Annotated in this window: 36 protein-coding genes and 1 pseudogene (2 of these 37 only partly in view); 34 read left to right on the plus strand and 3 right to left on the minus strand. The window is 39.5% G+C overall.

The genetic code is table 11. The features are described 5' to 3' along the window. The 14 genes from WQ54_RS25455 to spoIID form a co-directional block, all read left to right on the plus strand. Positions 1 to 145, plus strand: partial view of an AtpZ/AtpI family protein gene (locus tag WQ54_RS25455; protein ID WP_046588566.1) — the 3' portion only. It extends 77 nt beyond the left edge of the window; the window shows 145 of its 222 coding nt (coding positions 78-222); its start codon lies off the left edge, out of view; it ends in the stop codon at positions 143 to 145. Between the two features lie 7 nt (positions 146 to 152). Continuing rightward, positions 153 to 521 carry an ATP synthase subunit I gene (locus tag WQ54_RS25460; protein WP_046588568.1) on the plus strand — a complete coding sequence of 123 codons (369 nt, stop codon included), beginning with the start codon at positions 153 to 155 and terminating at the stop codon, positions 519 to 521. A gap of 21 nt (positions 522 to 542) precedes the next feature. Continuing rightward, a complete protein-coding gene (gene atpB / locus WQ54_RS25465) occupies positions 543 to 1,277 on the plus strand; it encodes a F0F1 ATP synthase subunit A (protein WP_046588569.1) in 735 nt (244 codons plus the stop codon). 77 nt (positions 1,278 to 1,354) lie between these two features. Further along, complete coding sequence (atpE, locus tag WQ54_RS25470) at positions 1,355 to 1,567, plus strand: F0F1 ATP synthase subunit C (RefSeq protein ID WP_046588571.1); 213 nt, start codon at positions 1,355 to 1,357, stop codon at positions 1,565 to 1,567. 147 nt (positions 1,568 to 1,714) lie between these two features. Continuing rightward, entirely contained in the window at positions 1,715 to 2,236 is a 522-nt protein-coding gene (gene atpF / locus WQ54_RS25475; RefSeq protein ID WP_046588573.1) for a F0F1 ATP synthase subunit B, read from the plus strand. Continuing rightward, on the plus strand, positions 2,233 to 2,778 hold the full coding sequence (locus WQ54_RS25480) for a F0F1 ATP synthase subunit delta (RefSeq protein WP_046588575.1): 546 nt from the start codon (positions 2,233 to 2,235) through the stop codon (positions 2,776 to 2,778). Before atpF ends, WQ54_RS25480 begins: the two co-directional genes overlap by 4 nt. A gap of 15 nt (positions 2,779 to 2,793) precedes the next feature. Further along, the gene (atpA, locus tag WQ54_RS25485) at positions 2,794 to 4,302 is read left to right on the plus strand and encodes a F0F1 ATP synthase subunit alpha (protein WP_046588577.1); all 1,509 of its coding nucleotides are present in this window, start codon (positions 2,794 to 2,796) and stop codon (positions 4,300 to 4,302) included. 92 nt (positions 4,303 to 4,394) lie between these two features. Next, positions 4,395 to 5,249 carry a F0F1 ATP synthase subunit gamma gene (locus WQ54_RS25490; protein WP_046588579.1) on the plus strand — a complete coding sequence of 285 codons (855 nt, stop codon included), beginning with the start codon at positions 4,395 to 4,397 and terminating at the stop codon, positions 5,247 to 5,249. Between the two features lie 134 nt (positions 5,250 to 5,383). Next, positions 5,384 to 6,802 (plus strand): F0F1 ATP synthase subunit beta, encoded by a 1,419-nt coding sequence (atpD, locus tag WQ54_RS25495; protein WP_046588581.1) that lies wholly within the window; start codon positions 5,384 to 5,386, stop codon positions 6,800 to 6,802. 25 nt (positions 6,803 to 6,827) lie between these two features. Next, entirely contained in the window at positions 6,828 to 7,223 is a 396-nt protein-coding gene (locus WQ54_RS25500; protein ID WP_046588583.1) for a F0F1 ATP synthase subunit epsilon, read from the plus strand. Positions 7,224 to 7,798: 575 nt separating this feature from the next. After that, positions 7,799 to 8,029 carry a DUF1146 family protein gene (locus WQ54_RS25505; protein ID WP_046588585.1) on the plus strand — a complete coding sequence of 77 codons (231 nt, stop codon included), beginning with the start codon at positions 7,799 to 7,801 and terminating at the stop codon, positions 8,027 to 8,029. A gap of 179 nt (positions 8,030 to 8,208) precedes the next feature. Beyond that, positions 8,209 to 8,937, plus strand: coding sequence for a YwmB family TATA-box binding protein (locus WQ54_RS25510; RefSeq protein ID WP_046588587.1), 729 nt, complete (start codon positions 8,209 to 8,211; stop codon positions 8,935 to 8,937). Positions 8,938 to 8,969: 32 nt separating this feature from the next. Next, on the plus strand, positions 8,970 to 10,271 hold the full coding sequence (gene murA / locus WQ54_RS25515; RefSeq protein WP_046588589.1) for a UDP-N-acetylglucosamine 1-carboxyvinyltransferase: 1,302 nt from the start codon (positions 8,970 to 8,972) through the stop codon (positions 10,269 to 10,271). A 485-nt stretch (positions 10,272 to 10,756) separates the two neighbouring features. Further along, a complete protein-coding gene (spoIID, locus tag WQ54_RS25520) occupies positions 10,757 to 11,761 on the plus strand; it encodes a stage II sporulation protein D (protein ID WP_197089674.1) in 1,005 nt (334 codons plus the stop codon). A 65-nt stretch (positions 11,762 to 11,826) separates the two neighbouring features. On the opposite strand, the gene WQ54_RS25525 is transcribed toward spoIID, so the two are convergent. After that, on the minus strand, positions 11,827 to 12,210 hold the full coding sequence (locus tag WQ54_RS25525) for a VanZ family protein (RefSeq protein WP_046588593.1): 384 nt from the start codon (positions 12,208 to 12,210) through the stop codon (positions 11,827 to 11,829). 400 nt (positions 12,211 to 12,610) lie between these two features. On the opposite strand from WQ54_RS25525, the gene asnB reads away from it, so the two are divergent. From asnB to WQ54_RS25570, 9 genes and pseudogenes are all read left to right on the plus strand, one after another. After that, positions 12,611 to 14,506 carry an asparagine synthase (glutamine-hydrolyzing) gene (gene asnB, locus WQ54_RS25530; RefSeq protein WP_046588595.1) on the plus strand — a complete coding sequence of 632 codons (1,896 nt, stop codon included), beginning with the start codon at positions 12,611 to 12,613 and terminating at the stop codon, positions 14,504 to 14,506. 142 nt (positions 14,507 to 14,648) lie between these two features. Next, a complete protein-coding gene (locus WQ54_RS25535; protein WP_046588598.1) occupies positions 14,649 to 15,563 on the plus strand; it encodes a M23 family metallopeptidase in 915 nt (304 codons plus the stop codon). 1,118 nt (positions 15,564 to 16,681) lie between these two features. Continuing rightward, positions 16,682 to 16,957, plus strand: coding sequence for a sporulation transcriptional regulator SpoIIID (spoIIID, locus tag WQ54_RS25540; RefSeq protein ID WP_046588600.1), 276 nt, complete (start codon positions 16,682 to 16,684; stop codon positions 16,955 to 16,957). A gap of 244 nt (positions 16,958 to 17,201) precedes the next feature. Beyond that, the gene (locus WQ54_RS25545; protein ID WP_046588602.1) at positions 17,202 to 18,203 is read left to right on the plus strand and encodes a rod shape-determining protein; all 1,002 of its coding nucleotides are present in this window, start codon (positions 17,202 to 17,204) and stop codon (positions 18,201 to 18,203) included. A 212-nt stretch (positions 18,204 to 18,415) separates the two neighbouring features. Further along, positions 18,416 to 19,221, plus strand: a pseudogene (locus tag WQ54_RS25550) (flagellar hook-basal body protein). A gap of 15 nt (positions 19,222 to 19,236) precedes the next feature. After that, entirely contained in the window at positions 19,237 to 20,067 is an 831-nt protein-coding gene (locus WQ54_RS25555) for a flagellar hook-basal body protein (RefSeq protein ID WP_046588605.1), read from the plus strand. 12 nt (positions 20,068 to 20,079) lie between these two features. Next, the gene (locus tag WQ54_RS25560) at positions 20,080 to 20,346 is read left to right on the plus strand and encodes a DNA-directed RNA polymerase subunit beta (protein WP_046588607.1); all 267 of its coding nucleotides are present in this window, start codon (positions 20,080 to 20,082) and stop codon (positions 20,344 to 20,346) included. 385 nt (positions 20,347 to 20,731) lie between these two features. Next, the gene (fabZ, locus tag WQ54_RS25565) at positions 20,732 to 21,172 is read left to right on the plus strand and encodes a 3-hydroxyacyl-ACP dehydratase FabZ (protein WP_046588608.1); all 441 of its coding nucleotides are present in this window, start codon (positions 20,732 to 20,734) and stop codon (positions 21,170 to 21,172) included. Between the two features lie 159 nt (positions 21,173 to 21,331). Then, positions 21,332 to 21,664: a hypothetical protein gene (locus WQ54_RS25570; RefSeq protein ID WP_046588614.1), complete on the plus strand. Its 333-nt coding sequence runs from the start codon at positions 21,332 to 21,334 to the stop codon at positions 21,662 to 21,664. Positions 21,665 to 21,748: 84 nt separating this feature from the next. On the opposite strand, the gene WQ54_RS25575 is transcribed toward WQ54_RS25570, so the two are convergent. Then, positions 21,749 to 22,459 carry a 4'-phosphopantetheinyl transferase superfamily protein gene (locus WQ54_RS25575; RefSeq protein WP_046588616.1) on the minus strand — a complete coding sequence of 237 codons (711 nt, stop codon included), beginning with the start codon at positions 22,457 to 22,459 and terminating at the stop codon, positions 21,749 to 21,751. A gap of 296 nt (positions 22,460 to 22,755) precedes the next feature. Here WQ54_RS25575 and WQ54_RS25580 point away from each other — a divergent pair, with 296 nt between their 5' ends. From WQ54_RS25580 to cotJC, 11 genes are all read left to right on the plus strand, one after another. Further along, entirely contained in the window at positions 22,756 to 23,781 is a 1,026-nt protein-coding gene (locus WQ54_RS25580) for a serine hydrolase (RefSeq protein ID WP_046588617.1), read from the plus strand. 210 nt (positions 23,782 to 23,991) lie between these two features. After that, positions 23,992 to 25,002, plus strand: coding sequence for a fatty acid desaturase family protein (locus WQ54_RS25585; RefSeq protein WP_046588728.1), 1,011 nt, complete (start codon positions 23,992 to 23,994; stop codon positions 25,000 to 25,002). A gap of 181 nt (positions 25,003 to 25,183) precedes the next feature. Continuing rightward, positions 25,184 to 25,912 (plus strand): thioesterase II family protein, encoded by a 729-nt coding sequence (locus WQ54_RS25590; protein WP_052737969.1) that lies wholly within the window; start codon positions 25,184 to 25,186, stop codon positions 25,910 to 25,912. Continuing rightward, positions 25,893 to 31,658 carry a non-ribosomal peptide synthetase gene (locus WQ54_RS25595; protein WP_046588621.1) on the plus strand — a complete coding sequence of 1,922 codons (5,766 nt, stop codon included), beginning with the start codon at positions 25,893 to 25,895 and terminating at the stop codon, positions 31,656 to 31,658. Before WQ54_RS25590 ends, WQ54_RS25595 begins: the two co-directional genes overlap by 20 nt. Next, positions 31,648 to 35,862, plus strand: a complete 4,215-nt coding sequence (locus WQ54_RS25600) for a type I polyketide synthase (RefSeq protein ID WP_046588623.1) — start codon at positions 31,648 to 31,650, stop codon at positions 35,860 to 35,862. The genes WQ54_RS25595 and WQ54_RS25600 overlap by 11 nt, the downstream gene beginning before the upstream one ends. Positions 35,863 to 35,876: 14 nt before the next feature. Further along, positions 35,877 to 40,358, plus strand: a complete 4,482-nt coding sequence (locus WQ54_RS25605; protein WP_046588624.1) for a non-ribosomal peptide synthetase — start codon at positions 35,877 to 35,879, stop codon at positions 40,356 to 40,358. A 263-nt stretch (positions 40,359 to 40,621) separates the two neighbouring features. Beyond that, complete coding sequence (locus WQ54_RS25610; protein ID WP_046588626.1) at positions 40,622 to 43,777, plus strand: cyclic peptide export ABC transporter; 3,156 nt, start codon at positions 40,622 to 40,624, stop codon at positions 43,775 to 43,777. Between the two features lie 16 nt (positions 43,778 to 43,793). Further along, a complete protein-coding gene (locus WQ54_RS25615; protein WP_046588627.1) occupies positions 43,794 to 56,033 on the plus strand; it encodes an amino acid adenylation domain-containing protein in 12,240 nt (4,079 codons plus the stop codon). A 213-nt stretch (positions 56,034 to 56,246) separates the two neighbouring features. Further along, on the plus strand, positions 56,247 to 56,516 hold the full coding sequence (locus WQ54_RS25625) for a spore coat associated protein CotJA (RefSeq protein WP_269431591.1): 270 nt from the start codon (positions 56,247 to 56,249) through the stop codon (positions 56,514 to 56,516). 5 nt (positions 56,517 to 56,521) lie between these two features. After that, positions 56,522 to 56,782: a spore coat protein CotJB gene (locus WQ54_RS25630; RefSeq protein ID WP_046588631.1), complete on the plus strand. Its 261-nt coding sequence runs from the start codon at positions 56,522 to 56,524 to the stop codon at positions 56,780 to 56,782. 57 nt (positions 56,783 to 56,839) lie between these two features. Continuing rightward, positions 56,840 to 57,409 carry a spore coat protein CotJC gene (gene cotJC / locus WQ54_RS25635; protein WP_046588634.1) on the plus strand — a complete coding sequence of 190 codons (570 nt, stop codon included), beginning with the start codon at positions 56,840 to 56,842 and terminating at the stop codon, positions 57,407 to 57,409. 155 nt (positions 57,410 to 57,564) lie between these two features. Here cotJC and WQ54_RS25640 read toward each other — a convergent pair whose 3' ends face one another. After that, a protein-coding gene (locus WQ54_RS25640; RefSeq protein ID WP_046588636.1) for an S-layer protein crosses the window boundary here: on the minus strand, positions 57,565 to 57,671 show its end. The gene runs 1,471 nt beyond the window's last position; only the last 107 of its 1,578 coding nucleotides appear in the window; the start codon falls outside the window, past its right edge; the stop codon is at positions 57,565 to 57,567.

Genomic DNA, 57,671 nt, shown 5'->3' on the forward strand with positions numbered 1-57,671 from the left:
TCTAGTAGGCGTTTTTTCTGGGCGTTGGCTGGATGGATATTTACATACCGAGCCAGTGTTTTTGATCGTAGGCCTTTTGCTTGGACTAGCTGCCGGAATTTACGGATTGCTCAAGTTGGTCCACCACTTTTTCTCAGGAGATTGATCATTGAATGAATGATGTACACCTGATGTATCGAAGATATCGATCATATATATTCTACTTACTTTCTTTTTATGTTTTGGGATGGGGTTTGACCGATTACCAGTCTGTTTTTCTTGGGCTTATCTTAGGCACGAGTATAAGTCTTTACCACTTGTGGATAATGGTAAGAAAAAATGTACAGTTTGGCCGTGCTCTAAAAGAAAACAGAAGGATTAGGTCACTAGGCACTTCCTCCAGATTTGCTACTGCTGCAATCGCTACTTTAATTACTCTGAAGTTTCCAGAGATGTTTCACTTGGTAAGTCTTATTATAGGAATAATGACAATTTACATTGTTATTATGATAGATTATGTCATTCAACAACTACGAATGTAGTTTGGAAGAGAGGTGAAATCATTGGGTCACGAAGCTCCTACAGCTCATTTTCTAGGTCTTACTTTTAACTTATCAAATGTTTTTATGATAACTGTAGCTAGTGTTATCGTTTTTATAATTGCAATGGTAGCTTCAAGAAATTTGGCAATGAAACCAACTGGTATGCAGAATTTCATTGAATGGATTGTTGATTTTGTTAAAGGGATCATCAACAGTACGATGGATTGGCAAACTGGCGGCAGATTCATTACATTAGGAATGACATTGCTAATGTATATTTTCGTATCAAATATGCTGGGTTTACCATTTTCGATCGTATTAGGTCATCACTTATGGTGGAAATCACCTACAGCAGATCCTACGATAACATTAACACTAGCTGTCATGATTGTTGTTTTAACCCATTATTATGGGATTAAAATGAAGGGTGCAGCTGAATATGGCAAAGATTTTCTAAAGCCATTCCCAGCACTATTGCCAATTAAGATTATCGAGGAATTTGCAAATACACTTACTCTCGGTCTTCGTTTATACGGTAATATCTATGCCGGTGAAATTCTTCTCGGTTTGCTTGCAGGCTTAGCTACAAGCGGCTATGCAAATGGCTTTGCTAGCGGTATTTTAGGAACAATTGGTGCCGCAATACCGATGATCGTATGGCAAGGCTTCAGTATCTTTGTAGGTTCAATCCAGGCATTTATTTTCGTTATGTTAACAATGGTTTATTTAGCACACAAAGTGAGTGCTGACCATTAATAATAAACTTGTTCAAGATTCTTGGACGAATAAAAAAATGAAATAAGTTTTTTATATATTAAAGGAGGATTTATAAAATGAATTTAATCGCAGCTGCAATTGCAATTGGCTTATCAGCTCTTGGTGCCGGTATTGGTAACGGTCTTATTGTTTCACGTACAGTAGAAGGAACTGCTCGTCAACCAGAATTACAAGGTAAATTACAAACATTAATGTTCATCGGTATCGCGTTGGTTGAAGCATTACCGATCATTGGTGTAGTTATCGCATTTATCGTTTTAGGCAGCTAATAAAAGGGTTAATCCCTAATGAAGTGGCGAAGATTGATTGATATGCCTTCTTCGCCATTGCTTTATGACTAAATGAATAATTCATTACTATTAAATTTTTTTGTGTAAGACCCATCATGCAACTCTTGAAGGGAGTGAAACCGAGCTATGTTAACTTTTGATCTTGCATTAGGCGCAGCTACTGGCGGCCTTAACACAGGCGATATCGTATTTCAGCTTGTTATGTTCTTAATTCTACTTGCACTATTAAGCAAATATGCATTTGGACCAGTAATGAACATGATGAAAAAGCGTGAAGAGCATATCGCTAATGAAATAAATAGTTCTGAGGAAAGAAATAAAGAAGCGCAAAAATTAGTTGAAGAACAGCGTGAGTTGTTAAAACAAGCACGTAATGAAGCTCAAGCTTTAGTGGAAAATGCGAAAAAGCTTGGTGAACAACAAAAGGAAGATATTATTCAAGCAGCCCGTTCTGAAGCCGGCCGCCTGAAAGATGCAGCACTTAAAGAAATTGAGCGGGAAAAAGAGCAAGCAGTTGCAGCGTTACGCCAGCAGGTTGCATCTTTATCTGTATTAATTGCTTCAAAAGTCATTGAAAAAGAGTTAAATGAGCAAGAACAAGAAAAATTGATTAACGACTACATCAATGAGGTAGGCGAAGGTCGATGAGCAGAGATATTATAGCTAAACGTTATGCAATAGCTCTTTTTCAACTTGCAAAAGAAAAAAATAGTGTCGACCAAATAGAAAATGACCTTAATGTCGTGAAAGAAGTATTTGTCGGCAGCAAAGAATTATCGGTTGCATTAAGTCATCCGAAGGTTACTATGGATGCAAAAAAGTCAATTGTAAAAGACTCATTTGCAAGTCTTTCAGTTCTAGTTTTAAACACATTATTACTTTTAGTAGAACGTCATCGTTCAGATCTAGTTATAGATGTTGTTGACCAATATATTAATTATGCAAATGAAACTAGAGGAACAGAAAATGCAACTGTATATTCTGTAAGACCTCTAACTGAGAATGAATTAGCTTCAATTTCTGCTTCATTTGCTAAGAAAGTCGGTAAACAATCACTTCAATTACAAAACGTTGTTGATAAAACACTAATTGGCGGAGTGAAACTGCGTATTGGCAATCGCATTTATGATGGCAGTGTGAGCGGTAAGCTTGAACGTATAGAGCGGCAATTGGTCGCAAATAGATTGTAGATAGGGGTGAAACTCATGAGCATCAAAGCTGAAGAAATTAGTGCGCTTATAAAAAAGCAAATCGAAAACTATCAGTCTGATATAAAAGTAAGCGATGTAGGTACAGTTATCCAGGTTGGTGACGGTATCGCTCGTGCTCATGGCCTCGACAATGTCATGGCTGGAGAGCTTGTAGAATTCGCAAACGGCGTTATGGGTATGGCTCAGAACCTAGAGGAAAATAACGTTGGTATTATTATTTTAGGACCTTACACAGATATCCGTGAAGGTGACGAAGTTCGTCGTACAGGACGCATCATGGAGGTTCCTGTAGGTGAAGCATTAATCGGTCGTGTTGTTAACTCATTAGGACAGCCTGTTGATGGATTAGGTCCAATTGAAACAACTAAAACGAGACCAATCGAAGGTCCTGCACCAGGTGTTATGGATCGTAAATCAGTACATGAACCACTACAAACAGGTATTAAAGCGATTGACGCACTTGTGCCAATCGGTCGCGGACAACGTGAGTTAATCATCGGTGACCGTCAAACTGGTAAGACATCTGTAGCGATCGATACAATCTTGAACCAAAAGGATCAGGATATGGTATGTATCTACGTTGCAATCGGTCAAAAAGAATCAACGGTTCGTGGTGTTGTTGAAACATTACGTAAGCATGGTGCATTAGATTATACAATCGTTGTAACGGCTTCTGCATCACAACCAGCTCCAATGTTATTCTTAGCTCCTTATGCTGGGGTAACAATGGGTGAAGAGTTCATGTACAATGGCAAGCACGTTCTTGTTGTATATGATGACCTTACAAAACAGGCTGCGGCATACCGTGAGCTTTCATTACTACTTCGTCGTCCTCCAGGTCGTGAAGCATATCCTGGTGACGTTTTCTACTTGCATTCTCGCTTGCTCGAGCGTGCAGCTAAATTAAGTGATGCGAAAGGTGCAGGTTCATTAACTGCTTTACCTTTCATCGAGACACAAGCAGGTGACGTTTCTGCTTATATCCCAACAAACGTTATCTCAATCACTGACGGACAAATCTTCCTTCAGTCTGACCTCTTCTTCTCTGGTGTACGTCCAGCGATTAATGCAGGTTTATCTGTATCTCGTGTTGGTGGTTCTGCGCAAATTAAAGCAATGAAAAGTGTTGCAGGTACATTACGTCTTGACCTTGCATCATATCGTGAGCTTGAAGCATTTGCTCAGTTCGGTTCTGATCTTGATAAAGCAACACAAGCTAAACTAAACCGTGGTGCTCGTACGGTTGAAGTACTTAAACAAGGTCTTAACAAGCCGTTAAAGGTTGAAAAACAAGTTATGATTCTTTATGCATTAACTCGCGGATTATTAGATGATATCCCAGTATCAGATATCAACCGTTTTGAAGATGAGTTCCATGTATATTTCGACCAAAACCAAAATGCTCTTCTTGAAGAGATTCGCACGACTGGCAAACTTCCAAAAGATGAAGACTTGAAAGCAGCAATTGAAGCCTTCAAGAAAACATTTGCTGTATCTGAATAAATAGTATTGTGCGAAAGTGAAGGCTGTATAAGCTTTCACTTAGCACGTTAATAGAGAAAATGGCTGATTTAATATAAAGGTGGTGAGAACCTTTGGCATCATTACGCGACATAAAATCAAGAATTACTTCAACAAAAAAGACGAGTCAGATAACAAAAGCAATGGAAATGGTTTCTGCTGCAAAGCTAAACCGTGCAGAGAATAATGCGAAGGCATTTGGACCTTATATGGATAAAATCCAAGAGGTTGTTGCAAGTATTGCAAATGGTACTTCTGTCAGTCATCCAATGCTTGAAAGCAGACCTGTAAAACGAACTGGGTATCTGGTAATCACATCTGACCGTGGTTTAGCAGGAGCTTTTAACAGCAGTGTTTTACGTGCTGCCTTCCAAGCTATTCAAAAGCGTCATAAATCAAATGATGAATTTGTGATTATCGCAATCGGAAGAATGGGTCGTGATTTCTTTAAAAAGCGCGGAATGAACGTTATTTCAGAAATTACGGGCATTGGTGATGAAACCAGCTTTGCAAGTATTAAAGACATTGCAAGCGGTGCAGTAAACATGTATGCGGATGGTTCATATGATGAGTTGTACATGTACTACAATCACTTTGTCAGTGCCATTCAACAAGATGTAACTGAGAAAAAGCTTCTTCCATTATCAGGTATTACGCCAACAAGTAAGTTAACTTCTTATGAGTTTGAGCCTGATGAAGAGGAAATTTTAGAAGTGCTGTTACCACAATATGCTGAAAGTCTCATCTATGGAGCATTGCTTGACAGTAAAGCTTCTGAGCATGCAGCACGTATGACAGCAATGAAAAATGCAACCGATAATGCAAAAGAGCTTATCGATTCACTTACGTTATCTTATAACCGTGCACGTCAAGCAGCAATTACACAGGAAATTACCGAAATTGTCGGCGGTGCAGCGGCGTTAGAATAGGAACGATCTTTTCTAGTAATTGAGTATACTTTCTGTACTTAATTTAATAATGCAGCTTCAGGCGCTATTTGCTTAACGAATGCCAATAGGCAGCGCCTTGCGCATTTCTTACAAGCAAGATAGGAGGGAAAACGATGAATAAAGGACGCATTACTCAAATCTTGGGTCCGGTTGTTGACGTAAAGTTCGAAAGCGGACAACTTCCAGACATTTATAATGCCCTTACAATAAAAACAGAAGCGAATGATAATGCAGTCGCTATCGACCTTACTTTAGAGGTTGCCCTGCATTTAGGTGACGACACAGTACGTACTGTTGCGATGGCTTCAACAGATGGACTTGTTCGTGGATTGGAAGTTACTGATACAGGTTCTCCAATTTCTGTACCTGTAGGTGACGTGACTCTTGGTCGTGTATTTAACGTATTAGGTGATAACATTGACTTAGATGAGCCAATTTCTGCTGAAGCTCGTCGTGACCCGATTCACAGACAAGCACCTAAATTCGATCAACTTTCAACTGAAGTTGAAATTTTAGAAACTGGAATTAAAGTTGTAGACTTACTTGCTCCATATATCAAAGGTGGAAAAATCGGTCTATTCGGTGGTGCCGGTGTAGGTAAAACCGTATTAATCCAGGAATTAATTAACAACATCGCACAAGAGCACGGTGGTATTTCCGTATTCGCAGGTGTTGGTGAGCGTACTCGTGAAGGAAATGACCTTTACCACGAGATGACAGACTCTGGCGTTATTAAGAAAACTGCCATGGTATTCGGACAAATGAACGAGCCGCCTGGCGCACGTATGCGTGTTGCTTTAACAGGTCTTACAATGGCTGAATACTTCCGTGATGACCAAGGACAGGACGTTCTTTTCTTCATGGATAATATCTTCCGTTTCACACAAGCAGGTTCAGAGGTTTCTGCCCTACTTGGACGTATGCCATCTGCCGTTGGTTACCAACCGACATTAGCAACAGAGATGGGTCAATTACAAGAACGTATTACATCTACTAACGTAGGTTCTGTTACATCTATTCAAGCAATTTACGTTCCAGCCGATGACTATACGGATCCGGCTCCGGCGACGACATTTGCTCACTTGGATGCAACAACAAACCTTGAGCGTAAATTATCTGAAATGGGTATTTACCCTGCGGTGGATCCTCTTGCATCAACTTCACGTGCATTATCACCTGAAATCGTTGGGGAAGAGCATTACGCTGTAGCTCGTCAAGTACAACAAACATTACAACGTTACAAAGAGCTTCAAGATATCATTGCCATCTTAGGTATGGATGAGCTTTCTGACGATGATAAGCTAACGGTTGCACGTGCTCGTCGTGTTCAATTCTTCTTATCTCAAAACTTCCACGTTGCAGAACAATTTACCGGCCAGCCTGGTTCATATGTTCCTGTTAAAGAAACAGTTCGTGGATTTAAAGAGATTCTTGAAGGAAAATATGACCACCTTCCTGAGGATGCATTCCGCTTAGTTGGACGTATTGAAGAAGTCGTCGAAAGTGCAAAACAAATGGGTGTAGAAGCCTAATTTTGGGACCTAGGAGGGTATGAGTATGAAGACAGTATTAGTCAATGTCGTTACTCCCGATGGCCCAGTTTACGATGCAGACGTAGAAATGGTGAGTGTAAAAGCTCAAAGCGGTGAACTTGGTATCTTGCCAGGGCATATTCCTATGGTTGCCCCTTTAGAAATCGGGGCAGTTCGCCTAAAGAAAGGGAGCGGCACTGAACTCGTTGCTGTCAGCGGCGGCTTCATTGAAGTACGACCTGACAAAGTGACGATTTTAGCTCAAGCAGCTGAACAAGCCGAATCAATTGATGTAGCTCGTGCAGAAGCAGCTAAAAAGCGTGCTGAAGAGCGTCTAAATCAAAAAACAGATGATATCGATTTTAAACGTGCTGAATTAGCACTTCGCCGTGCGATCAACCGTTTAAATGTAACGAGATAATCATAAAAGGATGGCATTCATAGAGACAAGGCTCTCTGATGCCATCCTTTTTTATTTTTAAAATGGCTACATAAAATATAGATGAATCCTTTTCATTTAAATCCTTTTATAAGGCCCCAGAATGCCTTACCATTTCATTTTAAGATGCTGATAATATAAATTATGCTCCCCCCTAAAAAACACAAAAAGTAACCGCTATCACAGACTTTCGTCCAACACGTCAACAAAAAAACGTACAAGAAGACCTATGAAAAATTGTTAAGAATGTAACAATTTATTCATAATTAAGGAACTAATTAGGAGAAACACCATAGTAAAATGGAGAGAGGAAAAAACAGCTTTATGTAAAATATAACCAATATCCGTTAAAATTTTGTTAAAAATAAAAATCAATCATGTTACTCCAAATTTTATATATAATGTTCAAGGGTATGCCATTTTAAGGATATTTTTGGGTTTAATGGGTATTATTTTATCTTTTTTTAGGCCAAATTGAGGTTGTTTTTTTGTAGAAATGAGGTATGATTTAATTTGCTTTGTGTCTTTTATACGATTGGTATTGGAGGGATGGGGCGATGCCCGATTACGGCCAAATGGCTCTAATCAGTATGCTGGTAAATCTCGCTTTTATGGCTATTACCTGGTGGGCTTTACAAGCATTAAATATAGAAAAATGGATCAAACCGGGCAAAGTAACTCAAGCAAGGGCACTTTTAATATTATTAACGATTGCAATTGGTTCTATGGTTAGTAATTTTTTCCTGGATTATTTTTTATGGTCCCAGCAATTGCCGATGTTATTTTAATTATTGGCGAAATCTTATTCAAAATAGCTTGTCCTCTTGATTAAATACTTGGTTTATAGGTATTTGGAATGGGGTATAGAAGCTACATAATTAAAGATGTGTCTAATATTGACGACTATTTCCACGTATGCATACTTCCAATCCGGTAACAATGTTACTAAGGAGAGGAAGTGACCGTTATGAGAAAAAAAGAAATAGCTGCAGTTATTTTTACGATTTTTTTTGTATTTACTTTGGTGGCTAATCATATAGGGGCAGAAGGAAACAAGTCAAAGATTTCACTGATGGCTGACAGCATGGATAAACAAGATATATTGATCGATACATGGTCTTTGTATGCCAAAAAATCTGTCGAGAAAAAGTCGATTAAAGAAGTGAAACAAATAGCAGACCAGCATCGTCAATATAAGTGGGTCTATAAACAAGACAGTGAAGTGTTTAAAGCGATCGGTGTTTTTGAGAATAAAAAGAAGAACATAACTGAAAAGATCCAAATCTTAACAACCCTCACAAACAATCATTCGACAGCGTATATCCTTTATGAGGTTAAAGGGAATGCTGCGCAGCAAGACTGGGACAAAGTAAGTGAGTATTTTCATGAGCAATCATTCGACATTTTTCAAGAAAATGTTACAACTTTTGCTTGTCTTCAAGGATTAATTGATGATAATATGAAAGTTAGTTTGTATGAAAAATCACAAGAATTAGTAAATGAATTTAATGCAGATCCAGTTGAACAACTTCAAGAAAAAGATTTTATCTCTATTTCAGGAAAAACCCCTATATGGGAAGATTTTATTCCAACAGATAACGATAAGATAAACATTCAAATTGCATTGAGAACGGACGAAATGGGCGATTATACTACAGTTGTAATAGGAACACCAATCATTACGTCTGAATATTAATATAGAGAAATTGGGACGCGGAGGGGAATACTTTGGAAAAAATCATCGTCCGCGGCGGTCAAAAGTTAAACGGTACAGTTAGAGTTGAAGGAGCAAAAAATGCCGTTTTACCAGTTATCGCTGCATCTTTATTAGCTAGTGAAGAAAAAAGTATTATCAATGATGTACCTACGCTCTCCGATGTGTATACAATTAATGAAGTTCTGCGCTATTTAGGTGCAGACGTCCATTTTGAAAATAATCAAGTGATTGTAGATGCATCTAAAGAGCTAACAACAGAAGCACCATTTGAATATGTAAGAAAAATGCGTGCATCTGTTTTAGTTATGGGGGCACTTTTAGCTCGCAATGGTCGTGCACGTGTTGCGTTGCCTGGTGGCTGTGCAATCGGGTCCAGACCAATTGATCAACATTTAAAAGGCTTTGAAGCAATGGGTGCTACAATAAAAGTCGGTAACGGTTTTATTGAGGCAGAAGTCAAAGGAAGACTTAAGGGAGCTAAAATTTACCTTGATTTCCCAAGTGTTGGCGCAACTGAAAATATCATTATGGCTGCAGCTCTTGCAGAAGGAACAACCGTTATTGAAAACTGTGCGAAAGAACCTGAAATTGTCGACTTAGCAAATTATATTAATGCAATGGGCGGTATTATTCGCGGAGCAGGCACAGGTACAATCCGTATTGAAGGTGTTGCCTATTTAAAAGGTGCACAGCATACAATTATTCCTGACCGTATAGAGGCAGGCACATTTATGGTTGCTGCTGCAATTACAGGTGGTAATGTATTAGTTCAAGGAGCAGTTCCTGAGCATTTAACATCTCTTGTTGCAAAAATGGAAGAGATGGGCGTAACAATCATTGAGGAAAAAGACGGTCTTCGTGTAATTGGACCTGAAAAATTGAGATCAATTGACATCAAGACAATGCCACATCCAGGATTCCCGACAGACATGCAATCACAAATGATGGCATTATTACTACAAGCGAACGGCACAAGTATGATTACTGAAACAGTTTTTGAAAATAGATTCATGCATGTTGAAGAATTCCGCCGCATGAACGGAGATATTAAAATTGAAGGAAGATCTGTTATCATCAATGGCCCTGTAGGACTTCAGGGTGCAGAGGTTGCAGCTACTGATCTTCGTGCAGGGGCAGCACTTATCCTAGCTGGCTTATGTGCAGAAGGCCATACACGTGTAACTGAGCTTAAACATCTAGACAGAGGATATGTTAACTTCCACACGAAACTTCAAGCTCTTGGAGCAGATATCGAGAGAGTGAAAGAAGAAATACCAACAACATCTGATCAGCAAGCAGCTGTATCAGACTAAGGATATGCCTTCATAAAAGAAGCAGGAGTCATGACCATGGCGGCCTGCTTCTTTTATTTATTGTCTATAATGGTATATTCTTTCCCTAGCTCGAACACGAAATAGTGTACGACTTTATTAGATTACCTATAATAAAACAAATTTATACATGATTTAACGAAAAAATTTTGGATTTAAAAGAAAAAAAGACCTCCATGCTAAACCCCTAACTTGTCCATGTGATTGGTTTATATTTAATAGGGTAAGTATAAGATTTTTACTTAGTTTTTGTGTCTAGCTTAAGCGCCTGGCCCCTCTTAGGTCAAGCCACTCATGAATTGAAGGAAAAGAACGATTTCTATTCATGAGCGGCTTATTTTCCTTAGGCGGATCAAGGCACTAGCGCTTTTAATTTCCTGTCATAATTGCTTGTCCAGGCCCATAAGATGAACTATAGATATTCCGCATAACCTAAATCTTATTGGAGGCCTTAAAACATGAAATCAATGAAACCTGTTCTCTTTACATTCGGAGCATTATTCATCATTATTCTCCTCATTCCAACATTATTAGTCACTCCTTTTATGGATCAATCCAAAGGGAAATTAGGTAAAGAAATTTCAGTTGCCAAAAGTGAAACCCCTGTACTTGCTGAATCACCAGTCTCAGTCCCTGTCTACAGAAGCCAAACGAAAAAAATTGAAAGTATCCCTTTAGAAGAATATGTTATTGGAGTAGTTGCGTCGGAAATGCCAGCGGAGTTTGAAGCAGAAGCATTGAAGGCACAATCGTTGGCTGCGAGAACATATATTACGAAACAACTAATGAATGATCAAGCATTAAGTACACCTGAAGGCTCAGTCGTCACAGATACCCAAATGCACCAGGTCTATAAAAACCCTCAAGAATTAAAGGCAGCCTGGGGGGATGATTATACGAGGAAAATGGAAAAAATCACAGAGGCGGTTGCAGCAACGCAGGGAAAGATTCTTACATATGATAATCAACCCATCGATGCATCTTTTTTTTCAACAAGCAATGGATTCACAGAGAACTCTGAAGCTTATTGGCAGGAAGCCATACCTTATTTAAAAAGTGTCGAAAGCCCATGGGATGAAAAATCGCCAAAATTTTATGATCAGAAGATCATATCTATTGAAGAATTTGAAAGCAAACTTGGAGTAAATATTGGTAAATCTATTGGAAAAATAACGGCACTTACCCCTGGCAAGCGGGTAGCAACAGTAAAAATAGGCGGTAAAGAATTTACCGGCCGCGAAATAAGAGATAAGCTTGAATTAAAATCATCCGATTTCAACTGGGAAATAAAAGGTGATTCCGTTGTGATTGAAACGAAAGGTTTCGGCCATGGAGTCGGCATGAGCCAATATGGTGCGAACTTTATGGCAGAGGACGGCAAGAAATATACAGAAATTGTGGCTCACTATTATAAAGGAACAAAAGTCTCAGCAGCTGAACCATTTTTAACAAAATACACAGCAAATAAATAAGGGAATTCATAAATAGAGGGATAGTCCAAAAAACAAACGTTTTGAGGGACTATCCCTCTTTTTTATTAACTCCTCTTTTTCTGTTCACTAAAATATTTCTTCTTCGCAATTAAATAAGACACAGTTACACCAATTGCATCTTTTACTAAATCAATCAACGTTGCAGAGCGCGATGGTACGAAGGATTGATGAATTTCATCGGTTAGGCCGTATAGGATGGCAATGACCGCTGCGGCAATGCTTGCTCTTTCGCTCCACTTATGATGAGCCATAAAGGCAAACGCAATCAACCAATAAAGAATGGCAAATTCAATTAAGTGAAGAGATTCCTTCAAAAGGGCATCAAAAGAAAAGGGTGTTTTGACTATCGCATCTGCCGGATTGCTGGAAAGGATCCAGATCAAGAGCATATATAGCAACGGAAGAGTGGTGATAAAAAGCTTTTTCATGGTTGAACTCCTTTTAAAATGCATTCAATCTTATTAGGTTTTTTTTAAAATATGTCTGAACATACAGGTCAAAATACGACTCAAAAACATAAAGTATCACTCACCATCATAAACCAATAAAGATAATGCAGCCAGAGTTTATCACGATTTCTAAAGCGAATTTCAATCTCTCTAAATGTTTCTTTTGAAAAGTTTTGAAAAAAAGAGACTATATGACGAATTCTGTCGTCTTATGAGTGAAACAAACAGCAAATAGGAATAGGTACTCCGAAAGTAATAAGAGGAGAATGGGGACGATCAAAAAGACTGAACGGTAACTTGACTATAGAGACTGCAGAATTCCATTTAAGGTTTGGAAGAAAGTGTGAATTTCATTCAAGGAAGTTTAGGGGGAGGAACAATGTGTGGATTTGTTGGGGTCTTGTCTAATAGCGGACAAGCCTCTTTAAAGATTGATCAACAGTTTAAAAAGATGAATAACATTATTTTTCACCGGGGTCCAGATGATTCAGGATACTATGCAGATCAGTATATTCAACTAGGTTTTAGGCGGTTAAGTATTATTGATCTCGAAGCTGGACATCAGCCTTTATCCTATGAAGATCAAAGGTATTGGATTGTTTTTAATGGAGAGATTTATAACTATATTGAGCTAAGGAATGAGTTAGAAAAGGATGGATATGTCTTTAAGACTTCCTCAGATACGGAAGTGCTCTTGGCGCTATATAGTCAGAGAAAAGAAAAAATGCTTTATTCCCTTAGAGGTATGTTTTCCTTTTTAATATGGGATAGGGAAAAGAATGAATTATTTGGCGCCCGAGATCCATTTGGCATTAAACCGCTTTATTACCTTGAACTAGAAGATAAATTCTATTTCGCATCGGAAAGAAAGAGTATTGTGGTGGGTACTGACCATGAATTGATTAATGAAGAATCGCTGCATCATTATTTCACCTTTCAATATGTTCCTGAACCATCAACGATGTCAAGAGGAATGATGAAGATGGAGCCTGGACATTATTTTTTAAAAAAGCAGGATGAGGGTTTAACCATCAAATGCTATTGGAAGCCGGTCTTCAAACCGGTAACCGATCATTTTACAAAATTAAAAAACGAATTACAACAAACACTATTGGAATCAGTAAGCATGCATATGCGCAGCGATGTACCAGTAGGTTCCTTCTTATCAGGGGGAATTGACTCCAGTTTTATTGTTTCCTTGGCAAGACAGTTGAATCCGAACTTCAAGACGTTTTCTGTTGGCTTTGCGACAAACGGATATAGTGAAATAGATATCGCAAAGGAAACGGCTCACGCATTGAATGTCGAAAATATATCTTATCTAATACAACCAGAGGAGTTTATTAAAGCGCTGCCAAAGATTGTTTGGTTTTTAGATGATCCCCTTGCAGATCCCTCAGCTGTTCCATTATATTTTGTTGCCAGAGAAGCAAGTAAGCATGTAAAGGTTGTCCTTTCTGGGGAAGGGGCAGATGAACTTTTTGGAGGGTATAATATTTATAGAGAACCAATTGATCTAAGAGTATTTGATAGAGTTCCTCAGCCAATTAAAACGTCAATGAAAATGTTTGCTCGTTTCCTGCCAGATGGCATGAAGGGAAAAAGCTTTATTGAGAGGGGATGCACCCCATATGAGGATAGATATATTGGAAATGCCAAGATTTTTAATGCTAATGAAATAAAGCAGTTGATAAAAATGTATTGGGATAATGTTTCATTTAAAGATGTTACTCTTCCTTTTTATCAAGAGGCTAAAAACTATGACAAGGTAACCACGATGCAGCATATCGATATCCAAACATGGTTAAAGGGGGATATTTTACTCAAGGCAGACAAAATGACAATGGCGAACTCGATAGAATTGCGAGTACCATTTCTAGATAAAGAGGTTTTTCACCTGGCTTCAAAAATTCCAACAGATATGAAGATTGCTAACAATACAACAAAGTATATTCTTCGGAAGGCAGCAGAAGGGATTGTTCCTGAACATGTATTAAATAGAAAAAAGTTAGGCTTCCCCGTCCCCATAAGAAGCTGGTTTAAAAATGAACTATACGACTGGGCCTTAAAAGTCATTCAGGAAAGCGAAACCGATTATTTTATTAATAAAGGGTATGTAATTTACCTGCTGTCAGAGCACTGTGCCGGAAAAAAGGATAACAGCCGTAAGCTTTGGACTGTGCTAATCTTCATGATCTGGCATCAAGTGTTTATCGAGAAAAAATATTGCTTTTATGAGGATACCTTAAACGAAAATATTGAAGCGGAATATTAATCTTAATTATCGCAATTATGAAATTTTTTGAGGAAGCACATATTATTTTAAATACTGCACATACTAAATTTTAAAAATTTTTTTTGGGATGTGTATATAATTCAGCAATTGTGTTCAGAATGATTGCTGAGGTGATGATAGAATGAGAGAGGAAGAAACTAAACGTACTTCTCAATCAAAAATTCAACAATTTTTTAGAAAACGTTGGGTATTTCCGGCAATCTACCTAATGAGTGCAGCAGTTATCCTTACAGCGGTTTTATGGTATCAAAGCATCAGCAACAATGTAGCTGAAGACTTACAGAAAGAAAACCAAGGAGAAACAGCAGTAAATGATCCAGAAGCAGTAGAGGTAAATGCATTAAAAGAAAATGTTGCAATGCCTGCTGTAGATCCTGAAGGTGTTCAAGTTGTTAAAAAGTTCTATGATCCTAATGCTTCAACTGAAGATCAAGAAGCAGCACTTGTATTCTATAACAATTCCTACAGAATGAACAAAGGAATTGATATTGCAAGAGAAGATCAAAAAGAATTTGATGTTGTTGCATCGCTAAGCGGTACAGTAACAAAAGCAACAAAAGACCCAATTCTTGGCCATGTTGTTGAAATTGAGCATGAAAATGATGTAGTGACTGTTTATCAATCATTAGCAGATGTTAGTGTACAAGCTGGTGATAAGGTAGAACAAAACGAAGTAATCGGTAAAGCTGGAAAAAGCCTATACAACGAAGAAGATGGTGTACATGTACACTTCGAAGTTCGTCAAAACGGTGTAGCTGTAAACCCAGAAACTTATATGGATAAGCCGGTAACATCCATCGAGGTTACTGAAGAAGAAGCAACTCAAGAAGAAGCATCTCAAGAGGAAGCTGTTGAAGAAGAAGCAACTCAAGAAGACGCTGAAAAGAGAGAAGAGGCTCCAAAGAAAGACGCTGAATCCGGTGACAAACCTGCAGAAGAATCTCCAGAAGCAGATAAAGATGCTGATAAAGGAGCAACTGAAGACAGCCAACAATCTAGCGAGCCAGAAACAAAAAATAACACATTAAATTCGTAAGGATACATCCAATACGAGGTTGAGCTCAAACATGAATGAGGCCGGCCTCGATTTTTTTTTTGAGTTGGAAATGGAAGATGAGTGATTCGAAAATATTGAAAGGCGATATAAAATATCGCTGCGCGATTCGATCTTTGAAGTAAGTGGTTCAAATAGATTGCTATGCGATTTAATCTTTGAAGTAAGTGGTTCAAATAGATTGCTATGTGATTCGATCTTTGAAGTAAGTGGTTCAAATAGATCGCTATGCGATTCAATCTTAAAAATAAGTGGTTCAATACAGCGGTATAGAGGTTCTAATTCTTAAGTGATTGTTCAAAGACAACATCGAATGGTTCTATACTAGAGATGAGTGGTTCAAATATATCGCTACGTGATACAATTATAGAAGTAAGTTTGTTCAATACATCTGTACATCGTTCTATTCCTAAGTAGTGGATCAAAAACAACTTCAAGTGGTTCAATAATTGAAATGAGTTCAATATATCGCTATGCGATTCAGTTCTAGTAGTAAGTTGGTTCAATTCATTGGTACAGGGTTCTAATTCTTGAGTAATCGTTTAAAAACATTTTCAAATGGTTCAATACTAGAGATGGGTGATTCAATATATCGCTACGTGATACAATTCTTAAAATAAGTGGTTCAATAAAACTTCCCCTAACCACACTCCAATATATAAAACCCTAAATTTTAATCAGCTAAATCTTCTTCAAACCAGTCCAAATCCAATAGACCAATATTTGGAATTTCTGGCAACTCGACAAATTTCTCAGGAAATAATGTAAAAAGCCAAGTCTTAAAACTTCCGAGATTAAGTTTTTTTTTCGCAAATTTAAACCTCAAAAGGCATAAAAATTACGGTAAAACCTGAAGAAAATATAAAAAAATGAATAAAACCCTTGTCCCTCTTGACTTTTCTTGCATATTCCCTAACCCAAGCTAATAAAATGTTACAAACCTATCAAAGAGAGTGTTTGAGGTGAGGGATCGTGAGTGTATATTTTAATCGCAGTAGCATGGGCATCATACGATCATCTAAGAGAAAGTCAGCCAAAATGTCTTGGTATGCGAGTCTCATTTCACACTTCTCACATCCATATTAGGGAGGTCGAGTGGTGTGCACGATTACATCAAAGAACGCACAATCAAGATTGGGAAGTATATCGTGGAGACAAAGAAAACAGTTCGCGTGATAGCGAAGGAATTTGGAGTTTCCAAAAGTACCGTCCATAAAGATTTAACGGAGAGGCTACCTGAAATTAATCCTGATCTTGCGAATGAGGTAAAGGAGATCCTTGATTATCATAAATCAATTAGGCATCTCCGTGGTGGAGAAGCAACAAAGCTTAAATATAAAAAGGACGAAATTTTAGAAGAACAACCAGTAAAATAAAGCGGTGGTATGTGTTTCTTAAGTTTTGGTGTTTGCGAATCGTCTGCTCATTTTTATGGGAAAAGATCTATAAGTATATAAAGTGAAAATTAACTCTATAATAATTCTATGTGAATCGACAAATTCCTACATAAACCAGTGAATTTATTTTACAAAATCATACTTTTTTTTTGAAATTATGATACAATATTTAATTAGGTCAGTTATTCTGGGAATGAAGATTTGCAAGGAGGATATAGAGAGAATGTTTGCTAGGGATATAGGTATAGATCTAGGTACGGCAAATGTACTGATACATGTTAAAGGAAAAGGCATCGTGCTGAATGAGCCATCGGTTGTTGCATTAGACAAGAACTCAGGAAAGGTTCTTGCTGTTGGTGAAGAAGCCAGACGTATGGTAGGACGTACTCCTGGGAATATCGTTGCGATTCGCCCTTTAAAAGATGGCGTCATTGCAGATTTTGAAGTGACTGAAGCAATGTTAAAGCATTTTATTAATAAGCTGAATGTAAAAGGTTTATTGTCTAAGCCGCGCATGTTGATTTGCTGTCCGACAAATATTACATCAGTTGAACAAAAGGCGATCAGGGAAGCCGCTGAAAAAAGCGGAGGGAAAAATGTGTTTCTTGAAGAAGAACCGAAAGTAGCAGCGATTGGTGCTGGTATGGATATCTTTCAGCCATATGGAAATATGGTAGTTGATATTGGCGGTGGAACTACTGATGTCGCTGTTTTATCAATGGGCGATATTGTCACCGCCTCTTCAATTAAAATGGCTGGGGACAAGTTTGACCTTGAAATTTTAAATTACATCAAACGTGAGTATAAGATGCTAATTGGCGAACGTACAGCTGAAGACATCAAAATAAATGTTGCAACAGTATTCCCAGGCGGACGTAATGAAGAAATAAGCATACGCGGCCGCGACATGGTTACAGGTTTGCCTAGAACGATTACAGTGAATTCGAAGGAAGTTGAAGAAGCCCTTCGTGAATCAGTTGCTGTTATTGTACAAGCCGCCAAGAGTGTCCTAGAGCGTACTCCTCCAGAGCTTTCAGCTGACATCATTGACCGCGGAGTTATTTTAACTGGCGGTGGAGCTTTATTAAATGGATTGGATCAGCTTTTAGCAGAAGAGCTTAAAGTTCCGGTTCTTGTTGCAGAAGCACCAATGGATTGTGTGGCAATCGGAACAGGTATCATGCTTGATAATATGGATCGCCTTTCTAACAAAAAATTAGTTTAATATATCGTTCGATCAAGAGTCTGATTTTCAGACTCTTTTTTTATAAAATAAATCTTTTGTCCTATAGTTTTTTTATTTCCACTAGAATATAACAATGATTTCCTAAAAAAATGTAATGAGAAAACAGTCGTTCTCCTTTATAATGAATGGTAGGGAATTCTGTCGAAAGAATTCGGATTGTGCGGTAATTTATGCATAAGTGGGTGAATGAGATGTTAAAAGGATTATATACTGCAACAGCAGGCATGCTTACACAGCAAAGGCGGACAGAGATGCTTTCAAACAATATGGCAAACGCCAATACAGAAGGCTACAAAGCGGATCAATCTTCTATTCGTGCCTTTCCGGAAATGCTGCTAAAAAGAATGGAAAATGGTTCCGTTCCTGCTACAGTGGGGTCATTAAATACTGGTGTTTACTTACAAGAGCTAAATAGCCAATATCTTCAGGGGGATTTGCGGGAAACAGGTTTAAAAAGTGATGTTGCTCTTATTGAACAATTTGTCGCTGTTAATCAAGAAATAAATCTGAAGGGCACTCTATTTTTTGCAGTCGAGAATGAAACGGGCCAAGAGCGTTATACGCGTAATGGAAATTTTACACTTGATGAAAATGGGAGACTGCTTTTAGATGGAAATCAAGTGTTGTCTGTAACCGGTCAGCCAATTGTGATTCAATCGAGTGAATACCAAATCACCGAAGATGGTGATATTTTCGCTGAAGGAGAATTTGTTGCACAAATTGATGTCTGTTTTGAAGCAGATGTTCGTAATCTTGTGAAAGAAGGAAATGGCTTATATCGGACGGCAAACAATCAAGCTTTGCCTTCTGCCGCAAATAATGCTGAAATCGAATACAATTTGAAACAAAACTATCTGGAAGGCTCTACGTTGATGTTGCAAGAACCTATACAGAGATGATGACAGCATACCGTTCATTTGAAGCAAACCAAAAGGTGCTGCAAGCTTATGACAAAAGCATGGATAAGGCCGTTAATGAAATTGGCCGCTTAAGATAATAGGGGGAACAACTCATGTTACGCCCAATGATTACTGCGACGAATACAATGAGTCAGCTTCAAAAACAACTAGATACAATCGGCAATAATCTAGCAAATATTGATACACAAGGCTTTAAAAGGACCCAGACATCTTTTTCTGAGCTTGTAAGACAGCAAATTGACAACCAGCCAAATGAACAGAATGAGATCGGGCGTTTGGGCGAATTAGGGATCAGGCAAGGAACGGGTGCTAGGGTGGCCAGCAGCCTGGCGTTGACACAAGGAAGCTTGAAGCAAACAGGCAGAGCACTGGATATTGCCTTCACGGTCCCAAATCAATTTCTCCAAATTGATGTAGAGGGAGAAATTCAATATACAAGGGACGGCGCATTATATCTATCACCGGCAGCTGACGGGACAAACCGTTTAATGCTTGCAACATCTGAAGGAAGACCGGTTCTGGATGAAAATCAAAACCCGATTTTAATTGAGGATACCTTTAAAGAACTTATCATTTCTGAGGATGGCACTATAACAGCGATTCCGCAAAATGACGAAGATCTCCCTCAGATCTTCAGTATCGGCGTTGTGCAAATCAATCGCCCCCAATTGCTTGCCCAAAATGGCAGCAACCGTTACAGTTTAAATGATATAGGCGATAATCAGCCTGGTGATGTTCTCACTTTTTTAGAAGGAGCCTTCAGTGGGGATGTCTCGATGAAGCAAGGTTCACTGGAAATGTCCAATGTAGATTTATCAAAGGAACTGACCGATTTAATGATCTCCCAGCGGACCTATCAGATGAATGCAAAATCCATCACAATGGGTGACCAATTGATGGGATTAATAAACGGTGTAAGATAGGAGTTTAGACTATTGGTTGAAAAACAGGCGGCAAAAGCAGCTAGTCGAGAAGAAGTGAAAAAAGCCAAAAAGACTAAGGATAAACAGCAAGAAAAGGTTAAGATCCGTGTCAGGTTAATACCGATATGGTTAAGAGTGCTTCTTGTCCTCATTTTCATGGCCATCAGCGCCATCGTTGGCATCATTGTAGGATACGGCGTTATTGGAACCGGCGATCCTTCAGATGCACTCGATCAGTCAACCTGGCAGCATATCATTGATTTAGTTGAAAAAGAATAACGATAAGATTATACTTTGCATATAGGGAAGGTGAATGCCTTCCTTTTGTCGTATACATATTTAGGATTATTTTTTGAAATCAATTGACATGGATTACTAAGTTTAACATTTTGAAGTAAGAGGTTGGATGTTGGATTAGTAGGAATCGGCGAACCTCGATTCATTATATTCTAGATGAAGATGAGTTTTATTTTTTACGTTTACCTTTAAGACTTTTGTTTTTAAGGTGTAAATGAAAGGGATATAAGGACAATCGGTGAAACGCCGATTGCTTCCAGTCCTGCCTCTCACTTCTAAGTTCAAGAGAAACCTTCTTTCGAAGTGATTTACTCTATATCGATAGTAAACGACATACGAAAATAAAAAATAGTAAGGAGACATACATATGTTAGATACTCAACAAATAAAAGAAATCATCCCGCATCGTTATCCATTTTTATTAGTAGACCGTGTGTTAGAGGTAGAGGAAGGCAAGCATGCAGTTGGCATAAAAAATGTAACAGCGAATGAAGAATTTTTTAATGGCCATTTCCCGGACTATCCGGTGATGCCTGGTGTGTTAATTGTTGAAGCACTTGCACAAGTTGGTGCAGTTGCTATGCTTAAAAAGGAAGAAAACCGCGGCCGCTTAGCATTTTTTGCTGGAATTGATAACTGCCGCTTTAAAAAGCAAGTAAAACCTGGTGATCAATTACGCCTAGAGGTTGAAATTACTCGTGCACGCGGCGCAATTGGAAAGGGAAAAGGAATCGCAACAGTAGATGGAGAAGTTGCCTGTGAAGCAGAAATTACGTTTGCATTAGGTGAGAAAAAAGAAGAAGCATAAGAAGCAAAAGAGACAAATGGCCAAAAAGCTGGCCGTTTGTCTTTTTTTGTGGCTTTGTTATAAAAAGCAAACTGTTCCTTAAAGAATCAAATGAAAAAAATCAGGGAAAGATAAACAAAGAACATGGACTAATCTACAACGTAGAAAGGAGCAATTCACATGAGTAAGAAATGGTTATTAACTTTAACTGGCTCACTGCTTGCAGGCATGATTGTAACAGGATGTGCAGATGATGCAGATCCTGCACCCCCAGATGAAACACATGACCAGCTTCCTGATGAAAACGGAAATACTCCGTCAGACGAGGGCGGCGAATCTCCAGTTGATGAGAACCTGGATGAAAACATGGACCCTCAAGGTGATGGACAAGAGCAATTAGAACAGGATGCCAGAGAAGGTACGAACGGGAATGCCGGTGAAGATACAACAAAAGAAGGCAATCGAGATGCGACTGAAAATGATATAACGGAAGGTGATCAAATTAAAGAATAATCTAAGTACAAAAACATAATGAAAAACAAGAAAAGCGACTTTTTCAGAGATAATGGGAAGGTCGCTTTTGATTGTTTAGAAACATTACAAAAAAACAGAGCGGTCCATTACTTTTACATGTTGAATAGGCTCTGATTCCGTACTACAAACTGCTGCAACATAATTCTTCTCTATCTGGAATAATTTGAAGTGAAAGGAATGGTAAGAATGAAGTGATGTTCTTAATGTAAGCTTATTTTGTGACCAATCCTCCATATTAAAACCAAAGCCATCCATAGGACAAAGGAGTCCTTTTCCTATAGCTTTCACATATGCCTCTTTTAAGGTCCAAATGGAAAAGAAAAATGGCAGTTGTTCGTCTGGATGAATCATCTGAAAAAAATTCATTTCTTCCTGTGTAAAACATAGCTTGGCTACGGAAAGGTCTATGGACTTTATTTCTTCAACATCTACACCTATTTTTCCCGCTGCCGTCATGGCGGTTAGAATCCATTTACCTGAATGGGAGAGGTTAAAATCTATTTCAAATCCATGAGAAGGGTCGAGATAAGGACGTCCATATTGATCTCTTATTATTGAGAGAGAATGAACAGGTATTGTTAGCTTGTCTTGCAGGAGATTTCTTATTGCCAAATGCCCCAATAACGTCCGTTGTTGATCTTCTAACTTGTGGAATCGTAAAATTCTTTGTCTTTCATTATCGGGCAATGTATTAAGTTTCTTATTCATCCACTCGAAAGGCAGCGGATCACCTATTTTAAAGGCAATGATTTCTGCGGGATTAATTTTGTACATGTTAACCTCACTATTAGGGGAAATAATGTCTACAGTATAAATGTATAATGAGTTCCACTTTTTATCAACTAGGTCCGACAATAGCCCTTTTTTTTAACGGGCTTAATCCAATTGATCCATTGCCCAGTACTACGTAAATATAGGGACAGGGAACTTATGTCCTAGTTAAATATACTAGGAAATTCCCGGTGCAATTGGATGAATTAGGGCCTTATGAACTGTTGATCGTATCAACGAAAAAGGTTAAAATTGCCATTATTGGAAGTAATGGAAAATGTTGAGAAAGGTTGGATTTAATGGAATTAACCCGAAAAATTGAAGAATTTGTAAGAAGCTATTATGACCGATTGCCATTCTCTGGCGCCGTTTTGATACAAGGTGAACAAACTCGTTATGAAGGAGAATTTGGCTTAGCCAATCGGAGTGAACAGATTGCCATTACTTCACGAACAAGATTTGGCATGGCTTCCGGATGTAAAATCTTCACCTCAGTAGCGATATGCCAACTCGTTGAGAAGGGGATATTAACCTTTGATACCTATCTCAAGGATTGTTTACCTATTTCATTTCCACATTTTCATCCCGGCATTACCATTCATCATTTATTAACCCACACCTCAGGAATACCAGATTATTTCGATGAAGAAGTGATGAGTGATTTTGAAGAACTATGGAAAGCAGTTCCTATGTATTCAATTAAATCACCTTATGATTTCTTACCCATGTTTCAGGACAACCCTATGAAGTTTGAGCCAGGAAAAAAGTTTTCCTATAGCAATGCTGGCTTTATTTTACTCGGATTAATTGTCGAGAAAGTATCCGGCATGCCGTTTCTCGACTATGTAAGGCAACATATATTCAGAGCTTGTGATATGTCAGACTCAGGATATTTTCGGATGGATCAGCTGCCAGAACGGACGGCACTCGGATACATTGATAGTGAAGAGGATCAAAATTGGAAAACAAATATTTATTCCGTTCCTATCGTAGGCGGACCAGATGGTGGGGCTTTTACCACCGTATTAGATCTAGAAAAGTTTTGGAATGGATTATGGGATGGAAAACTGCTAAGCAAAGAATATAGGGAGAGATTACTGACTCCCCATGAGAATAGTAAAAATGATTTGTATTACGGATATGGGGTTTGGATATTAAAGAAGGATGATGAAATCTATAAATATTTTATATTTGGCTTTGACCCTGGGGTAAGAATGCATTCATCCGTTAATGTTAAATTGAAGACTCAAACACATATCTTATCAAATATTGAACAAAACGTAGTTCCCATTGTAATGGAAGTGGATAAAATGTTTTCATCATAATTATTTGTTGTTAAGGTACTTTTTGTCTATCTAACCTTGGATCGGCAAACAGTACCTTTAAGGACTTCATAAAATTGGGGGGATTTGAAAGCAGAGCAGAGAGATGTCGTTTATTAATATGTTGGATCGTAAAGGTTAATTGGTTGTTAGTATTGGCTAAGACTAAATGTTTCAAAAATCATTGATTCTATTAAAAGGAGTAAAAACATGATGAATGAAGCTAGCCTAGTAGAAACGACGGCCGCCCCTCAAGAGTTAGAGAAGCATCGTTTTTCTCGTGACATTATCGGAAGGATTCGCGAATTGCAGCAAAAGAACAATTGGTACAATTTTTTTGCAATCGGCCTGGATTGGCTTATCATTTCCATATCAATTGCTCTTTGCTATTTCATCCCTACATTTTGGATGTATCTCATCAGCATAGTAATCATAGGCAGCCGTATGCGCGGTTTGGATATCATGATGCATGAGTCCAGTCATCGTATGTTGTTTAAAAACCGGTTATTAAATAAATGGGTTGCTTCCCTTTTTGCGGCCTATCCAATTATGATCTCTTATAAAGCCTATTGTAAAAGTCATATGACACACCATAGGTACTTATGGAGTGATGCAGATCCTGACAAACAAAGGTATAAGATCGTTGGGTTAGATAAACCTCCAAAAAACAAAATGGAATTTTTTCTTCACCACTGTTTAAAACCTTTATTTTTAGTGCATGTGCCTAACTATTTAATTGGAATGGTTAAAGTAACGGCATATGCAAAAGAAGAACCTCGTTTCGATCAAATCATCAGAGCTTTATACTGGGGAGTAATTATTACCTGTTTAATCGTTTTTGGCTTCTGGCAAGAATTCATCCTATTTTGGGTTGTTCCCTTTTTGACAACGTTTCAAGTATTAAAGTATTGGGCCGAAATGGCAGAACATGCCGGCCTAGAGTCAGAACAGGAAATATTTGCATCAAGGAATTCTTTTGGGAATTGGTTTGAACGCATATTGCTCCATCCTCACAGAAATTCATACCATTTGGTTCATCACCTTTTTCCTGCAGTACCGCATTTCAATATTAAAAAAGCTCACCTTATTTTATTGGAAGACCCCGAATACCAAAAAGCACACCATTGTACAGGCTTTTTTCTGTCCTCTGCACCAGGTTTTACATCTGTTATTGATGATATCCAAGGTCGTATTCCATTTTGGAATAAGACGAAGGTAAAGTAGGGATCATGAACAAAGGCTTTATAGAGAGCTAATAATTTCCCACTTAAAATCCAGCCCAATTTTCGCCATGGCGATAAACCATACTGGGCGATGAACAACCATAAACGACAGAGGGTCATTTATTACCATCTATAAGGCTCTTTTTGCTGGTACAAAATCTTCTAAGATAGGAGGGAGTTTGATGAGAAAGCAAGTTCTTTTTTGCTTTCCTTATGCAGGCGGTTCTGGAACGATCTTTCATCACTGGCGTAAGCACTTGCATCCAAGCATTGAAATTTATCCCATCGACTATGCCGGAAGAGGCAAGAGATTTCACGAAGGCTTCTATAGAAATATGAATGAAGCCATAGATGACCTTTTGGATATTGTACATCCGTTTATTTCTAAAAGTCATTATTCCTTTTTTGGACATAGCCTGGGTGGACTCATCGCATTTGAACTTTGCAAAAAAGTGGCTATTGAATCCTTTCGTCCTCCAGAACACCTCTTTTTGTCAGGCATAAAAACCCCCAATCAATTAAGAGATAAAAAAATACATCACCTTCCAGAAAAGGAGTTCAAAGAAGAACTGTTGGAACTCAATGGCACACCACTAGAGGTCTTTAACAATCCGGAGCTGATGAAGCTGTTTATTCCGATTTTAAGATCTGATTTTAAATTGATCGAAGAATATGAAGGTGACCAAGTACGTGCAAAAATAAATACAAGCATTACGGCCTTGTATGGCGATAAAGACAATATGTCAAGAAATGACATGATGAAATGGAGGGATTTTACGGCAAAAGACAGCAGAATCATTTGTTATTCAGGAGGACACTTTTTTATTCGTGAGCACTACAAGGAGATCATAAAGCTGATCAATTGTACATTGGCTGAGAGAGGAGACATTTATGAGTACTCAAACTTATAATGCAGATTTGGTAACAGAGGAAGAACAATTCTGGTTGAATAAGCTATCTGGAGATTGGGAGATGAATAGCTTTGCACAAACTGCTAAAAAGAACGAGCTGAAAGATGCTCAGCATGATACTTTTACCTACCAATTTCCAAAGGAGTTATCAAGGAAAATCATAAAAATGAGCAACCAATCTGAAACTGGTTTGTTCATCATTCTGATGTGTGGAGTAAAATACCTGCTTTCTATCTATTCGAAAAATGAAGATGTCTCGATCGGTACTCCAGCTATCCAGGCGAAAACAGGTGCTGCTTATCAGGATCATCCTCTGATTATCCGCAGCAAGGTTCAAACCGGTATGTCATTTAAAGAGCTTCTTTTCAATGTTCAACATACGATTGCTGAGGCCCATCAAAACCAAAAAGTGTCACATGATAGGTTAGCGGCATTATTAGGCTTTGAGAATGCTACTAGACTAAGGCCCTTGACTATTGTTCAGCTGGAAAACATTCAACCGAATAAACCAACTTATACTCGATCTGCTGATACTATCTTTCATTTTACTTGGGATGGAAATGACATTGAGTGCTCAATCGCCTTTAAAAAAGACATAGGGGAAATAATTGGGCAGATAACGGATCAGCTAACACATTTCTATCAGAAAGTAATAGATTCTCCAAATATATCCCTTTTTGACATTGAGCTTTTATCGGAAGAGAAGAAACGTATTTTACACGAGTTTAATGACACTGGCACTGAGTTTCCGATGGACAAGACTGTTGTTGAATTGTTTGAAGAGCAGGTATCCAAAACGCCTCAAGAAACGGCAATCGTTTTTCAAGGGAAAAAGCTATCCTATGAGGAGCTAAATAAAAAAGCGAATCGTACAGCAAATGAATTAGTCAAAATGGGAGCGAAGGAAGGAAAAATCATAGGGCTGATGATGGATAGGTCGCTTGAGCTTCCAATCAGTATATTAGGAGTATTGAAGACTGGGGCAGCTTATTTACCTATCGATCCAAACTATCCAAATGAACGTATTGAAAAAATCATAAGTAATTCGAACGTAGATATTGTGGTGAAAGACAGCCGTTATCAAAAGCAACTGATACATCAACAAACAGCCTTTATTGATGTAGATGTCATTTGTCAGAAGGATTTACCAGCTGAGATGGAAAACAATCTTAATTTGCCTCTCCAGCCGGACGGGTTACTGTATGTTCTTTATACCTCTGGAAGCACAGGTGAGCCTAAAGGGGTCATGGTGAAGAGAAATTCATTTGCAAACCTGCTTCACTGGTACACAAATGAATTTGATATGAACGAAACAGACAATGTTTTATTAATTGCTCCGATTAGTTTCGACACGGCACATAAAAATTTTATTGCTCCATTAATAAAAGGGGCGCAATTGCACATTTTTGAACCAGGCGTTTATGATTACAACAATATGTCTGATTATATTCACTTACATAAGATTACGAGTATCAATTGTACGCCGAGCGGCTTTTATCCATTGGTTGAATACAATAAAGAAACAGATTATATCAGGATGGCATCACTGAAACATGTCTTTTTAGGCGGTGAACCTATTCATTCTAAAAGGTTAAAGCCTTTGGCAGAATCAGTAAACTTTATCGGAGAAATCGTAAATACATATGGGCCGACCGAATGCACCGATATCTCCTCCTTTTATCGGATAAAGGATGAAGAATTGATTGAACGAAAAGAAATTTCAATTGGAAAGCCGCTCAATAATGTGAAGATCTATATCGTTGACCATCATTTAAGACTCCTGCCTATTGGGGTTATTGGAGAGCTCTGTATTAGTGGGGCAGGATTATCAAAGGGTTACTACAATGCCCCGGGTTTAACAAAAGAGAAGTTCGTCGATTTTCCTGCAATCCCTGGGAAAAAGGTTTATAGAACAGGAGATTTGGCGAGGTGGACTGCTGATGGCAATCTAGAATTTATCGGAAGAAAGGACAATCTCACCAAGATAAGAGGCTTTAGGATAGAGGTAGGAGAAATTGAGGCAAGTCTTTTGAAGCATCATGAGGTCGAGGAAGCCGTCGTTGTGGCAAAGGAAGATCGTCAAGGTGCCAAAGAGTTATGTGCTTATTTTGTGGCTAAGTCGGATATACCAGCTGTCGTATTAAGAGATTTTCTCATGAAACGATTGCCGGATTTTATGATTCCTGCTTATTTTACACAATTGAACAAAATGCCGCTTAATCAAAACGGAAAAATTGATCGAAAAAAACTTCCTGAACCTGAATTAAAGGCAACGGTAAGTTCTACTTACGTTGCTCCTAAAAATGAGCTGGAGAGAAAAATTGCTCAAATTTGGGGTGAAGTACTACAGCTAAAAAAAATCGGACGTTATGATCATTTTTTTGAAATAGGAGGTCATTCGTTAAAGGCGGCTTCTGTTGTATTGAAAATCAATCAAGAATTTTCAGCAAATCTGCAAATGAGTGAAATGTTCAAACAGCCGACCATTAAGGATCTAGCTAGTTTATTAAGTGAAAACCGTCAATATGAAACAGCAGCTATTTTGCCTGTCAAAGAAAGAGCGTATTATCCCGTCTCATCTCAGCAAAAACGTCTGTATATCATGTGGCAGCTTAACAAGGATTCATTGGCATATAATTTACCAACTGGAATCATGATCGAGGGGGATCTTGACACAGCTGCATTACAAAACACCTTTCAGATTCTCGTAAATCGTCATGAAATTTTACGTACATCCTTTTCCTTTGCAGATGGACAGCTGGTGCAGCATGTACATCCTATGTTGGACATTAGTGTAAATTGTATAGAGGCCGACCAAGAGCGGCTTATGGACGTTGTAAGGAGCTTGATCAAGCCCTTTCATCTTGAAAAACCGCCTCTTATAAGAATAAACCTCATAAAAATCCAAGAAAATCAGCATTTGCTGGTAACGGATGCCCATCATATTGTATTTGATGGTCTTTCTATGGATGTATTAATGGAGGAATTTACTGAGATTTATGAGGGGAAAGGTCTGAAAAACCTTAAGCTGCAGTATCGAGATTACGCAATATGGCAAGAACAGTTTTTTCAGACTGAGCATTTTAAGCGTAAAGAGAAGTATTGGTTAGATCAACTTTCAACACATATTCCGTCACTTGAGTTAAGGACTGATTATCCGCGAAGGCCAGTTCAGAAAAGTGATAGTGATCTCATAACGATTACAGCAAGCAGCGATTTGACGTCAAGATTAAAAGAGGCAGCTATGGAGAATGGAACGACCCTCTATATGGTGCTGCTTTCTGCGTTAAATGTTTTGTTTGCCAAATATACAGGTCAGGAAGAGATTGTGATCGGCTCACCTACAGCAGGAAGGTCGCGGCCCGGCTTGGAAAAAATGATCGGAATGCTGGCAAATACGGTGGTGATGAGAAACTTTCCGCGCCGTGAAAAATTACTTCGGGAATTTATTAATGAAGTTAAGAATACGACACTTGAAGCACTTGATCATGAGGAATACCCGTTTGAGGTTTTGGTCGATCAGTTAGGTGTTCCGCGGAATACAGGCAGGAACCCGGTATTTGACATCGCATTTTCCCTTGATCGTCAAGAGGATTTCGTTAGGAATAGTGGTCATTTAGCTTTTCGCAGCTGGCCGATAGAAAGCAAGATGGTTCAATTTGATTTATTCTTACATGCTCTGGAAACGAATGAAGACCTTACGTTGAAATTTAAGTTTCGCACCGATCTTTTTAAAAGGGAAACCGTGGAGAGAATCGCTGGTCATTTTCTTCATTTGTTAGATGAAATGACGATAAAAGGAAATAGCCCGATAAAAGAGCTTGAATTGATGTCAGATGAAGAAAAACAAATGGTTCTTTCTGAATTTAATGAGACAAAGGCCGAATTTTTCTATGATAGGACCGTGCAGGAAATCATTGAACAGCAAGCAAAGGAGAGGGGAGCCAAAGCGGCGGTTTTCTGTAACGGTAAGGAATTTACGTACACTGAGCTAGATGAAAGATCGAATCAACTGGCCAATCTGTTAAGAAGCAAGGGAGTTAAAAGAAATAGCATTGTTGCATTGATGGTGAGACCTTCAATCGAAATGGTAATAGGAGTTCTGGGAGTGCTAAAGGCAGGGGGAGCCTATCTGCCAATTGATCCTAATTTGCCGCCTAACAGGATTTCGTATCTAGTAAAAGACAGCCGGTGCCAGTTGATCCTGACAACGAATACAACACTAGAACAGGAAGCCTTTGAACAAGAATTCATTGAATTAACGAATGAAATGATGAGCAAAGAAGACAATTCCAAACCTGAAAATATCAATCAACCAGATGATTTAGCATATGTGATTTATACGTCTGGAACGACCGGAAAGCCAAAGGGTGTGATGATTGAGCATAGAAATCTAGTCAATCAATTGATCGGGTTAATTGAGACCTTGCAGTTTGATGAGGACTTCCGCCATTTGCTGCTTGCCAAACTCACATTTGATGTTTCTGTACAGCAGATCCTTCTGCCGATTCTTTCTGGAGGAACGCTTTATATCCCTGAAAGAGAAGTGATTGCAGAGCCAAAGGAGCTTTGGCGCTATATAAAAGATCATCACATTAACATGCTTGGTGCTGTTCCTTCCCATCTAAAGGTTTTAATCCAAAATCATAAAATGGATCATGAGCTTCGCTGCATTTTTGTGGCCGGAGAAGTATTCACGAAGAGCCTTTACGATCAATTGCGCAGTTCGGTTTATGCAGAAAAAGTGATGAATCTTTATGGGCCGACAGAAGCAACAATCTTCTCAACTTCTTACTGTTGTAATGGAACTGAAGCAAGTTCAAGCATGCCAATAGGAAAACCGCTGAGTCATTATCGGGCCTATATTGTGGACAAGGATCTTAAGATTGTGCCGTTAGGGGCCATTGGGGAGTTATGTATTGCAGGAGCAGGTGTGGCAAGAGGCTATATCAATAATCCAAGTTTAACAAAAGAAAAGTTTATCCCCGATCCATTTGTTCCAGGTGAAAGGATGTATAAAACAGGAGACCTTGCAAGGTGGCTGCCTGACGGGAACATTGAGTATTTAGGAAGGATTGACCACCAAGTAAAGATTAATGGCATTCGAGTGGAGCCAGATGAAGTGAAAAACCATCTTTTGGACTTTGGTGCATTCGAGGATGCAGTTGTTATTACAAAGCAGAATCAACATAATGAAAACTATTTATGTGCTTATTTTGTAACGAATAAGGATGTTAATCTGTCAGATTTACGAGATTACTTGAAAATGAATTTGCCGGAATACATGATTCCTTCTCATTTCGTGAGGCTGGAAAAAATGCCGGTATCATCTAATGGGAAAATTGACGTGAGGGTGCTGGAAGAAAGGAAGGATGTTCAAGATGTGTTGCCTGGAGCAACTTCCCCTGCCCCGGACACACAATTGGAAAAAACGATTGCGGAGATATGGAAGCAGGTTCTTGGTATTCAAGATGTGGGAATCCATGATCACTTTTTTGATCTTGGCGGAAATTCACTCAATATTGTTCAGGTGAATGAGCGATTAAAAGAAGTGTTCCAAATTGATCTAGCTGTTGTCACGCTATTCAAGCACACAACGATTGCTGACTTGGCCAAGCATGTAAAATCGTTGGATATGGAAAATGAAGCTCAAACCTATAATACAGATCGAGTGCAGGTGATGGAGGAATCGAAATCCAGGCTAAAACAGAGAAGACAAAGAAAGAGGGATTGGAATGAATCATAGTCATTCACCAGTAGAAAATGGAATGGAAATTGCAATTGTCGGGATGTCATGCAGATTTCCCGGGGCAGATCATATCGATACCTTCTGGAAAAATTTAAAGAATGGCGTAGAATCCGTTTCACTTTTCTCTGATGAGGAACTGCAGGAAGCAGAGATTGATCAAGAAACCCTTCAACACCCAAATTACAAGAAAGCCGGAGGAGCCATCTTTGGCACAGAATGGTTTGATTTAAATGTATTCCAATATTCCCCGAAAGAAGCGGAGGTAATGGATCCGCAGCTAAAAATCTTGCATGAATGTGCATGGGAAGCGTTGGAGCACAGCGGTTATTGCCCGGATACCGTAAAGGGACTGATCGGTACGTATATCGGCTGTTCTACAAATTTGTATTGGTTGGACACTGTTTACCGCCATGCAACCGGTTTTTTAAAAGAAGCTGAGTTATTAAATGGCTCTCAATTCTTCAGCACTCGATTATCACATAAGCTAAATTTGAAAGGTCCGAGCTATACCGTTCAAACTGCCTGTTCTTCTTCATTGGTCGCTGTTCATTTAGCCTGCCAAGCTTTGTTAAGCGGGGATTGTGATATGGCTTTGGCGGGGGGAGTTTCCATTACCTTACCAGAGAAAAGAGGTTATTTTTATCAGGAGGGAATGATCCTTTCTCAAGACGGAAAGTGCAGACCATTTGATGCCAGTGCCAGGGGAACGGTGAATGGCAACGGCGCGGGTATTGTTGTGTTGAAGCGGCTTGAGGATGCAATTGCAGCTGGAGATTTTATCCATGCGATTGTAAAAGGCTCTGCCATCAATAATGACGGTTCCAATAAGGTAAGCTTTACAGCACCAAGTGTAGAAGGACAAGCAGACGTTATAAGAACAGCCCATCACATCTCAGAAGTTGAGCCTGAGAGCATATCCTATGTTGAGGCACATGGCACCGGGACGATACTAGGCGATCCGATTGAGGTTGAGGCTTTAAAATTGGCGTTTAACACAGAGAAACAAGGGTTTTGCGGAATTGGATCTGTAAAAGCGAATATCGGGCATCTTGATAACGCTGCTGGTGTAGCTGGTTTCATTAAAACAGCCATTTCCTTAAAGAATCGGATGATCCCGCCTAGTATTAACTACGAGAAGCCTAATCCTAAGATTAACTTTGAAAACAGTCCATTTTACGTAAACAAGGAACTAACTAAGTGGAATAATCGGGGCTATCCATTACGGGCTGGGGTGAGTTCTTTTGGTATGGGAGGAACAAATGCACATGTCATCCTTGAGGAGGCACCAGAAAGAGGAAGTTCGGATCAGGGGAGAAAGTTTCAATTGCTCTCATTTTCCGCGCAAACGGAAAAATCACTTGAAGACCAAACAAAGAAGCTTGCTGGTTATTTAAGTCAGGAGGATAACGTACAACTGGCCGATATAAGCTACACACTGTTAACTGGCAGAAAAAACTTAAAGTACAGAAGAATGCTGGTGGTTTCTACTAAAGAAGAAGCAAAGCGCGAACTGCTCAGCCTTGATCCTGCAAAGGTACAGACGGTGATGGATGACGGCAGCAATAAGCAAATGATCCTTATGTTTCCTGGGCAGGGAACACAGTATGTCAATATGGGCTTGGAGCTCTTTAGAGAGGAAAAGGTTTTTCGTGATGAGATGAATCGCTGTTTTCATCTGTTGGAGGAAATTAGCGGATTGAATTGGCAGGAAGTGATCTATCCATCTGAGATCAACGGCAAGATTGATCAGACCCTTTATACTCAGCCGGCGCTTTTTGCTTTTGAATATTCATTGGCAAAATTGTTAATGGAATACGGTATTCGACCAGACGGCATGATCGGTCATAGTATCGGAGAATATACAGCTGCATGCCTAGCCGGCGTATTTTCCTTAAAAGATGCCTTAAAGCTCGTTTATGAACGAGGGAAGCTTATGCAGCAATTGCCAAAGGGAAGTATGGTAAGTGTGATGGCTTCCGGGCAGGAAATCATGCCGTTTCTTAGTGAAAAACTATCCATTGCGGCAGTGAACGGCCCCTTCTCTTGTGTTGTTTCAGGTCCAAATGAAGAAATCATCCTGTTTGAGGAGCAACTGGCAAGCAAAGGCATGTCTTATAAAAAACTAGCAACCTCACATGCCTTTCATTCTAGCATGATGGAGCCCATTTTAGAGGCTTATAAAGAGAAACTTAGAGAAATAGACTTTCATCCGCCTAGCATTCCCTATCTCTCGAATGTAACGGGTGAATGGATTACGGCAAGCGAAGCAACTAGCCCTGACTATTGGGTACATCATCTTCGCCGCACAGTACGGTTTTCCGATGGGATCAGCCAGCTTTTAACTGGCGGAGATTATCTATTCGTTGAAGTTGGGCCAGGCAGGGCACTAAGCACATTGGTAAGACAACAATCTCGCGGAAAATTATCCACTTCTATTGTCAATACAGTGCGGCATCCCAAAGAAGAGGTTTCCGATGAACAGTATTTGCTGCAAACGATCGGCAAGCTTCATATGCAGGGTGTAAAAATAGATTGGTCCAGCTATTTTGCAAATGAAAAAAGGCACCGCATTCCTTTGCCAACTTATTCTTTTGACAGGAAGCTATATAGGCTGCATCAAAATGCTGAGCATGATGTCCCTGAGGCACCTAATATAGAAGAACATCCGGCTGAATCGAAGCAAGCAAGCTCCTCTCCAGATGGGAAAGAGCAAAAGATTATCGAGGCATTCAAGGATGTTACCGGGGTATATCCTATTAGCCGCCAAGATGATTTCTTTGAAATCGGCGGCAGCTCATTGACCGCTGTCAATGTTGTTGCAAGGTTGCAGAAGGATTTTGACATTTCAATTAATCACTTATTTCAATATCCGATAGTGTCTGACTTGGCTAAGCATATGACTGATAAGAAAGCAAGCCATAAGGTCGATAAAGCTGCGTTGGCAAAATATCTAACCGCAAGACGGAAAAGTCATCGCCTAGTTGAGGATGAAACGATGCAAGAATTGCGTCATGTCTATGAAAACAAGAATAATAGGTATGTGGAAGCAGATCTTTCCCGTGAACGGAACTATAAGGAAATCCTGTTAACAGGAGCAACCGGTTATTTAGGAGCTTATCTGCTTTATGAATTATTAACTAAGTTTAATAGCTTTATCCATTTGATTGTAAGAGGTGACAATCAAGCGGCAGCGGAAAAACGACTAAAGGAAAAAATATGCTCTTATTTCGGCCCTTCCTTTTATGATGAGTATAAACAAAAAATCGTCGTCTATAACGGAGACTTAACTAAAAAGGAGTTAGGGTTGGATCGGATCACCTATCAATATCTTAGTGAAACAATCGAATGTATCATCCATTCAGCCGGCAATGTTAGTCATTTTGGAAATGAAGCTGAATCCTATGAAGCAAATGTAGTGTCAACGAATAATATGGTTGATTTCTCGCTTACAGGCTCTCGAAAAGACTTCAACCATATCTCCACTTTGGCAGTAGCCTCCGGAATTGTTCCGGACAAAAGGGAGCTTTTGTTCACTGAGTATGATGATAATTTGGGACAAACCATCAATCATCCCTATCCAAAGACAAAGCTTCAAGCAGAAAAGCTTGTCATGGAGGCAAGGAATAAGGGAATAAAGGCAAACATTTTCAGAGTTGGAAATATCGTTTTTGACTCTTCATCAGGCAGGTTTCAGGAGAACATCGAGCAAAACGCTTTATATACGATGATGAAATCCTATCTCAAGATCGGTCTTGTTCCCGAGATGGAAAGGGACACAGATTTTTCATGTGTAGATGATGTTAGTCGAGCCATTATCAATCTGTTTGCAAAAGAAGCTTTAATAAATGAGACGTATCATATTTTTAATCCAAACTATGTAAGCCTAGCGGATATCTTGACAACTCCAGGCTTAGCAATTGACGTTAAAGAAGTGTCGATTGAAGCATTTATCGATTACATCTTTGATGAAAAACAAAGCGAACGGTTTGCTTCAGATTTATATGCGCTCCAGCTTCACAGTGTAGGCGAGGACTTAACCCTCTCCGAGGAATCAATACAGACCATCTTCCATATCCTTGCTGATAAAACGAACCAACTATTGGGCAGGACGGGCTTTGTTTGGAATGATCTAAATGAGCGAATGATTAAAAAAATGATTGAGCACGGTCAGAATGTGGATTTTTTCAGTAAAACAAGATGAGGTGGTATTTTCAAATGAATCATACTCGGTTTTTTTCATTGACTCATCCTCAAAAACGAATTTGGTATATGGAAAAAATTTATCCAAATCAGCCTCTCCATAACATCGGGGGTATCGTATTGATTAAAGGCAACGTGAATGTTGTCATCCTGAAAAAGGCAATCAATGAATTCATTAAAGCAAATACTGGAATCAGACACTGCTTTTTAGAAAGAGATGGTGAAGTCTATCAATATATCGCTGACTATCAAATGTTCGATGTGCGTCAAATCGAATGTAAAGGAAGACAGGAGCTGGACGAGTGGGTAAATCAAGAGGCGCAAAAACCTTTTTCGCTTCAATCAAGCGAGCTCTTCGATTTTGCTTTGTTTCACTTGCTGGATTCAAATGAAGGAGGATACTTTGTTAAGGTTCATCATCTCTTATCAGATGGGTGGTCAATGAATCTCTTAACCGATCAGATCTGTACGATCTATATGAATCTCTTAATGGGTGAGGAGTTAATCGGTCAATCGGGCACATCCTATCTTTCCTATCTTGAAAAAGAACAAGCATATTTAAGGTCTGATCGCTTTCTTAAGAATAGACAATTTTGGCAGGATAAATTTCATACCCTTCCTTCTTCCTTTGAACGGGTTGAATTAGATTGTTCTTCTGGAATCCGAAAGACGTACTATTTATCAAAAAGCCAGTCGGCTAAAATTAATCAATTTGCTGCTGACCATAACGTTTCGGTTTATGCCTTTTTTGTTGGGATGTATTATGCATATCTTCAAAAGGTTAAGAAACAGGATGATTTGATTGTTGGCATGCCAGTATTGAATCGTTCGGGAAAAAAAGAAAAAGAGATTTTTGGTATGTTTACAAGTACAATGCCTTTTCGTCACCAGATAGATCTCGAATTAACGGTAGAGGATTTTATGAAGGGAATTCATCATGATTTGATGCGGTGTTACTTTCATCAAAGATATCCCTTTGACCTGCTCATGCAGGATTTGCAATTGAAGAAAAAAGGCTATGGCGATTTGTTTGATACATGCATCAATTATTACAATACAAATCTGCAGACGGAAGTAAATGGAACGCCTGTAGAAAATATGGAGTTTTACAACGGAAAACAATTATATTCACTCCAGCTGATTATCCGGGAATGGTCCGGAACGGGCGAATTTCAATTAGATATCGACTATAAGATGTCGAACTATGAGGAGAAGCAAATTGATCATATGTTTCATTGCTTTGCTCATTTAGCAGATCAAATGCTGCAACATCCGAATAGAAGGCTTGCAACGCTTGAGCTTATGCCTGGTGAGATAAGAAACAAGCTGCTAGATGATTTCAATTCTACAGATGCAGATTATCCTAAGGGTAAAACCATTTACCAGCTTTTTGAGGAACAAGCAGAAAGAACACCGAATCGAACGGCTCTTTGTATGGAAGACCAGACAATGACCTATAGGGAATTAAATGAGAAAGCAAACCAATTGGCAAGGTATTTAGGAAAGAAAAATGTAAAAAACGCAAAGATAGTGGGGATCTCAACCAAACATTCCATGGAAACGATCATTGGAATGTTAGGAATTTTGAAGGCGGGAGCGGCCTACTTGCCGATCGATCCTGATTATCCATCTGAACGGATCCTTTATATGTTGGAGGATTCGGGAATTGAGCTTGTATTGACCAACTTTGACATCTTGAATACTTGGGGGATGTCTTTAGACAAGGTGGAAATTGTCGATCTGACTTCAGCTGATCTATATAAAGGGGGAGCTGAAAATCTTGCACCGATGAGTGGTCCATTTGACCTTGCTTACATGATCTACACATCAGGCTCTACAGGAATGCCAAAGGGCACGATGATTGAGCATAGCGGGCTGGTCAATTATATATGCTGGGCGAAGAAGGTGTATGTCGGTGAAAGTGAAAAAGAGGCTTTTCCATTTTACTCCTCCCTTGCATTTGATCTGACGGTTACTTCGATTTTTACACCGCTCATTAGCGGAAATCAGATTGTCATCTATCCTGCCGATAATCATGAATATGTGCTCTATAACATATTCAAAGAATCGAAAGCAACCATTATCAAATTAACTCCTTCGCATTTATCACTCTTGCAGGATCTCGAGCTAAAGACGTGCTCAATCAAGACATTCATTGTTGGAGGGGAGGATTTAACGGTTAGCCTTGCTTCAAGTATACAGAGCCAATTTGGCCATGATCTAAAAATTTTCAATGAATATGGACCAACTGAAACGGTTGTAGGGTGCATGATTCATCAGTTTGATCCAAAACGGGATACAAGGGCATCAGTACCAATTGGCAAGCCTGCGCAAAATACGAAGATCTATTTATTAGATTCAGACCTTAACCCTGTTCCAGTGGGAGTGATCGGGGAGATCTTCATTTCCGGTGATGGCGTTTCAAGGGGTTATCGTAATAAGGTTGAATTGACAAGAAAAAGATTTATTTCAAATCCTTTTTCACCAGGGGAGCGAATGTACCGCACAGGCGATTTAGGAAAGTTTATCGATGAATACAGTGTAGAATACGTCGGGAGAGCAGATGATCAAAGGAAGATTCGCGGCTATCGGATAGAATTGGGTGAAATTAAAAACGTGTTGATCACCCATCCAAGCATAAAAGATGCTGTCGTAATCGATCGACAAAGTGAAGATGAATCCCCAGCTATATGTGCCTATTATGTAACAAAGGAAGAGGTCTCATCAGCCGAATTATTCAGATTTTTGGAAAAGTTTTTACCGGTGTATATGTTGCCTTCCCATTTCATACCGTTAAAGGAAATTCCGTTGACGATTAACGGAAAAGTTGACCGCAATACACTTCCTGCACCTGAAGCAGCTGTAAACGAAGCAGCTGATCATGGAATGGAAGAAGTTTTAATAAAAACAATCGGGCATGTGCTGCAGGTTGAAAACGTAACAATGAAGGACAACTTTTATCATCTTGGAGGAGATTCGATCAAAGCGATTCAGATCACCTCAAAGCTAGGACAGAAGGGTTTTAAAATCAAAACAAGAGATATTTTAGCTAATCCAGTCATTGAGGCGATGGCATTACATATTGAAACAGCTTGCAAAGAAATGCGAAAAAACAGGCACTGTGTTGGCAAGGTAGATAAATGGCCGGCTGCTTCTTGGTTTTTCTCCCAAAACATGGAAAATATCCATCATTATACCCAGTCTGTTTTATTAAAGGTTAAGGGAGACCTGAAGAAAGAAATTCTTGAAGATGCCCTGCAGTTATTGGTTTCACATCACGACTCTTTCCGTATGAATTATCAGTCGCAAACAGAAGAGCTTTATTTCAACGAAAAACATATCCTTCCTAAATTTGAGTTAAAATCATTTGATTTATCAAGTTTCTCGGAGCAGGATCAACTTGTTTATATGGCTGAGATTGGGGAGTTGCTGAAGTCGAGCTTTAATATTGAAAAGGATTTTCTTCTAAAAGCATGTGTATTTGAACTAGGGAGATATGGAAAACGGTTTTTGATGACAGCACATCACCTGGCAGTTGACGGTATTTCGTGGCGTATTATCCTTGAAGACCTGAGCCAGCTCTATAAGCAGATTGAAAAGCAGGAGCCGGCACTTTTGCCTGTAAAAGGCCATTCCGTGCAGGATTGGGCAATTGAACTGAAAAATTTTGGTGCAGCCATTACGGAAAAGGAAAAACAATACTGGGGCCGTATTAACCAGCAGCCGGTAAAAGGGTTTAATGATTTTGACTTAGGTCCGGACAAAATGGAGCATTGTGACACATTGGTTCAAAAATTATCAGAAGCTGAATCACTTCAACTTCTGCAAAAGGCGAATGAAGCATATCGAACAAAAGCAGATGAATTAATGATCATCGCTCTTTCCATGGTGCTGAGTGATTATAGCAAAAGCAATGAGGTTATCATTGAGGCAGAAGGTCATGGGCGGGAAGAGATTGCAGAAGATATTGATATCTCAAGAACCGTTGGTTGGTTTACAAGCATGTACCCGATTCATTTAAAGGTAGAAAAGACAGGTTTGTCCGAGCAGATCAAGCAAGTAAAGGATCAACTCAGGGCAATTCCGCATAAAGGCCTTACTTATGGGGTGTTAAAGCAAATCGCAAAAGAATGGGAAATTGACAAGCAAAAGCTTGTCAGGTTTAACTATCTTGGTGACTTTAATGAGTTATTTTCAACAAGCCTTTTTGATTTTACGGACGAATATTCAGGCGGAGAAAGCAGCTTGGCGAATGAACTGGATTGTTTGTTGGAAATCGTTGCGTACATGGTCGATAACAAACTAAGTGTATCGATTACGTATAGCAAAAACAAATTCAAACGCGACACCGTCATCCAGTTTTTCCATGATTACATGAATCAATTACGAGAATTGATCCAACACTGCAGCCAAAAAAATGAAATAGATTTTACACCCTCAGACTTTGAAACAGCAAATCTCTCAACTGATGAGCTTGAAAGTATATTTAACAGTTGAATCTAGATGAAGCTTCACTTTATTCCTGGCTTTTATGAGCAGTAAAACCCCACTTCAAGATTAGGAAAGTAGCTTTGAAGATAAGGGGGGAAACTGCTCGTAAAGATCCGCCGAAGGGACAGGGTGTCCAAATTAGGGGAGGGACATAAGGAAGCGGCAAGTTGGTTTCGCCTGGCCTTATGACAAGGTCACACTTGTACATCCTGTTCTTCGTTAAAACTACACAAATGGTCTTTCTTTAAGAAAGGGGGGAGTATGTTTGCATGGTAAACGTAAAAATCATCTTATTGGTCATAGGCGTGTTGTTGTCCTTGCCGTTAATGGCTAGTACTCAGATCGTTAACGCAGAAAATAATAGAGTACCGTTATCAAATGATGATCAAGAAAGACTTGATGAATTCATTGAACACCAAATGGATGAGGGCAAAATCCCGGGAATGTCGTTGGTAGTGGTAAAGGGTGACCAAACCGTTTATAAAAAGGGATTTGGTTATTCAGACCTTAAGGAAAAGAAGCTGGTTACTGATCAAACGTTATTTGAGATTGCTTCAAATACAAAAGCCTTTACAGCTCTTGCCATCCAACAGCTGGCTGAAAAAGGGCAGCTTAGCTTGAATGATTCAGTCAGCAAGTATTTGCCGTGGTTTCAAATGAAATATGAAGGTGAGTATCAAGGCCTCAGGGTCAATGAGAATGTGGATATAACGATCAAACAGCTCTTGCATCATACAAGCGGCATACCGTTCAATACGATTGGAAGGATTCCGATAGCAAGTGATGACAAAGCCTTGGAAAATACGGTTAGAGGGCTTGTCAATCAATCGGTGGACACCTATCCAGGTGAGCAATTTGTCTACTCCAGCATAAATTATGACATCTTAGGCCTGATTATCCAGGAAGTCACAAGCCAATCTTATGAATCATACGTTCAAACAATGATTTTAGACCCTTTGAAAATGGAACATACCCATTTGTTCAGAGACGAAGCAAACAGATTTGATTTGGCAAAGGGCTATAAGATTGGATTTTTAAAGCCAAATGAGTATGACGCACCGATCTATAGGGGAAATACTCCGGCAGGCTATATTATTTCAAATGCGAACGACATGGAAAGATGGCTTCGCGCACAGGTTGGGACTCTAGAGGACATTGATCGTCAAGACAAGGTGATCCAACAAGCAATTGAGCAAACACATCTGCCCAACCGTTCCGTTCCGCCCTCTGCGGATGGGTCTTCCTATGCTGGAGGCTGGGAGGTTTACCAAACTGATTCCGGCGAGATTTCCCATACTGGAAGCAATCCTACTTATTCCTCCTTTGTTGTTTTTCGCCCCGAGGAGAAGCTGGGCGTTGCCATTTTGGCCAATATGAATTCCGATTATACGCAAAGCATCGGGCAAGGAGTTATCAATCTTCTTTTAAAGAAAGAAATGCCAGCTGAAACAAAAGATATGTACCAGAGTATTGATTCTTTCTCTTTTACCGTGCTGTTGTTTATGGTTCCTTTTTCTTGCTTGACGATTTATTTCATGGTACGGGTCATTATGCAGGTGATCCAGAAAAAAAGAAGCTTGGAAGCAAACAAAATGAAACGGCTTGGTGTTCCAATGATTTCGATGATCTTTGTGTTGGCTGCCGGGTATTCCCTTTATAAAATTCCAGCTTTGTTTTTTTCAGGGCTTTCCTGGGATTTTGTGTACGTATGGGCACCAATTAGTATGGTGGTTGCCGCATGGGCATCCATGGCTGGAATCTTCCTATTTTGCAGCTATCTGTCGTTGATCTCAATTTATCCGAACACAGTAAATAAAACTAGGAATTTGTTTCCGCTCTTTGTGTTAAGTGCTGCGAGCGGCTTTGGAAATGCGTTTATCATTTTTATCATTAATGCAGCCTTAAACAGGCCTGATTTAGAAGCAAACAATCAATTGTTTTTATATTTTGCAATGGGAATGATCGTTTACGTACTTGCCCAAAAGCTGGTGCGAACCCAGTTAATAAACCTTACAAATAATTTGATTTATGAGCAAAGATTAAAGCTATTGAACAAAATTCTGGAAAATCCTTATGAGAAAATTGAACGCTCGGAATCAGAAAAAATCCAAACCGTATTAAATAATGATACTGAAGCGATCTCAAACTATGCTCCATCGATCATCACCGGTCTGACCGATTCGATTACTCTCTTATGCTGCTTGGTTTATCTCGGAGTCATCAATATTTACGGGCTTTTCATCTCGATTGGCGTCATTCTCGCTGCTGCGGGATTCTATTATGCAGCAGGAAGATCAGCCAACAAATTATGGGAGCAAACAAGAAATATTCAAAACATATTTTTTCGATATATCAACGATCTTATTGGCGGTTATAAAGAATTAAGCCTTGCGAAATCAAAGCGCGAAGAGTTTAAAGACGATATGAAAGAAAGCATTAGTGAGTATAAGGAAAAACGAATCCAGGGCGGGCTGAAATTTGCAAATGTCTTCATCATTGGCGAATTGCTGTTTGTTCTCGTTATCGGTGCTGTTACCTTTTTATTTCCCCTGCTTTTTAAAGATGTACAAAGCGAGTTTTTAAGAAGCTATGTTTTTGTCTTTCTTTATATGACTGGACCTATTCATAGTATCTTAAATGCAATTCCAAACGCCATTCAAATGAGAATCAGCTGGAGGAGAATAAATGAGTTTTCCAACTACCTCGAAATTGCCGGTGCCGGACAAAAGGAAGCTGCTGGTTTAGCAGAGCCTGCAGAAAGTGTGACGGCAGCGTACAAAGGAATAGGCTATCAATATGAGAATGAGCATGGAGAGTCATTTGAGGTAGGCCCGATAGATGTTCAATTCAAATCAGGAGAAATCGTTTTCATAACAGGTGGGAATGGAAGCGGCAAATCCACGCTTGCCAAACTGCTTACCGGCTTGTATCCATCGAAGAGCGGGGAGATAATGATTAACCATCAACAAGTGAACCAAGAAGAGATCACTGAATTGTTTTCGGTGATTTTCAGTGATTACTACCTGTTTAACAAAGTCTACGGTATCGATTGCAGCACAAGGGAAGATGAGATCAAGCATTATTTACACACTTTGCGTATTGATGACAAAATTCAAATTCAAAACGGCAAATTCAGTACGACAAAGCTTTCAACAGGTCAACGAAAAAGGCTGGCTTTGTTAATTAGTTATTTAGAAGATAAGCCAATCCATTTATTTGATGAATGGGCAGCTGATCAAGACCCGGAATTTCGTTCTTTCTTCTATATGGAATTATTGCCTGACTTAAAGGAAAAAGGGAAATGTGTGATTGCGATTACCCATGATGATCGATACTTCCATCTTGCCGATAAGGTGATCAAGATGGAAAGAGGAAAGATTGTGGAAGAAGTGCATCCAAATGAGGAAATAAAATCATTCATCTAAAGGAGGAGCTTACTGGATGGTAAAATTGGATAAACAACATGTTGAAGATATTCTAAGCCTGACTCCAATACAGGAGGGGATTTTGTTCCATTATTTAAAAGACACCCATAGCGAAGAGTACTTCGAGCAACTATCCTTGGAGATAACAGGAGCAATAAGCATGTCATGCTTTACTGAGGCGTGGGAGTCGGTTATCCAAACCAATGAGTCGTTACGTACACTATTTCGATGGGAAAAATTAAAAGCTCCTGTTCAAATTGTCCTGAAAAAACATGATCTGCAGCTGGAATTCATTGATCTTGTGCAAAAGCAAGAAACAGAGAAACAAGCCCTCTTAGAAGAAATAAGAAGGAAGGATCGTGAAACAGGATTCGATCTTCGGGAGGTACCGTTCAGGATCACGTTATGCAAATTTGCGGAAGATAAATATGAAATGATCATCAGCCATCACCATATTTTATATGATGGCTGGAGCAATGGCATTATCTTAAAGGAGTTCCTTGAGGCCTATCAGTGCCTTAGCCGCTCAGAGACATGCATGCCGCCTGTCAAGAAGAAATATAAGGATTTTATTAAATATATCCAGAGCCAGGATAAAGAAAAGCAAAAACGATTTTGGCAGGAATATTTAAATGGGTTTGATACGCAAACAATGCTGGAATCAAAAAAGAAAAAGGACACATCAATTCGGAACGACCGCCATCATCGGATTTTGCTTTCAAGGGCTGAATGGCAGGCATTTGCCCAAAGAAACGAGGTTACCCTTGCCTCGCTCATGTACAGCATATGGGGGATCGTTTTGCAGAAGAACAAAAATAGCGACGATATCTTATTTGGCTCAACCATTTCAGGTAGAGCGGGAGCCTTTCAGGGAATTGAAGAGATGGTCGGATTATTTATTAATACCATTCCTTTAAGAATCAGGAGATCACCTGGTGAAACAGCATTCGAACTAATAAAAACCGTAAATAAGTCCTTGCAAGATTGGGAAACATATGGAACCACCTCTTTACCGGATATTAAAAGATACAGTGAATTAGATGAAAAAACAGATCTTTTTGATACGATTGTTGTTTTTGAAAACTATCCTCTAGATCAGACCTTACGTAATAAAAATGGCGGAGAAATCGCATTTAATTCCTACTCCGCATTTGAAATGACGAATTATGGATTATCCCTCACCATTCACGTACTTGAAGACATTGAAGTAAGCTTTAGCTACAATGAACAACTCTTTGACACATCGACAATTGAACGTCTTGCTCAGCATTTTCTGATGATTGCGAATGACGTGTTAAAAAACCCGAATAAACAGGTTGAGGAAATCGAAATCATCTCTTCAAATGAGAAGCAGCAGATTTTATATGAATTTAATCGGACCGAAGCCCCTTATTCAACGAATGTGACGATTAGCGAATTAGTTGAACAGCAAGTGGAAAAAACACCTGATCATATCGCAATAGTGGATAAAGGAAGAAACGTTTCTTATAAAAAATTAAATGAGATGGCCAACAGCTTAGCAAATGTGCTGCTTTGCAAAGGAATAAAAAAAGGTGAAATTGTCGGCATTATGACAGGACCATCTATCGAAATGGTCACTGGCATCCTCGCTGTCTTAAAAGCTGGTGCAGCCTATTTGCCCATTGACCCAGAATATCCTGAATCCCGTAAGAGGCTGATAGTAGAGGACAGCGGAACAAGGTTTTTACTGACGGATCAACATTCATTTGCTCAAAGAGAAAATCTTGCGTCTAATACCATTCTTCTATTGGACGATAGTGGGATATTTTCGGGAGAAACCGCCAGTCCTAAAATAGATCGCAGCCCAGAAGATTTGTTTGCCGTATTTTACACGTCAGGGACGACTGGAAAACCAAAGGGTGTGATGGTGGAAAACCGAAGTGTCGTTAATTTGATTCAATGGTTTGGCAAAACGTTTGATATAAACGAACAGACAAATCTTTTGCAATTAACAAATTTCGTGTTTGATCCAAGCATTGAGGACTTTTTTGGCACGCTAGTATTCGGAGCCACATTGCATGTAGCTGAAAAGGATTTGCTTTTGAACAAAGATCGCTTTTGTGAGTATGTCGATCAACACCAAATCCATATGATTAATTTTATTCCAACAGTTTTAAAAGAATTATTATGTCATAATCGAAGGCTAAAGAGCCTGCACACAGTCATTTCAGGTGGTGAAAGACTGGAGGAATCATTGAAGAATGATTTGATTGATAGAGGATATAACCTGTATAACCATTATGGTCCGACAGAAATAACAGTCGATGCTTTAAGCAGTAAATGCTCCGAGAAAAATGTTACGTTAGGTAAGCCTATTTCAAATGTAAGATGCTATATTTTGGATAAAGATCAACATCTCTGTCCAATTGGCGTTCCTGGCGAGATGTACATCGCTGGAGCGGGAGTTGCCAAGGGATATTTGCATATGCCTGAAGCAACAAATGAAAAATTCGTAAAGGATCCCTTTTTTCCGAATGAACGAATGTATAAAACAGGTGATTTGGCCAGATGGACTTCTAACGGAGAAATTGAATTTTTAGGAAGAACGGATCACCAGATCAAAATCAGAGGCTACCGTGTCGAGCTTGCAGAAATTCACGAATTGTTACTAAAACTCGATTACATCCAAGAGGTAGCAGTCATTGATTGGGAAAATGAAAAGGGAAAAAAAGTGCTTTGCGCCTATCTTGTGTCCAATACAGAAATTCATACCAAAAAGCTAAAAGACTATTTATCTTCTAAACTGCCAGAATATATGGTCCCTACTTATTTCATCCATCTAGAGAAACTGCCATTAACATCGATTGGAAAAATCGATCGTAAGAACCTGCCTGCACCGAAAATGCAGACAAGCCATCAGCATGTGGCACCTACAGGCAAGAAGGAAAAGGATTTGGCAGAGGTTTGGTCCTCTGTATTAGGAATTGATACCGAAGCCATCAGCATAAATGATAATTTCTTCGAGCTTGGCGGAGATTCCATTTCCAGCATTCAGCTAGTGGGCAAGGCATTGCAAAAGGGGATTGAGATCACGGTAAGTCAGGTATTTAAACATCAGACAATTGCAGAGCTTGCTGCTAGTGCTGCGGAAAGAACAATGAGCCATCCTGAAGTAAAAGCGGAAGAGAAAGTGACTGGAGAAGTTCTTCTTACACCGATACAAAAGTGGTTTTTTGAACAGGATTTACAAAACCGTCATTTGTGGAACCAATCGATTCTGCTAGAAACGATGCCTGCCATGAATGTGGGAACACTGCGCAAAAGTTTTCATATTTTAACAGAACATCATGATAGCTTCCGTCTCAGGTATGACCAAAAAGAGGGAGAGTGGGTACAGTCTTATGCAGATTCGCAGGAAAATGTGATTTTTGAAAACTATGCGTTTGACCAGTACCATGAACAACCGTTGGATCACATCATTTCAAAAATACAGTATGGTTTAAATATCAAAGATGGACCGCTGATTCGTGCGGCATACTTTGACTTTGGCGACAGTCAAAATGGAAGGCTGTTTATTACAGCACATCATCTTGTTGTGGATGGATATTCATGGAGGGTCATCCTTGATGATCTTCAAGCCATTTATGAACAGCTTGAAAGCAGCAGCCCTGTTCAACTGCCGATGAAAAGCCTATCGTTTAAAAGGTGGTCAGAACTGCTTTATGAGTATGCGAAATCAGATCAGCTGAAAAACGAGCTTTCTTATTGGATGAATAATACGCCAACATCGATTAAGAAGCTGCCTGTTGATATGGAAGGCGGGCTCAATACCGAAAAGGCGGCACATACCCTTTCCTTAAAGTTGACAAAAGAGGAGACAGCATTTTTATTGCAGGATCATCCCCATCTATTTAAAACAAGAATAGATGATCTATTGCTAACCGCACTTTCTAAAACCTTGTCAAAATGGAACGGAGCCACTTTAATTGATCTGGAAGGGCATGGGAGAGTTCCATTGTTGCAGGAGCATAATCTATCTCGAACAGTAGGATGGTTCACATGCGTCTATCCAATGGTTTTAGGGGATATGGAGCCGAACAGCGGCATGGAAGATGTGCTGAAGCAAGTGAAAGAACGGTATCGAAGCATCCCAATGGGCGGAATTGGGTACGAAATCATAACCTATCTTGCAGAGGATGAGTTGAGTGAACAGCTCACATCCAAGCCGAGAGCGCAAATAAGCTTTAACTATTTAGGCCAGCATGAGCAAGCAGGAACAGAACCACAGCTATTTATGCTCTCTGAGGTGAATGCCGGAACGAACCGTGATGTAGATGGCATAAGAAGTCACTTGCTCGATATTGATTGCATGATTGTTGATAAAAAGCTGTCGATTGAATGGAAATACAGTTCAAATCATTATTTCCCTGAAACGATTCAACGATTAGCAACAGACTTTATTCATCATTTAAAAGAGATCATTGCATCCTGCCAAACAACCACGATAAACACCCTTACACCCTCTGATTTCCCGTTTGCTTCCATCGAGCAAGGGAAGCTGGATGAGTTTAGTAAAAGATATAAAGCAATTCAAGATATCTATACCTTAACACCGGTACAACAAAGCATGATCTTCCACCATATCTACTCCCCGGATTCATCTGTAACGGTGGAGCAAACGGTGTTTTCAATCGAATCAAAACTTAATATAAAAGAATTTGAACAAGTGTGGCAAACGATTCTTGACCGCCATGATAGCTTACGAACTTCCTATCATTGGGCGGGCCTTGAGGAACCAGTACAGGTTGTTCATCGAAATTTAAAAGTCCCTTTTCAGGTTGTAGATTGGACAAACCTATCAAAGCATGAGCGGATAAAAAGTTTAGAGATGCTGCTTGAGGAGGATCGCAAAAAAGGGTTTGATCTTTCCGAACCGCCGCTTTTGAGGATACTTGTTGTTAAACGGGGCGAGTCCGCCTATGATGTGGTCTGGACCCATCACCACCTGCAGGTCGATGGCTGGTGTAATAGCATTCTCTTTAAGGAAATCGGCGAGATCTATAAAGCCTATTGTACTGGTGAAAAATTAGCATTAGGAAAAGCTCGTTCATTCAAGGATTATATCGAATGGCTGCGCAGACAAGATAAGCAAAAGGCAGAACAATTTTGGCGAAAGACGTTAAAGGGTTTTAAAGAGCCGATCCGCTTTAGTGATCTATTTTCTGTTAAAGCAGGTACAAATGAAGCACCCGCCTTTGGAGATGTTTCATGCGCAGTGTCACAGGAAAAGCAGGATGTGGTCCAAGCCTTCGCAAGGAAGCATCGAATCACGTTAAATACGTTGGTTCAGGGAGCATGGGCGCTTTTATTAAATCGCTATTCAGGGGAAAAGGATCTTACATTTGGTGTGACATCATCAGGTCGTCCTGCCGAATTAAATGGCTCCGATTCCATGATCGGCTGTTTTATGAATACTCTCCCATTCAGGATAAAGATAGACCCTGGCTTGCATATGATCTCGTGGCTTAAAGAATTACAAGTAGCATTAGCAGAAATGCGTCAATATGAGTATACCTCTTTAGCCGATATCCGAAGTTGGAGTGAGGTGCCAAGGAATTCAGCCTTATATGATCTGTATGAAAGCATTGTGATTGTTGAAAATTATCCTTTTGATGCAGCATTAAAGGATGGAATGGGGGAGCTAGAGATAAGCTCCGTCCGCACAGATGAACAAATGGATTATCCATTGGTCGTTTATTGCAACCTGCAGCCAGATCTCCACTTTAAGCTTTTGTATGACAGTCGTTTTCTTAATGAACCAGAAGCAAATCAGGTGCTTACACATTTCATGAACATCCTCTGGGAAATAACGGAGATGGATGCAGAAAATGGCCAATTAAGCAGTATATCAATGATCTCGGAATCAGAGCTTAACCAAATCTTATTTGAACTGAATCCAACTGCAATGGAATATCCTACAGATGTTTGCTTTCAAGATCTATTTGCAACCCAAGTGAAAGCGCAGTTCGTTCAACCTGCAGTGATCCAAAACGGGGAAAGTCTATCCTATTATGAGCTTGATCTTCTCTCAAACAAGTTAGCAAATCGGCTGGTAAGACTTGGTGTAGGTCCTGATGTGCCGGTAGGTTTGTATATCGAGCGTTCATTAAACATGATTGTAGGAATCCTTGGCATTTTAAAAGCTGGAGGGGCTTTTCTTCCGATCGATGCAGATTATCCAGGGGAAAGAGTCGACATGATGCTAGAGGATGCTCAAGTCTCAGTCCTTCTAACGCTAAGCAGCCTTGAGCCAAAGCTTCAAACCTATGAAGGACGTACAGTTTTCCTTGATGCAGAATGGGAGGGAATTCTTGAAGAGCCGGTTGATCAGCCTATAACCGGCATTGAACCTAAGAATTTGGCTTACATCATTTACACGTCAGGTTCATCAGGGAGACCTAAAGGGGTTATGATGTCACATGAAGCGGTTGTAAGCCACACCGTCGATATGATAAATCGTTATGAATTGAAGCCATGGGACAGGGTTCTTCAGTTTTCGTCAATAAGCTTTGATATTTCGTTAGAGCAAATCTTTACCGCACTCGCTGCGGGAAGTACGCTTGTTCTTCGTGATCATGATTTATGGACGCCTTACCAGTTTTCGCAAAAATGTGCGGAATATGGGCTAACGGTTGTCAATCTGCCAACCTCTTATTGGGGAGAAGTGACCCAGGCATGGCATGGGAAGCCTGAATATATTCCAAACAGCCATTTAAGGCTTGTCATTGTTGGCGGGGAACAGATGTCTGCTGAAAAAGTGAGAATGTGGGAGAATACCCCTTTACATCACATTTCTCTTTTGAATGCCTATGGCCCAGCTGAAACCGCCATGACGAGTACCTTGTATCATGTATCCGGTAACGGAATGAAAAGTTCCCATTTACCATTTATTCCTGTAGGTAAGCCGCTTGCAAACAGACGGATTTATATTCTTGATAAGGAAATGAACCCTTTGCCAATTGGTGTGAAAGGGGAAATCTGTATCAGCGGCTTGCCTTTGGCGAGAGGCTATCTAAATAATCCTGAGATGTCGAAAGGGAAATTTATTCAAGACCCGTTTGAAAAAGGAAGCCGGCTTTATAAAACCGGGGATATGGGGAAACTTCTTCATGATGGAAACATTCAGGTGCTTGGAAGAATGGATGACCAAATAAAAATTCGGGGACACCGAATTGAAATTGCTGAAATCGAAGCAGCTTTAAATAAGTTAGCACAGATCAAAGACTCGGCAGTTGTCGTCAAGGCCGACGACACAAATGAGAGATACCTTGCTGCTTATTATGTTTCAGCCGAACATTTAAGTCCCGCTGCTTCTGAAATGAAGAGATTTTTACAAAGCAAAATTCCAGAATATATGATACCATCCTTTTTTATTGAAATGGAAAAACTTCCATTAAATCCAAATGGGAAAATTGATAGAAAAGAACTTTCTGCATTGGAAATGAAGGTAGAAATGACGAATGGGTATGAAATGCCCTACAATGATACCCAACAAAGGCTGGCCCGGATTTGGGAAAACATATTAGGGATGGATAGAGTAGGGATCGATCATTCTTTCTTTGAATTAGGCGGTCAATCCTTAAAGGCAATTACACTAGCTTCAGAAATTCATAGGGAATTTCATGTTGAGCTTCCACTTATGCAAGTGTTCACATCGCCAACGATCAAGGAGTTGGCGGTATGTATTGAAGAATTGGCAGAGAAAAAAGAGCAGGTTAAAACGATTAGGCCGGCAGCACGGCAGGATTATTATAAGGTCTCACCTGCACAGAAAAGAATGTATATCGTCAGCCAGCTGAACGGTTCAAGTACCAATTATCATATATCGGGTGCTGTTCGACTTGAGGGTAAGGTAGATCTGAGCAGGCTTGAAAAGTCATTTCAAGCGTTAATCAAGAGGCATGAAAGCTTACGTACAACCTTTGAACAGGTGGATGGCAACATCCTGCAAAAGGTTCATCAGGACATTGAGTGGTCCATTCAGCATCTGCATGCAAATAAAAGCAATGTGGACGAGATGATTGAGGCATTCATTAAGCCATTTGATTTAGCAAAAGGTCCATTATTCAGAGCAGCCGTAATCGAACTTTCTAAAGAAACTTACGTACTCGTTTATGATATGCATCATATTGTATCAGATGGTCTGTCAGTTGCGATTTTAATCAGGGAGTTTTCCAGCCTATACCAAGGTAAGGCCCTGCCGGATCCTAAAATCCAATATAAAGATTTTTCAGCATGGCAAAACCAAATGATAGAATCAGGACAAGTAAAGCAACAGGAAGAATATTGGCTAAGCAAATTTTCTGGAGAAATACCGCACTTACATCTTCCAACAGATTTTCCTAGAGTGGGTAAACCGATGGTTGAGGGTGACCAGGTTCAATTTCGTTTAGATAAAGGCTTTACTGCCAAACTACACGAAATATCAAAGATAAACGGCGTTACCTTGTATAATCTATTACTCTCAGCATTCAATGTTCTTTTGTATAAGTATAGCGGACAGAACGATATTATCGTTGGAACTCCTGTATCTGGAAGACGGTATGCTGAGCTTGAAAATATGGTCGGCATGTTTGTTAATACGCTTGCACTAAGAACGAATCCTGACTCTGAAAGAAGATTTACTGATTTTGTCAAGGAGGTAGCGGATCAAACACGCCAGGCCCTAGAGCATCAAGAATACCCTTTCGAGATGTTAGTTGATAACGTGCAAGTGGAAAAAAGCTTAAATCGCCACCCATTGTTCGATGTTATGCTAGCTTTTGAGAACGTAGATGAGGCAACGGCTGAAATTGATGAATTTGTCATTTCGCCATATGAATATAAAAACCGCACAACAAAATTTGACTTGGAGCTAAAAATTACCGAGCAAAAAGACCATCTTTATTTTGTCATAGAGTTCAGAACAGGCTTATTCCGCAGAGCTACAGTGGAACAAATGGCCAAACACTTGGTGAAACTATTTGAAGTGATCACGGAAAACATGGCCGTTTCTATCGGTGAAATTGACCTTTTAACAACAGAAGAAAAAACCCAACTTATCAAAATGAATGATACGGATGCTCTTTTCCAAAAAGACAAGACAATCAAACGCCTGTTTGAAGAACAAGTAGCCAAGCATCCTAATCACACGGCAGTCGTGTACGGTGATAGGCGAATGACATATAAAGAGCTAAATGCAAGGGCGAATCAACTTGCAAATTATTTAATCAAGAAGGGTGCAGGGCGAAATACAGTCATTGGTCTGCTTGCTGAGCCTTCCATCGACATGATTGTCGGACTATGGGGCATCATTAAAAGCGGGGCAGCATACCTGCCAATCGATCCAGAGTTTCCTGAGGAACGGATGCATTTCATGCTCGAGTCCAGTAAAGCCGCTGCACTGCTTTGTATGTCTCATTTGTACCCTTTCAGGGAAAGTTGCTGTGAAGTGATTGAATTGGATTGTGAAGCAATCGCTTCTGCACATGAATTGAACCCTGATGACCTTAGTACACCTGATGACCCAGTGTATCTTATTTATACATCTGGAACAACCGGCTATCCAAAAGGAGTACCGATTAAGCATCAAAGCTTGGTTAACTATGTTTCATGGTTTACCCGTGAGGCGAATCTCACAGATACAGATAAATCAATGCTTGTATCATCGTTTGCCTTTGATTTAGGCTATACAGGCTTGTACTCAGCATTGGTAAATGGTTGTGAGCTGCATGTGGCGCCAAAGGAACTTTATACCATGCCAAAAACTTTGCTAAGCTATCTAAATGATCAGCAAATAAGCTTCATAAAACTGACTCCATCCCTTTTCACATCGATAGTCGATAACCTGACAATCAAGGAGGATGCCAATCAATTAGCGCTAAGACTAGTCGTTTTAGGTGGAGAAGAGTTGAAATCAGCAGATATCGTGAAGTTTCATCGCCTGTACCCAAACACTGAAGTCATGAACCATTATGGGCCAACCGAAGCAACGATTGGTTGTATTGCGAATAAACTTGACTTTGAACAATATGAACCATTATCAAATGGAACCATCATTGGAAATCCAATTGATAACGTAAAAGTGTTTATCCTTGATCAGTATCAGAAACCTGTACCAATTGGGGGAGCCGGTGAAATCTGTATTGCTGGAGTAGGGTTGACAGAAGGGTACTTAAACCAGGCAGAGCTAAATTCCGAAAGGTTTATTGAAGGTTCAATCTTGGGCCATGAACCAATCAGGATGTATAAAACAGGAGACCTTGGGCGAATCACAGCTAATGGGAATATTCAGTTTTTAGGACGAATGGATCAGCAGCTGAAAATTCGCGGCTATCGAGTGGAGCTAGAGGAAGTAACCTCAGTGATCCTTCAGGATAAGACAGTGAAACATGCAATTGTCATACCGCATTTGAATGAAGTGGGGAATCAAGAATTACATGCCTATCTAGTGCTAAAAGAAGGTGAAAACGGTGAAGGAATGAGAGACTACCTTTCTAGTAAACTCCCTTACTATATGATGCCGTCTGTTTTTGTTAAAGTGAATAAAATACCATTGACCGCTAACGGTAAACTTGATCTAAAAGCCCTTGAAGAGATCAGGGATGCTTCTTTAATAAATGTCGAGTATGAAAAACCTAAAGATGTAGTAGAACAAAAGATTGCAGACATCTGGAAGGAGGTCCTGGATGTCAAAAAAGTCGGGATGAATGACTCCTTTTTTGAAATGGGCGGGAATTCCCTAAAAATCATGCTTGTAACAACGGAAATTCATAAGCAATTCAATGTAACGATTCCATTACGGGAAGCCTTCAAAACACCAACAGTTAGAGGGATGAGCGACTATATTAAAAAGGCAGCCGAAACCAAGTATTCTTCGTTGCAGCCATTAGAAAAACGTGAATACTATGAGCTTTCATCCGCACAAAACAGGCTGTACACCATTCATCAAATGGAAGGTCTCGACACAACCTACAATATGGCAAGAGCCACCCTGTTAGAGGGTGAAATCAACCTGGATCAACTGAAAGCAGCGTTTGGTGAGCTAGTAATGAGACATGAGGCATTACGAACCTCGTTTGAAATTGTGAAGGGCGAAGTGAAACAGCGTATTCATGATGATGCGAAAGTCAACATTATCTATTTAGAATCTGACGAGGAAATGGTTCTTAGCCCTAATGGAGATCCGGATGAAAAATTAATCCATGTCATTCAAGGGTTCATTAAACCCTTTGACTTAACAAAGGCTCCATTGGTAAGGATCATGCTGATTCGCTTAAACAAAATCCAGCATGTGTTACTAACAGATATGCATCATTTGATTTCTGATGGTTATTCCGTCAATCTTTTGCTGCATGAATTTTCACTGCTTTATCAGGGACAAAAGCTTACCGAGAACCGGGTTCAGTACAAGGATTATGTTGCTTGGCAGCATCAGTTTTTCAAAACAAAGGAGGCGAAAAAACAGGAGGAATATTGGCTGGATATCCTTTCTGGTGATCTTCCGGTCTTGCAATTGCCAACGAATTTTCCTCGTCCGCCGATACAAAGCTTTGCTGGTGACAGCTTTTTGTTTGAAAGCGGAAAGGAATTAAAGCAGCGGCTTGAAGAGCTTTGCTCGAATACGGGTACGACACCGTATATGGTTTTATCGGCTGCATATAGCATCCTGTTATCCAAATATTCGTCACAGCAAGACATCATCATAGGCTTGCCAATTTTAGGGCGAACACATTCAGATTTAAAACATATGATTGGGATGTTTGCCAATACGATTGTAATCAGAACGTTCCCTAATCGGGATAAATCCTTTGTAACATTTTTAAGCGAAGTAAAGGAACAACTACTTAAAGCATATGATCATCAGGATTATCAGCTTGAGATGCTCTTGGATAAATTGCAAATGAGGCGTGAACCAGGAAGGAACCCGCTCTTTTCGACGATGCTTGCCCTTCAGGATGCCCCAATCAATGAAAGAACGGTAGGGAACTTGAAATTAACTCCAGTCAATTACAGAAATAAGACAGCGAAATTTGACCTCTCTCTATTTGTGGAAAATAGGGAGGAAGGCATGGTTTTTGAAATTGAATATGCAAGCAGTTTATTTACAAGGGAAACGATCAAGAAATTTGCTAATGATCTGCTGGATATTTTAAACAGGATAATTTTGGATAAAGAAAAAAGAATAGAAGAGATGGAGATAGTAGGATTAGTAGCAGAAAATGAAGAAATTAAAAATATTACATTCCAATTCTAGCAGGCAGAATGGTCACAAGGCTTTCAAACAAAACGTTTGGGAGCCTTTTTTATTGCAGCAACATGAAATAGTAAGGGTGCCATTCCAAATTTTTTCAAAAAACACTCATATGTACAAATCTCCTATGAATATGATGGAGATAAAGTATGTGTTCAAAAGGGGAATGGAAAGAAAACAAAAAATATCCCTTTTGTCTATTAAAAAGAGGTGTAAATGGTGAAAGATATGAATTTTCCTTATGAGCAGCCGGCAACATTCACTAGAATGAAGGCGTATCAACCGTTTCATAGCCGCTTTGATCCTTGCCCGCCAATCGGATTGAAGTTTTATTCAACACCGCCTCATTTATATATGGGATTTCAGCCGCCAAACCTTCAGCAGTTTCCTCCTAAGATTGCATTGAAAAAGGGCACACTTTGGCCTGCATTATACGACCCGTATGAAAATCCATATGAAAGCCCTGATGAAGGAAAAGGGAGGTAGTGAGTGTGAAGCAATTACCTGATGAATATTACCACCTGCTTGAAGAAATTCAAGCGGTCGATTTTGTTCTTGTCGAACTGACCCTTTATCTGGATACCCATCCAAATGATATCCAGGCTCTTCAGCAATTTAATCAATGTGCTTTAAAAAGCAAGCAGCTGAAGCAAGTGTTTGAGTCTAAATTTGGAATGTTGCAAGGCTTTGGGAACAGCTTTGCAGATGCAAATTGGAGCTGGGGATCTGCTCCATGGCCATGGCAGGTTTAATTTGATCAAGGATCGGTGCTGCCCGGTCCTTTCACTACGAAAGGAGAGGAACAGAGCATGTGGGTATATGAAAAAAAGCTTCAATATCCAGTAAAAGTTAGCACATGTAATCCGACTCTGGCGAAATATTTAATTGAACAATACGGCGGTGCTGACGGGGAATTAGCGGCTGCATTGCGTTATTTAAATCAGCGTTATACGATTCCAAGCAAAGTTATAGGCTTACTAAATGATATTGGAACAGAAGAATTTGCTCATCTAGAAATGATTGCAACAATGGTTTATAAGCTAACCAAAGATGCTACACCTGAGCAGCTAAAAGCAGCAGGTTTGGGCGAACATTATGTGGATCATGATTCTGCCTTGTATTACCACAATGCAGCCGGTGTGCCTTTTACAGCAACTTATATTCAAGCTAAGGGAGACCCAATTGCAGATTTGTATGAAGATATTGCGGCAGAAGAAAAAGCAAGGGCTACATACCAATGGCTTATTAATATTTCAGATGACCCTGATATAAATGATAGTCTTGCCTTTTTAAGAGAGCGGGAGATTGTCCATTCGCAACGATTTAGAGAGGCAGTAGAAATTTTGAAAGATGAACGTGATCGTAAGAAATATTTTTAAGACAAACTCGGAGCGTCGGTGCGTTCCGAGTTTTTTTATTGCTCATTAGATTAGGATTTTTTGAATAGATTGACCTTTTTTGAACGAATAGTAAGAAGGCTGTCAGAAAATTCCCCGACAGCCTGATGCCTCTTTATAAAAGCAGATTCCCCGTATTATTCCTTATTTGACTGATCTTCCACACTGACGAAAATTGGATTGGAATAAAACCAGAGATCTTGATAATTTCGTTTATTGATTTCGGCAAAACGTGTTTCATTAT

The sequence above is a fragment of the Bacillus sp. SA1-12 genome (assembly GCF_000981385.1).
Lineage (GTDB): Bacteria > Bacillota > Bacilli > Bacillales > Bacillaceae > Metabacillus.

Excerpts from the sequence above, each read along its gene's own strand:
- WQ54_RS25460 (WP_046588568.1), top strand. The coding sequence starts at position 153 with ATGAATGATGTACACCTGATGTATCGAAGATATCGATCATATATATTC.
- atpE (WP_046588571.1), top strand. The coding sequence starts at position 1,355 with ATGAATTTAATCGCAGCTGCAATTGCAATTGGCTTATCAGCTCTTGGT.
- atpF (WP_046588573.1), top strand. The coding sequence starts at position 1,715 with ATGTTAACTTTTGATCTTGCATTAGGCGCAGCTACTGGCGGCCTTAAC.
- WQ54_RS25480 (WP_046588575.1), top strand. The coding sequence starts at position 2,233 with ATGAGCAGAGATATTATAGCTAAACGTTATGCAATAGCTCTTTTTCAA.
- atpA (WP_046588577.1), top strand. The coding sequence starts at position 2,794 with ATGAGCATCAAAGCTGAAGAAATTAGTGCGCTTATAAAAAAGCAAATC.
- atpD (WP_046588581.1), top strand. The coding sequence starts at position 5,384 with ATGAATAAAGGACGCATTACTCAAATCTTGGGTCCGGTTGTTGACGTA.
- WQ54_RS25500 (WP_046588583.1), top strand. The coding sequence starts at position 6,828 with ATGAAGACAGTATTAGTCAATGTCGTTACTCCCGATGGCCCAGTTTAC.
- WQ54_RS25505 (WP_046588585.1), top strand. The coding sequence starts at position 7,799 with ATGCCCGATTACGGCCAAATGGCTCTAATCAGTATGCTGGTAAATCTC.
- WQ54_RS25510 (WP_046588587.1), top strand. The coding sequence starts at position 8,209 with ATGAGAAAAAAAGAAATAGCTGCAGTTATTTTTACGATTTTTTTTGTA.
- spoIID (WP_197089674.1), top strand. The coding sequence starts at position 10,757 with ATGAAACCTGTTCTCTTTACATTCGGAGCATTATTCATCATTATTCTC.
- WQ54_RS25525 (WP_046588593.1), bottom strand. The coding sequence starts at position 12,210 with ATGAAAAAGCTTTTTATCACCACTCTTCCGTTGCTATATATGCTCTTG.
- asnB (WP_046588595.1), top strand. The coding sequence starts at position 12,611 with ATGTGTGGATTTGTTGGGGTCTTGTCTAATAGCGGACAAGCCTCTTTA.
- WQ54_RS25535 (WP_046588598.1), top strand. The coding sequence starts at position 14,649 with ATGAGAGAGGAAGAAACTAAACGTACTTCTCAATCAAAAATTCAACAA.
- WQ54_RS25545 (WP_046588602.1), top strand. The coding sequence starts at position 17,202 with ATGTTTGCTAGGGATATAGGTATAGATCTAGGTACGGCAAATGTACTG.
- WQ54_RS25555 (WP_046588605.1), top strand. The coding sequence starts at position 19,237 with ATGTTACGCCCAATGATTACTGCGACGAATACAATGAGTCAGCTTCAA.
- fabZ (WP_046588608.1), top strand. The coding sequence starts at position 20,732 with ATGTTAGATACTCAACAAATAAAAGAAATCATCCCGCATCGTTATCCA.
- WQ54_RS25570 (WP_046588614.1), top strand. The coding sequence starts at position 21,332 with ATGAGTAAGAAATGGTTATTAACTTTAACTGGCTCACTGCTTGCAGGC.
- WQ54_RS25575 (WP_046588616.1), bottom strand. The coding sequence starts at position 22,459 with ATGTACAAAATTAATCCCGCAGAAATCATTGCCTTTAAAATAGGTGAT.
- WQ54_RS25580 (WP_046588617.1), top strand. The coding sequence starts at position 22,756 with ATGGAATTAACCCGAAAAATTGAAGAATTTGTAAGAAGCTATTATGAC.
- WQ54_RS25585 (WP_046588728.1), top strand. The coding sequence starts at position 23,992 with ATGAATGAAGCTAGCCTAGTAGAAACGACGGCCGCCCCTCAAGAGTTA.
- WQ54_RS25590 (WP_052737969.1), top strand. The coding sequence starts at position 25,184 with ATGAGAAAGCAAGTTCTTTTTTGCTTTCCTTATGCAGGCGGTTCTGGA.
- WQ54_RS25595 (WP_046588621.1), top strand. The coding sequence starts at position 25,893 with ATGAGTACTCAAACTTATAATGCAGATTTGGTAACAGAGGAAGAACAA.
- WQ54_RS25600 (WP_046588623.1), top strand. The coding sequence starts at position 31,648 with ATGAATCATAGTCATTCACCAGTAGAAAATGGAATGGAAATTGCAATT.
- WQ54_RS25605 (WP_046588624.1), top strand. The coding sequence starts at position 35,877 with ATGAATCATACTCGGTTTTTTTCATTGACTCATCCTCAAAAACGAATT.
- WQ54_RS25610 (WP_046588626.1), top strand. The coding sequence starts at position 40,622 with ATGGTAAACGTAAAAATCATCTTATTGGTCATAGGCGTGTTGTTGTCC.
- WQ54_RS25615 (WP_046588627.1), top strand. The coding sequence starts at position 43,794 with ATGGTAAAATTGGATAAACAACATGTTGAAGATATTCTAAGCCTGACT.
- WQ54_RS25625 (WP_269431591.1), top strand. The coding sequence starts at position 56,247 with ATGGTGAAAGATATGAATTTTCCTTATGAGCAGCCGGCAACATTCACT.
- cotJC (WP_046588634.1), top strand. The coding sequence starts at position 56,840 with ATGTGGGTATATGAAAAAAAGCTTCAATATCCAGTAAAAGTTAGCACA.